The following is a 57,671-nucleotide window of genomic DNA, read 5'->3' on the forward strand; positions in this document are numbered from 1 at the left end:
AATGACAAGGCCCGTGTGTATTCCTTTTCGTCAGGCAAAACGTCAGGAATGGTCGCCTGAAAGGTTGGTGTAAAGCCTGCTGATGCCGATTGAAGCACGAAAATCAGGACGTAGACCTGCCAGATTTCAGTGACGAACGGTAATAATAACGCAACGGCCGCGCGAACCAGATCGAGACAAACGAGCATTGTCCTTCGTGGCAAGCGGTCGGCAAAAGCAGCCGCGATTGGTGCGACACCGACATAGGCAACCATTTTGATAGCCAATGCAGTACCCAGCACCGCACCTGCTTCGTTGCCAGCCAGATCAAATGCGAGAAGGCCCAAGGCAACAGTTGCAAGCCCGGTGCCAATCAGGGCTATGACCTGGGCGAGAAACAAGTGTCGATAGGTGCGATTTCCCAGAATTCTAAGCATGATGTGTTCCGAGACCTAGACGGGCGGTGTGATTGCTGATTGTTGAGCCAATCCAACCCAACCGTGATAACCGACGTACAAACCGACAGCGATGATCAGCAGGCTTGAGAAGTAAGGAGCTTTCCGCGCAACCGTCGAGAACCAGCTCCAGCGCTTGGTAGCGTGGCGGACACTGAGTGCGGCAACGGCACCCACTGTTACAAGTGTGATTGCTAGCCCGATGGAGAAGCAGAGTACGAGCGTGAATCCGAGGGTGAATTCCTTGAGCTGAAGGCAAAGCAACAGGATCGTGATTGCGGCTGGGCAGGGAATGAGGCCACCTGTCAGGCCGAACAGGACAATCTGCCACGTTGTCACGTTCCGGTCTGCGAATTTTCGCCTGATATCGTTCGCATGGTCCAATTCGTGGGCGTCCTGATATTCACCCGTGGTAACTTCGAGACCGCGCAATTCTTCATGCATATGGTCATGGTCATGATCATGATCATGATCTTCGAAAAATGACAGATCGTACGCGTGCGTATGCTGATCATGCGTCAGTTCCAGCCGGACCATGAACTCGTGCGGTTCAGGAATCTCGTCCGAAGATTCGATGTAATCGCCCTTGTCGAGGAAATAGAATGTCTGACGGGTGCCGTCTGGACGTTCTGTTTCCAGCGTAACTTCATCTGATGCCCATTGATGGCCGTGCATCGATTGCAAGCGCCAACGAGGAGGCACACCGACTTCAAATATTTCTACGATAATGCGCCCATGCCCCGTGTCGATTTCTCGCTTTTCGGCATGGCTATGATCATGATGACCGTGATCATGGCCCGAAGCGAGTTTCGCTCTCTTTTGATCAATCCAGGTTCGCCAGAACATCCAGAGCGCGATAAAAATGATGATCGCCGCCGAGGCGAGCTGGAAATAGGGTTCGAACGTTTCTGCATCGACACCTTGCCAGAGATACATTCCACCAAGCGCGATACCCCACACGACTGCCGTATGCGAAGCAGTCGCAGCCAGCCCCAGAAGAATTGCCTGTGTTACGGTGCCGCGTACTGCAACGATGAAGGCGGCCATCATCGTCTTGGAATGGCCAGGCTCAAGACCGTGCAATGCGCCCAGGAGGATTGCGCTGGGAATGAAGAGCCATGCATGGCCGGAGCCTTGCTGTAAAAGTTCTGCAAACGAGGGCATTGGATTGGCTCACAAGTAGCGTGTGATTTCTTTGAAATCGTCGATGGATTTTCGTTGGTCTTTTTCGAGCGGCCCGACGACGTCTTCCAGACAATGGTCCAAATGATCCTGAATGAGTGTTCGCTTGGCCTGACTGATCGCTTTCTCGACAGCGTGCAATTGCTGAGCGAGATCGAGACAGGGACGTCCTGCTTCAATCATCTCGATAACGCTTTTCAGATGACCGCTGGCGCGTTTCAGTCGCTTTACGATCTCAGGATGGGTTTCGTGACTGTGTAAATGTTCGCTCATGCCTTTATCCTATCCCCCTGGAGGGGATATATCAAGAAACTAAATTCGCTATCAGGACAATTGAATAATGGACCGTTAACGAATTGGTGACTATGAAATGGGCATGTTAACCGGATTAACGAGAAACCTTTGCTGCCTTATAGCTGCTTTTGCAGTTGCGATAGCGCTTGTCTTCTCGACGGTGAGCATGGGTTCATCTGTAGATTCGACACCTATCGTTGACTTGTCAGCACAAGCCCATCACCATTTAGACATGCGTTCAGACGTTTCCTCGTCCGAGCACTCGCATGAGGACGCTTCTTCATCCGAGGGCTTCGTCGGTCACAGTCACGGACATAGTCCGGATCACTCTCATGAAGTGCCTGCATTTCTTGAGCGGCCCATGATTGGCTTTATAGATGGCGGCCAGCGATGGATGGTCTCATTGACTGATCGCGGCGTCATAGACAATCGCCCAATTTTGGAACGTCCGCCCAGATCCATTTAAATCGCTCGAAGGACCGCGAAGGCGGCATTTTCACGATAATTGGACTCTGGAGTTCACAATGTACCATTCGGAAATCCGAAATGGACCCTTTGCCATGCTGTGGCAAAGACCATGGCTTTTGCCATTTTTAACAACACTGTTGCTTTGCGCAGGCGTAGGCAGTTCTTTCGCACACGCTGTCGCGGAAGGCGATAAGGGCTATATTCAGGAAATAAGCGGCGTCAACATCCTGCCGTTTATCTATCTCGGTGCAAAACACATGGTAACGGGATACGATCATATCCTGTTTCTGTTTGGCGTTATTTTCTTTCTGTACCGTCTAAAGCATATCGGTATTTACGTAAGCCTTTTTGCGATTGGTCACTCGACGACCATGTTGCTCGGTGTGTACTTCAATATCGGGATTAACAGTTACATTATCGACGCCATCATCGGCCTATCCGTGGTGTATAAGGCGCTCGATAATATGGGCGCATTTCAGCGTTGGCTCGGCTTTCAGCCGAATACCAAGGTTGCAACACTGATCTTCGGCTTCTTCCACGGCTTCGGTCTCTCAACCAAGATTATCGAGTACAATATCTCTCCTGATGGCCTCGTTCCGAATTTGCTCGCCTTCAATGTCGGGGTGGAAATCGGACAATTGCTGGCTCTCAGCATGATCCTCATCGTGATGGGATATTGGCGCGGGACGCGCAGCTTCTGGAAATACGCCTATACCGCAAATGTAATGATGATGTGCGCCGGGTTTGTGCTGATCGGATATCAGCTGACCGGACTATTCGTAGCTGCCTGAGGAGTTTTCAATGTATAATACTGATCTTCCAAACAGGGTTGATCTGCCAACCTCGGCCCAATTGAAGCGCTCCACATTCCTGGCGGGACTGAGCGCAATTGCTATTCTTGTTACAGTCGTTCTGCCTTCCGAATATGCCATTGATCCACTCGGAGTCGGTCGGGTACTCGGTCTGACGGAAATGGGTGAAATCAAGACCCAGCTGGCAAAGGAAGCTGCAGACGACGCAGCTGCACAGTCTGGTGTGAAAGGCCAAGCGTCGGCGAATGGTGAAATGAAAGCCATATCCCAGCGTCTGGATCGTATCGAAATGATGATCGTTTCGATGGGAGGAACACCCGCCGCAGAAGCCCCCAATGATCCCGTCCAGTTGGAACCGGCACCGCAAACAACTGCTGATCCGGCACCGTCTGTCGAGAGGTTCGGCAATGTTGACACAACCGAGACCACGGCGGCAGTAACTGCCGCACCTTCTGGCCGAACCGATGAAGTGTCATTCACACTCTCGCCTGGAAAAGGGATTGAAGTCAAACTGGTCATGAAGGAGGGAGCAAAAGTAGATTTCGCCTGGACGGCGAATGGCGCTGTTGTAAATTTCGATGCTCACGGGGATGGCAGTGGAAACAAGATTTCCTACGAGAAAGGAAGAGGCGTCGGCGACGACTCGGGCGTTCTCGAAGCAGCATTCACAGGCAATCACGGCTGGTTCTGGCGCAACCGAACCGACAACGATGTGACCATTACGTTGAGAACCAGTGGCCAGTATTCAGACATCAAGCAAGTAATGTAAGGTACTTAATCAGACGCCGTAGCCTACGGCGTCTGATTACATTTTAAACCTCAGTTGGCATAGCCAGATGTCAAAACTTCGGTCTGTGGAGCGAAACGTTCGGATCCCCACGCTCCCTGCGCCAGGATGCGCGGAAAGGGGGTGTCTGGAGGAACGAAGGACGGACTTACGTTCAGCATTGATAACGTACGCCTGAAGATATCGCCTGTGACCGGCACGGCATTCCAGCCAGATGTTCGAAAGCCAAATGTTTCTGGCAACGGTTTAGGTTCGTCCAGTATCGTCAGGAACAGATATCTTGGCTTCGTCATTGGAACGACACCCATAAATGCCGTTAATACGCGGTCACTCGAATATCGACCTTCAACAACCTTTTCAGAAGTCCCGGTTTTACCGCCAATATAGTAACCTTCAACGTCCGCTTTTTTGGCAGATCCAATTTCTGCATTCAGTCGTAACAGGAATCTTATAGCTTCTCCCGTTTCATCAGAAACAACATTCTGTTGAATTACACGATCATCGACAGTCGCCCCTTTCAAAAAAGTCGGTTTGATCAGACTTCCACCATTTATTAATGATGCTATCCCCATGCTGGCTTGCAGAGGCGTCACCGCGATGCCATGCCCGAAAGACGCGGTAGCTGTAGTTAATTCTGCCCACCTTGCAGGCAGGATTGGTCTGGCACTTTCCGGAAGTTCGGTCGTCAGCCTGTCGAATTGCCCCAGTTTACGCAAAAACTGTTGGTGTCGATCAGGTCCGATTGTCATCGCCATTCTGCCCATAGCGATATTTGACGAGTGGATGAAGGCTTCCGGAATATTCAGCGGCCTGTTTTGGCCCCTGTAATCCCTGATGGACATTCTTCCAAAACGCAGGGGTTGGCTGGCATCAAGTACAGAATTAATATTAAACATACCACTATCCAAGGCCATCGCGGTCGTCATCGCTTTGAACGTCGACCCCATTTCGTAAGTGCCAACGTTAATTCTGTTGATGCGATCCGGTTTTAAAGCATCAGCTGGCGAATTCGGATCGAAATCAGGAAGCGACGTTAATGCCAATATTTCGCCATTTGTCACATCAAGAACCAATCCAGCAGCGGCCATAGCTTGAAACTTGGTCATTGCGGTGTTTAGTTCCAGCGTTAATGCGTGTTGAATCCGGATGTCCAAAGACAGACGAATAGGTGAAAGCGCTGCATTGCTGGGGGCTATTCCAGCTGCTCTCAGATCACCCAATCCCTGGTTATCGATCCACCTCTCGATGCCCGCGATCCCGACATTGTCGATGTTCACCGCACCCAACACGTGTGCCGCCAGAAGACCATTCGGGTATAGGCGCTTTGTTTCATCCCTGTATCCGATTGCAGGAATACCTTGAGCCCACAGGCGTTCTTTTTCTGCTACTGTGGCTGTTCTCTTAATCCATGCAAAACCACTGTCGGAACTTAAACGTCTGTGCAGATCCTCACTGTCCAATTCCGGGAAGACCGCTGTTAGCTTTTCGACAGCTTCGTCAACATCAACGATGCGTCGAGGTTCTGCGAAGATTGATACGCTAGGAATATCCATCGCGAGTATTTGCCCATTTCGATCCACAATATTTGGACGTGCGACAGAAGGAGGAACCTGGGCATAGGTTACAATTGGCAGTTCTAGTGTGCCGTAATAAAAAAGACGAGCGCCGATCACTCCGTAAATTGCTACAAATATAGCAATGATCACGAGCATTCTCGACTTGTGAGAAAACGATCTTCCTCGGGTTACAATTCGAAGGGCCGTCATGGTCGACGTCCCTCAGTGGATGCATTGCTTCTGACGTCGTCACTCCAGCGATTGAACAGACGATTGAATGCGAGAATTTCACTGCGCTTTGGCCAGTTGATTTTAAACCGCGAATATGGGTTTTCGCCCGCCTTCAAATCTCCGGAGCGGATGATCGTCGTTGCTTTTGGCGTAATTGGCAATGTTTCGGAAAGACCGTTCCATGCGGGGTTGACGGGAAATCCCACAGCTCCAAGTGCAGGGTCCCATGTGGCATCAACCAAGGTCCATTTCCCGTTGATTTTGACGTCGACGCTGTCATGAATTCCTCGTGTCTCGCTTAGCGGCTGTAATACTGTTTCAGGGATTGGAAGATCGGCCCAATCGAACGGCACCTGAACTGGTCTCGCCTCCAACTTCCAGGCTCGCAATAGTCTGATGAGGGCTTTCGACTTATGCCGACAATCACCACGTCCAAGGTCAAAAAGCGCATCAGGATTGCCATTCCACGCAGTTAACTTGTACGGAACGTTGCGGACCAGTTCAAAAGCAACGATCCTTTTGTGGGTTTCGCTCAGATCTGAGCCCGCGATTTGCGCAATCCAGTCAATTGTTACGGTTCTTCCATTTTCACGCCGAATTTGAATCTCAGCAGAGAGTTCTGATACTCTTTGTGAAAGTGTAGCCGCTGCTGACGTCGATGTTCCCGCTGACCCGTAATAAAAAAGGGTTCCAAACCCGACAAGAAAGGTACGTCGTTTCATCCTAATTGCCTCCTGTGGTTGGAAGGCTTCGTTGTCTTACTTGCTCCAGTACTTCTCTGCCGGGAAAAGCATCTGGGATCAGGCCGTTTCTTTTCTGGAACTGCAGGACTGAAATACGGGTTAGAGGCCCAACCCGGCCATCTTGATCGCCAACGCGATATCCCAGGCGGCCGAGTCTGGTTTGAAGCTCTCTTGTTTCACTTCTTGAAATTGGGATGGCATCCACTGGCCAGGTTCGGCGAAGTTCGGCAGACCCTCGTATTCGATCACCCAGATACGCTACTGCCAGTGCGTAACTATCCGAGTTGTTATAACGCTTGATAACGTCGAAGTTTTTTAAAACAAGGAAGGCGGGGCCGTTTAATCCTGCAGGCAGGAAAAGTCTGGCTGTTCTTGTGTTAGAATGAAATGGCTGACCATCCGCCCTGCGGATACCAAGCTTCTCCCATTCGATGAGAGCAGCTTGATTTAACTTCAGGGCCTTGGCCACGTCGAGGCGGGAGGGCAAGCGCACCTCCCAGCCCCAGGGCTGACCCTTTTGCCATCCACTTCGCTGGAGATAATTTGCGGTCGATGCAAAAGCATCTTCGTACGAAGTCCATATATCCTTGCGGCCGTCTCCGTCGTAATCGACAGCATAGGCTTTAAAACTGGTAGGCATGAACTGGGTTTGTCCCATCGCGCCCGCCCAGGATCCCTGCATTTCCCTCGATCTGATATGGCCGTTTTGGGTAATTAGAAGAGCCGCAATCAATTCTTTCCGAAAGAATTTTTCGCGGTATCCCTCATGAATGAGAGATGCGATTGAGTGGATGACGTTTCTTCCACCGACAAAACTTCCGTAGTTGGTCTCGTTACCCCAGATGGAGAGTATGATTTCAGGTGGTACGCCATACCGCCTTTGAATATCGCTAAGAGTGGTTTTGAATTGGCGCAGTTTTAACTGCCCTGTCTCGATACGATTTTCGGTCACGCGCTTGGAAATATAGTCGCCAATCGGTGAGACGAATTCAGGTTGGGTATTTCGTAGCCGTCGAATGGTCGGATCAAGTTTGAATTCGCGAAATGCTTCTTCAAACACCTTTTGAGATACGCCATTCTTTGCAGATTCTTGGAAAAGCGTATCTAGGAAAGGCCCAGAGCCACCTGACATGGCCAGGGCCGTCTGAGCAGACGAACCGATGCTCATCGCCATCAAGGCCGACACCAGAACATGTCGCGTTATTTGTTTTGTCGCTTTGATCATCAGAGCACTCCTTCGAGCAAAGGCGCTTCGCGCATGGTGAGGTGAGCGGATGTCCACCCACCTTCAATTGCACAAGGTGTCTTTTGAAGTGCGACGACTACCCCGTTCATTCCGCCAAGCTGTAAACTGCTGGTTTGAACGAGTTCAAAGGTTTCTGTTGCGCGTTTTATGTCGTCTGAGAACCGTTCCTGATGATTGAAGATCAGAAGACCGCCCGGTCTTAGCAAATATGCCGAAGCACGAATGAAACGCACGGGGTTCGTTTCGAAGTAGGCTGCTGCCTGCGAGAATATGATATCAACAGTACCAGCAGGAACTTCTCTCTGGGTAAGAGCGCCGATAGAGGCAGCAGTAAAAAATGGGTGTTCTCGGACGCCTTTTGGCAAGTTGTCGTGCCATTGGGTAAGATTGGTAAAGTCAAGGAAGAGCCGTTTGCCGAGCTCGTGCTCCAGTGTTTTCGCAATGCCTGCGATACTCTGATTAGAAGAACTATTTGTACCGGCGTCTGCAAAGCCTGCCCAACCGCCGCCGATCTCAAGGAATCTGCACTCTGATTGTTCGGATAAACGACTCGATATTTCGGCAGGAATATCAATGTTCAGCAGCTTAGCCAGCTTGAATGAGCCACCGCTGGACGTCCAGGATCCATCGTAAAGAAGAGATGTGAGTGAATCCGTGATTGAACCGGTCTCTCTGTACATCATCGCGAGATACGGGATCAGTGCCCGACGCGAGGGGACAGGCACGTTGGGACGTAATCGCTTTGCCTGCAAATCCCGATTAATCCCCTTTTTCAGGGATTTCCAGCAAGCGGGTTTAGTTATGTAGGTATCATGGCGGAACGTGTGCTCAATCGCACTCCGCGCGTCTGCAGCTTCTTTAAACATTTTCAGGAGTCCACATGAGTGTCCGTGTCGTCTCTTCGTTCAGAAGAAACGGCTCATGCACCAAGGAAAGCGCAATTTGGCGTGTACTTGGTGCCCGGTCTCAGATGGCTCGTGGAGGGCGGTCGAATCCGAAAGAATGAGCTTTTACGAACTCGAACTGGTCCAGAATGAAGAGGGCTTCGTTCGAATTAGGCACGCAAACCATGCATTCAGCGACAATTTCGTTATGATGGTCGTGATGAACCTGTTGAGCGGAGTGCGATCCGTTTGCGGCGTCATTCCCGTCCTTGTCATGAACGTGTGTAGCCACAGTTTGTGGATGGTCTGGTGTTGCCGATGATGCTTGATGAACGGCCAACGTCGCAAGCAATACCACGACAGATATTGCAGCAACCAGAAAACGGCGCAGATTCATCGACAGGTTAATCATAACGACGGATTATCACGATCTAATGGTAAAATTTTGATTAATTTTTTATTGCCTCAACTTATAAATGGGAGCCGTAGAGTTGGCATTGAGCCAGCCCGACGAAACCAGTTCCATAATTGATCAAAGTGTTGTAGCGGCTACTTCTGTTCCTGAAGTTATCGGTGTGAATGCCTGAATTTTCTCCAGGAGAATGCAATTTTGTTCATTGCTCCGAACGCTAAAGTTCACGTTGGCAGCTTTGATATCCGATTTAATAGAATCATAGTTTTGAAGCAGCCTATCGAATTGTTCCTGCAGCCGATCCAAATCGAGTGACTCGATACGCTGGCAGAATGGAATCTGGCTGAATTCGGCCATCAGAAAATCGTTCTTGTCATTGTAGCCTATTGAGATAAGGGGCTTTCCCATTTTCAAAGCGCAAACAATGTTATGGTAACGCGACGCGACAACCATGTCGGTTTTGTCAATCTGCTGCATCAGTTCATGCAGATCAGTTGTCTCTTCGTAAAAGACCGCGCCTTTAGCGGTGTCATCCTTACTCATCGAACCACGGACTTTCTGGGTCATTTCTGAGACGGCTACCTGATCGCCGATATCACCAGTCAGAAGACGCACTCGAAATCCCCGATTAATCAAATAAATGATGAACTGGGACAGCTTTTCTTGATAAGTTCTATAGATCAGCTCTGCGTCTGGATCGGCTTTTGACCAGCCTCGATAGTTCATCACGCCTACGCCTACCGTCTTATGCGCTTTGCTGTTGATCTGATGCATCGGTGGAGGCGGCAAGTTAAATGCGATGTCGGGAAAGACAAAATCGCCCTTTACCTCAACCCCGATTGATCCGAGAAAATTCTTTGTAAATTCATCACGATAGCTTCGATAGGAAGCCCATTTCAACGCTGATCTGGCAACCCATCGACCGAAAGGATGATGTAGTGGGCCAGCACCGATGCTTACGAATGCGATCTTAACGCGGAGCAACCGCGCGATGAGACACCATCGAAACACCACAAATGGCCAACCAAAAGCAGAATCCTGATAATCATCAAGGATTCCTGTCCCTGGGATTATGAGCCAGCGTACTTGCTTCAAGGTTCTGATCATAATGTAAATGCTCAGTACATTACGCGGAACGTCCCCGAGTAATTTGCTCAGTTTGCGAAGCAGAGGATTTCGCAGAACCAGCCGTCCGTGCCAACTCGCCGCTATATGATAGCGATCTGTAATGGTGCGCGGATTGGCGCATATTGAATGCAATTCTACATCGGGGATTCGGGACTGCAGAAGCTTGATCATTGCTTCCAGAGAACCGTCGTTGCCGGAGTTGCCAGACCCGAACTGGCCAAGGAGTGCGATTTTCATCGTTGCTCTCCCATAGCGTACCGCTCAACTAGCGAATTCCGTTCTGAATCCTGCTCGTGAGGCGTGTCGTCTGATAAGCTAGTATCGGTAGGAGCTTGTGCGGCGCGCGATAATGCGAACTGCACGATCAATACGGATGATCCATACATTAGATTGCCTTTGAAAGTGTCTTTTGAAAGGGTTCAAACTGACAGCAATCTAGGCGCGTGGTGGACGCTTAAGCTTAAAAATAGTGTTCGACAACGAGACGGTTGGTTCAGCGGCATTAACTGCATGGCTGACAGGTATAGACCTGAAGCTATTCAATCTCGCTTGAGAGGGAACCTCATGTGAGAGGTAGGGAGAATGCTCGCCGGAAGGAAACTTGATGCAATCTGAATGGCAGTGTTGTTCAGTTTTCTCGGTTTTGGATACTGTACTTTCAACAGTGGACGTAAAATCGACGTTCAATGAAGACGCATATGATGGCTGAATTAAAGCAATAGCTATTGCAAGCGCGGTGAAAATTGCGCCTTTCATAAAATAATTGAAGAATCGAAACTCCATTCCCTTGCACCGAGCGCCTGATATCTGAGGCGCTAGAATAGGATTGGCTGGCAACGACGTCGAGATCGGAGCGGTAGTAGGCGCATAACCCTTTAGGTGAAGTGAAAACGTAAACTAGTTCATCTGGATGTTGTTTAGACGGTGAATAGCATCAAATTACTTTGCCGAGCGATCATGTTTGATCGAGAAGCAATACGAATAGTTGTTTTCGAACGACGCAAAAATCCCGTAAGCAAGATAAATGCGTCGTTCATATTGCTGATTAGTGGCAGTGATAGCCGCCCGTTTTATGGTTCGTGTGGCAACCGTTGGCGTCTGTTCCGCCGCTATGTGCCAAGGCCGTTCCGGCCGAGAAAACAACCAAGATTATCCCAAGCATAAGTTTACTCATAAAATCCCCCTGCGCGACTAGTTTGCATTTTCCAAATTACAATAAGGGGATTGATCGTCAATGAGATTCTCTTGGTTAAGCAGTGGATCACTCAATATCATTTGAGCTACAACAATATCAAAACGAGGTAGTTCAGTGGTTCGGGTGAGGATAAATAGCTAGGATACCAGTACAAAGTCAGTGCAGTCCGGACTGTTTTCGGAAGTTATCACGGCTGCACTCAACACCCCGGTAGCATAGGCTCCAGTATCCAGTGCTATTCTGTTTGAATAAATTTCGGGCCTACGTGATGCAGTAATTGTGTGGCCGTGAACGATGATCTTTTCATGCGCATCCGTATAATTGAGGAAATCACCCCTTATCCAGCGTGAGATAACTTCATCTTGCTCGGCCAATGGGACACCTGGTTTAATGCCTGCGTGAACGAACGCGTAATTACCGTCTATGATAATAGACTCAGCTTTTCGCATCATTTCCAAATGCTGAGCAAAGCGTCTGCTAAATTCCTCGGCCAGATGCTGGATATTCGAGCAATCTGCCAGACCATAAGAATCCAATGTTTGGTAACCACCGTGTTTTATCCAGCTGTGCGCCGTTTCCTGACTGTCCTCACTGCAATCCAATACTCGTAAAAAGTATTCCTCATGATTACCCAATATCAGGCGGCTGTCTGGGCAGGCATCAAGTCTCTTGGAGACGAGATCCATTGCCTTCCTGCTATCAGGACCGCGATCAATGATGTCTCCTAAAAAGACAATGCGATACTCGGCCGCTCGCTGATCAGCATCAGTCTGAATTTGATCCAGCATCTTTTCCAGTAAATCTGCGCGCCCGTGAACGTCGCCGATAGCGTAAGTGAGCCTGCTCGATTTCATTGAGTTTCCCTGGCTCATCGACGCTGTGCCTTCGGCAGTTTTCGCCATTCCCATGGCACAATGAAATCGCCTTGCCAAAGGCCTGAAGAGGCTCGCATAGCAATGTCTTGCACGTGTTCGTATGCTCCCTTGGAATAAACTGGCCAATCCAATGCCAGACCGTTCTCCACCAACCATGCTGCGATGTCTTGGCCTTGGCTTGTTTGGCATGACGCAACGGTTCGACCGTACCGATCTCGATCCGCTGGGAAGCAAGTGACCGGCTGTGCATTCTGAATGAATGCATCCAGTTTTAGGGCCGCGTTCTGGCCGCAACGATATAACTTGCCTTCCATATTCTTACAGGTCTGCGTGCTTTCTGGGGCATCGATCCCGCTCAGTCGAATGCGTGCGCCCTGTATTTCGATTGTGTCACCGTCGATCACGGAGGCTCTTCCAGTGATATCAGCGGCATGAGCTGCTATAGCGCTTACACAGAGAAGCGCGGCCATTATCATTCGAACCATACGACTGCTACTTTCTAGTGCACAGTCGCTTAGATTTACTGATTGAGCCGTCCTGACAGAGAAACTTGCCATCGGCGGTACAACGCGCAACGCCGCCCTTCTTCCCAGAGCAGGGTGTGTTGCGTGCATCCGCGAAATTGGAAATCGACAGAGCCGCAATCAGGATCGCGACTAAAGCTAAATATTTTTGCATTTTGCCCCCATGTAAAAACAGGTCTCTGAACCCGGTCGGCGCTTAGATATTTAAACATTTTAGAACTGATGCCCTAAAACATTGCCAAGCGTAGCCCTTTAAGCGATCCAGAAACCAAATAATTGATGCGACGTTAAGAGCGCCTGCTTCTGCCGAAATCGGGGCAGAAGCAGGCGCGGAGTTTCTTCGGTTTTAAGCTGTCTTGAGTGTGAGAAGCCCATCTCGTTCCTCAAGTATATTGGCTTTTTTCAAATAGCCAATTCTCGCTTGGATCTGCTCCCTCAATTGACCACTTGTTGATTTGAACCCAAGCGCTCTGGAAATCGCATTGATCGCTTCATCTGGCGTTGCACCGAAGCTCGCCTCGACCAATTGTCGAAGTCCCTGATCGATCTCCATTGGAGGTAGCATATCGAGACGACGCAAACTGAGCGAGGCGACTTCACTTCGATCACGGAGCTTTATTTCTCCATTTGGCCATAGCAGGAATTGGCCTTCAATGTTGATGTGCTTGTTTCGGGCCGCCGCCAAGATTGCCACGGTTACGTGGCTGTTGATGCGCTGGCCTGCTCTTTGTAATCCCCACGCGCTTCTAAGCCGAGTGACGAGTTCATCCTGATGAAGGGGGCCTTCGACCTCCACAATTTCCTTAATGTGTTCAACCAGAATGCCAAGAGGCGTTTCATGAAGTTCAACATGGATCGCTGGCTTGATTGACGCTTCTTTATAAAGAGGAGTTGCGTTTTCGATCACATCCTTCGGCAGTATCCCGATTTCAGTCACGTCCTCACGATCAATAGTGATGATCTCCACATTGACTGCTTTGCGCTTCTTCTCTGTGTCACCTTCGAGTTCAAGGGTATTGGCCTTCGCGCGTTCTATCGCGGCAATCAGCTTTTCGAGTTCCGCATTTGGGCGTTGAAACCAATCGGTGCTCCATATGCGATGAATATTCCAGCCATGCGCTTCGAGAACAGCTTGTCGCAAACGATCACGGTCGCGAGCTGAGCGAGAGTCATGATATGCCGCACCGTCGCATTCAATACCGAGCAAATACCGCCCAGGAACGGCATCATCGGCGACCGCAAGATCAATAAAGAACCCCGCAATCCCCACTTGCGGATGCACCTGATAGCCACGCTCGGTCAATGCCGCAGCGACCTGTTCTTCAAAAACGCTGTCCATCTCGCGTTCAGTACGCTTTGAAAGCGAAAGCCGTCCGGTTCTTGCAAAATGAAGGAAGAGCTTGAATGCAGCTACGCCTTTGCCTCGGGCGCGCTCCAAATCGATGTCCTCATCGGTTATGGACGCGTAGACTTCACAGCGTTGCTTGGCGCGACTAATCAAAACATTCAAACGTCGTTCACCACCCTCTGCTCCAAGTGGGCCGAACCTCATCCCCATGTACCCTTGGGCATTGCGGGCGTAGGCCACTGAAATGAAGATGACATCACGTTCGTCACCCTGAACGTTTTCGAGGTTCTTGATGAAGAACGGTTCTGTTGGATGCGAATGAAAGAAGGCTTCGGTTTCAGGGTTAAGCCGACGCAGAATTTCAAGCTGGTCCTGTATTTCCCTACGTTGCTTGATCGAAAAAGCAGCAACACCCAATGACAGGTTAGGGTTCTCAAGAGCATGTTTGATGATAGCTTTGGCCACGGCCTTGGCTTCGGTTTTGTTTACGCCTTCTTCAAAGGTGCCGCCTGGAACTTGATGGAATCGGAGCCCCATTCCAGCTTCGTGCGTATACGGACTGGGAACGATAAACAGCTTGTTTTCGTAAAACTCGCTGTTTGAAACTGCAATGAGTGACTGGTGACGGCTACGATAATGCCATCTCAACATTTTCTCGGGCAGACCACGCGCAGAAAACAGGCCTAGAATGCTCTCGATATCGGAAACCTGTGCGCCTTCAAGTTCGTCGTCGTCCTCCGAGCCGCTTGAAGTCATCTTCGAGAAGAAGCGCGTTGGCGGCAACTGTCTTTCGTCGCCTACAACAACAACCTGCCGCGCTCTGGCAACAGCGCCAATGGCGTCAACAGGTTGGATCTGACTGGCTTCGTCCATTACAAGCAAATCGAAGGTGAGTTGTGCAGGTGGCAGAAACTGTGCAATGGACAGCGGGCTCATCATAAAGACCGGCTTCAGCGCTTGAATTGCTGGAGCCGCCCTCGTCATCAGCTGACGAATTGGCATATGACCACGGCGACGCGCCATTTCAGATCTGAGGACACCTACGGGGCCAACACCGCTCTTGCCCGGAATACGTTTATGGTGTGAACGAACGACTTCCAGTCGCGACAGTCCCATCCTGTCCATGTCAAGACGCGCGAATTCATTTACAAGCCTTCCGTGAACTTCGCCGTCGAAACGAGCTAACTCCGGATCGTGTCTATGTTGATCACGTAGGATGGCTTCGTAAAATGCCATCTCAAAATATGACATTACGCCGTCTGGAGTGACACGACCGTCTTCCAGACGTTCAACAATTTGTTCTGCGCCTGCATCATTTGCGGCATTGGCGCGATTACGGTAGGCGGTCCATTTGGACAGCTGTTCCCGTGAGGTCAACCAAACTTGCAACCGCTCCTGCAATTCGGAGCAGGGAACTTCCTCAACCCTGTTGGCTCCAAAAAGTGTTTCCGGATCGGTCTGTAGGTAATCAAGGATCGCTGAGAATTCGCCGACCCAGGTACCGGCATCGTCAAGCGTCGCTCCCGTTTTTCTGGCCAGGTCTCCCCGATCAGCTATTGTCGCAGCTAAAGGACGTATGTCTGCATTTTGCTGAACCCAATCGACCAGAAGAGAGAGTGCATCCCAATCGGATCCAATGCCTTCCCAACGTTGACCAAATGCTGAAGCTAAAAGCGTTCCCTGACCGTCTACCTTTGCTTTTAGATCAAGGGCGAGGCCTAACACTTGGAAAATTTTCGAACGTTCGCCTGCTGTTGCCAGATCGCGCTTAAGGAGCGTCTTGGCTTCCTGCTCAGCTTGGCCGAGCTCATCCACCAATCTAAGGACTTGCGATAAATGTGCGTCTTCTGCTCCGGTAGCGCCAGGGAAAAGAATCTGCGTTTTATCAGACAGTTCTAGCCACAGAGCATGAGTCAGTCTGCGGGCTTCTTCCAAGATGCCTTGTACTTGTTCTGCGCTAGTACCAACTGCGGCTTTGTTCGAGAGACGGCTTGCGATCTGCCGCGCCTCAGTGCTGACACCGCGCAGGCTACGCATCCAAAGCACCAGATCTTCAAGCGGCTTCGGGTCTGTCTTCTCACCTCGCCAGTCCGCTCCAAAGGCGGAACGGCCAAGAGCATCTCCGTCTCGTATAGTCGATCTGGCCTGTTTGCCCTTTTGAAGCAAGTCGAGAATACGCAACGTTTCGTCGACGGAAGGCTCACCAACCAATACCGTTTTGAGCAATGATCGGGCAGAACGCCAATCCCCGCTCAGGAATTTGAGCATTCTCTTTCCGTGAACCGCCAAAGCGGTTCTCGCCGCAATGAGATCCACTTCCCAGGCGTGATCGGTAACCTTTCCTGTAAGTTCTGATCGCGCGTTTTGTAGTGTGGCTACGGCTTCAGCAAGATCACCGGCCTGATCGAGCCCTCGTTCCCAAATAGCTGCAACAAACGCGTCCGGACTTGCGTCTGGGGCATTTGCCACGCGTTGGCCGATTACGACCATCCGCTCAATCGAAGCCAGTGAGCCTATATCGTCTACCCCGAGCAATGCTTGCAATGATCGCACCGCTGTCAGCAATCGCGGTAGAAGGGTTCTTAATTGTTCAACGGTCGTAAAAGCTGCATCGGAGAAATTTGCAGGTACTCGCGAGAACTGCGAAACGAGTCCTGCAGGTTCAGATCCCCAAGCTTCCGATCTTAAGATTTCATTAATTCTTTCAGCAACATTCGCTAACTTCTTTCCATCTTGAACTAAGGAAGCGATGTCATTGATCGAACGCGCCCATACATCATTTGAAAGCGCGTCATTCGAAATGGTATCGGGACAGCTAGCGAGCCGTTCTGCAAGCTCCTTGCAGATCTGATAGTCTTCAAGATCGACGACATCCGCACGCTGAAGCGCCGTCGTCGTTTTTTGCATCCTTTCGAGCAGTTCCGCGAATGCTGTGCTTGAGTTCAGGATACGTACGGCCAGTCGTTCAAGATCGAGAGGTGAGATACCCGTTATCCCGACACCACGCCAAGGGTGTCGAGAAGGCAGTCCAATGTCGCGAATGCGTTCGGCGAGCTCCATAAGCAACTTTGACACTTCGTCACGATGACCAGGTGTCCAATCCACCGCATTATGAAGCTCGATATCTGACGGTGCCATTCCCTCCCTACGAAGCCGAGACAGATGGCCGATGACCGTATATGCTGAAAGTCGATATGGTTCATACAGGCGGTGTAGCCTCTTGGGATGATCGTTGAGCCTGTCACGAAGATCGAGCAGGACATTATCTATCGCGCCATCGAAATTTCCTCGTGGCGAACCTAGATCCCAAGTTTTTTGAAGATCGTGCAGAACGGCTTTCTTGTTCGCTTTATTGCTGTGCAACTCAAGGCAGGCTTCGCCGACACCAGCGGCGTCCAGGCGGCGTTTCACCACCTCCAGCGCCGCCATCTTTTCAGCTACGAACAGTACGGTTTTTCCATCAGCAACTGCCGAAGCTATTATATTAGCAATTGTCTGCGATTTCCCTGTTCCGGGAGGCCCCTGAATCACAAGGTTCTTGCCTCGTTTAGCCTCATGAATGGCTGCAGACTGAGAACTATCTGCATCGACGATATGCGTCATCTCAGATGGCTGGATGACGGAATCAATATTAGCCTCGTCAGAAATCAGGTCGTCATCGCGTTCAAACCCATCCGAGACAAGAGATCTAATAAGAGGCGTATCTGTAAACTTGGCGTGCACGGGCCAAAGAGAAGGATCGAGATCCCGATACATCAGAAATTTGGCGAATGAAAAGAAGCCAAGAACGATGTCGTCAGGCTGTACTGACCAATCCGGCTTAACCGCGATACAAGAGGCAATTCTCTGCGCGTAATCTTCAAATGAAAAATCGTCTGTTGCCTCGAACTCGGGCATTTTGATCGAATGGACACGATCAAGTAGGGCTTCCAAGGACAGATTGGATGAGAAATCTTCTTGCCGTGCCCGGAGCTTAAAGCGTTCACCGGCGGTTCCGCGTTCCAATATGACCGGCACCAATATCAAAGGAGCATATCGTATATTCTCTTTATTGTTGGGGTCGATCCATTTCAGCGTTCCGAGACCAAGAAATAGAATATTGACGCCTTGCTCTTCTTCGAGTGTGCGCGCGTCGAAATAGAGGTCCAGCAGACGTTTCTGCAAAGCATTCGGCGTCATCTTGGTCTGTAGCTTGGTATCACCGTGCCGGACCAGCTTGCCTTGTTCATCGCGCTCGTCATCATCCGGCAGTGCAAGCTCTATAAGCTCCTCGCCATCAGCATCTTCTCCGGTCTTCTCGCGTCCTTTCGCGCCTGCAAGGAAGGTCATTGCCTTCCCTTCGGTCACGAGAATACGAAATACTTCAGCCGCTTTTTCATCGATGATATCGACAGTCTTCGCGCTCTTCGAAAAACGCGGCACGTTCAACAAGCGATTTCGAGCTGAAAGATCTAAAAGCTCTGTTCGAGCTCGTTCGATCTTGTCTTCGACCGATAAACTACCTGAAAAAGCGGAATTTTCGGCCAAATTAGCCGATTCCGAACGCTGCTGATCCATGATTTAACCCACCCAATTATCAGCAATAAATGGAACAATCATGAGCAGGAGTCTAGCTGGATTTTCCGGCGGCTGACTAACTTCGTTCTGAAAGTAAGTCTTTCGACTTTGCTTAGCGACGGCGTGAGGTGCAATGATAAACCTCTCCCCCAGAAAAATCCTTAGTCGCGTCGAGCATGCTGACCTATCCATCGTCACTCATGTTGGTTAGGGTCGGTTCGATTGAAGTGTAAAGGTTTACGCCTAAGCCATAACTAACTGTGAAGCAAAATCCCCTATGCTTTGGTCTCGAAGGGTAGCGGATAATCTTTCGTGAGTAACTTCATTATAGTGAATGATACAATCAACCAAATTGTAGACAGAGAATTATTTTTAGCATATCGAGTGAACATTATTGGGGGCGATATGACACTCACAGATGCCGCATTTTCTGAATTTCGTACCAAGTACAATCCACCAAGGCCGCCGCGAGATGGCTTGGTGAAAAACTCGGGCGAAGTTACCCAGATGTCTGAGGCCGATGGTTTGTGTATTTGGAAAGATGGAGCTGCTGCAGCCTTGTCATCTCAACCAAGCGTACCGAGGATAGACGATACGATGACAGTAGGCCTGAAGCTTTGGGCGGTCCGGGATGAAAATGTTGTGCATGCGGATGAATCTTGCCCTTTTGGTCGAGGACTTGAAACTGGTGTCATTAAGCATACAAATCTAACAGGCGGCGGCAGTGCTTATTGCGCAGGGGAGTTGATCTTTGTTGCCGAAAGTACAATTATTGTTAATGGCTTTTCTGGAAGATATGGTCCGCGCACGGCAGACGAAATGAAAGATGTTGCGCTCGCGTTTCAAAAATCAGGTTACCACGTATGGTCATCAGGTTTTGATGAAGAGGCTGGCAGACCTTACCCTTTCATCGGTGTGGACCCTGAATGGATTATTTAAAATGATAGATAACGAAAAAATGGTAAAAATATTTGGGTCTAATGCAAGGGGCGATACATTAGAGGAATACGCAGCAAACAGCGAAAACAAATATGTGAGGAGTCAGGTTCAGCTTGCTATCGCAAGCGAACAGGCAAAAGGCCGAAAAATTACGGCAAAAGAGGCCTTAGACCTTTACGGATTGGATATCCTCGAAAAAGTTGCAGTTGATGGTAGTGCTCCGCTTGTGAATAGTCGAGATGAACCTGCCAATACATTGCGTCGTAGGAGAGAGGATCTCAAACTAGATATTCGCGATATTGAAAAGCTCTCAGGGCTCGACACCAAGGTTTTAAAAAACTTAGAGACGCCAGGAAAAGCATCGAAGATTCGTGATATCGAACGAGTTGCATCGCTACTCGCGTTAGACGAGCGGATAGTGGGTTTTCGAGAGCAAGCCGGAGGAGATCGAGAACTCGGAGTACGTTTGCGAGAATTGCGCAGTACTGTCGATGCTAAAACGTTTGATGCTTCCTCAGTTCTGAAGCTAGCTGAGGCGGGATGGATCGTTTCTAGGCAGAATGAACTTGGGCGCGTTTTGAAGATAGATGTGCATCCGATAGTAGCAAAAGGAACGCTACAGTCGGATGATTATAGCTATGTTAGTGCAGAAAAGGGATATGCACTTGCCGAGAAGGCCCGAGCTGAGCTTGGTTTAAAACCTGATGAGCCTATCGTGAGTATCCGCGAGCTTCTTGAAAGAAAGTTGGGCGTTCCATTAGTGCAGGATAAGCTGACTTCTCGTTTTGCTGGAGCTACAATCGCAAACGGTTCCAATCGTGGGATTGTTGTGAACGAAGCCGGGCAGAACGAAAAGGTCTGGGTCCGAAGAATGACACTAGCTCATGAAATAGGACATTTGGTAGGGGACCCTGATCAAAGATTGAACAAACTACGTGTAGATTCATACGACAGCCTCAAGGGATTGGCAAACGAAGCTGATAATGTTGAGCGTAGAGCGAACGGCTTTGCGGTCGCGTTCCTTGCTCCGCCCAGTGCTGTTCGTGCCATTGCTCAACAGAAGTCTACTAGCCTAGATATTTTAGAAACGGTCATGAACACTTTTGGCGTCAGTATGACAGCTGCTGCGTACCATATTCAAAACATAGCGAAGCTTGATGTTTCGAGTGTCCATCCTCGAGATATTAAGGACCAGTCACAAGAATGGGTAGCTCGCGAAAACTTAACACTTGACTACTTTCCAATTAATGAAACTCCATTAAATAGACGAGGGCGGTTTGCATCGTTGGTGGTTAGAGCTGAAAAGTTAGGTCATATTAGCGATGATACTGCTGCGACTTGGTTGAACACAACTGTAGAGAAGTATTGTCAAGCATCCAGCGAGATCTTGGAGTTGCAGGAATAATGAGACTGCTTTTGGCTGCGCCAGCCATTGGATTACTAACGCATTAACATTTTCAGTTGGTACGTACTCCAATTACCCCGAGCTGTCCCTTGGCGTATTTCTCAACGATCCGGATCGTTTCATTACAGGCGTCACGCAGTTCATCCGGGCTAGGAGTTTCATCATAGTAAGTGCCATGAGATAGATTATTGATGAGGACGCTCTTGATCTCGAAGCCTTCTTCTCCCGCGAGGTAACTGATGTAGTTGGACAGGCTGTCACATTTATCGGGGTGGCAGAAGCGACCTACGGCTTCCAAAACGCAACGTATAGCGTGTCCTGTCGTATGAGAGGGATCTGCTCCCTGATGTACGTTGACTATCTCCCGCAAATGCTCTTCGAAGGGGGCGACGTACTTCTTCAGCCTCGATAACTGGTGAAATGCTCCAGTTTTATACAGGAAGAAGGCGGCTTCATCTTTTATGACCCGGTTAGTGACGCAGATATTGTAGAAATAGCTACTATGGGTAAAAACCAATAGATCAGGTCTCAGGTGGCCTTTGTTTATATCCGCTGGATTGATCGAGACTTCACCTATCGTAGAAATGCTCAAGTGCTTAAGCGTCTGTGCAATTGCAAAGACGTAGTCATAAGACATCGACGTAATCGGATCATCGAACACCAGAAAAATTTTTGCGTAGTCGGAGGTCGCTTTTACTTTCTTATGAACACAGGCGATAAAATAGCAGAAGGCGATCACAGTCTTTTCGCCGTCACTCAGGGTTCTGCTTGGTCCTCGCGCCATCTCGCGGTTCTCTCGCCGAAGAGTGAATGATGCCTTGTCGAAAGTATATTTATGACCGAAGAAGCTAGTCACGAGGGCTTCGAATGTCGCAGCGACCCGGTCGCGAGCGCTATCCGAAAGTTGAGATTTCTTAAGCGAAGCGAGGTCTTCCGAGGCTACTCGCACATCACCCTCTCGTGCTCGAATAGTTTCGAATGAAGTCCAGTTTGATCGCACAAAGTCGATAACGAAAACAGAGCAAGCTTCCCGATGAAGATTTCGTCGTTCCGTGTCAGAAGCTTTGATCGCCATCGCCAGTGCGGAGAACGTTTTATTGATCTCATCGATCATTGTATGCAGCGTCTGGAATAAGGAAAGCGGATCACCTTTTGGAAGGACGACTTCCTTGCTTGGGTTTCTTCCCTTCTGCTCAATGGTATCAGCCAATTCGCCCAGATATTTGTCTATAGCCTCGATTTGGGTTGAAATATTGGGTACTGAAACGCTCGCTTGTGACGGTACCAACTTCCTTAACCGGTCGTATTTGATTAGGTTTCTGGCTACAGACCTTTCACATTGAGAAAGGGCATCTCTAAGGCCTTTAATCCACGTCCAATCTTTGCGAAGTGCTGCTCTATGCCCACCTTCTGCATCTGCATAGAAAGCTATGTACGAGGCGATTAGGTCTTTGGCGGGGGGGTGCGCGATGGATTGTTCACAGAAAGGGCAGCAATCGTGCGCATCCTTCTGAATGATGTCGACTCCAGCTTCGATAAACTCAGGGTTCGCGGCGATCTTGGATTTGATTTCTTCGGCCACTGTCGAGGGAGAGGTGATCTTAGCGATATTTTCGGAGGTGGCATTTAAAAACGCGGGGTCGAAAAGCGGTTTGCTTATATTATCCGGATAGTCAGGTTCGGCGGGGACGCTTTTGAGTCTATCAAGATCGTTTAGAACATCCCCGAAAGATCGCGCAGCCTGCTCTGGTAAAGTTGTGTGCGTCGTTAAAAGGGTGGCCAACTCTATGTCGCCGTATTCTCTGAGGCGCTTATTTACGCTAGCCTTCGAAGCGAGTTGCTGGTCTTTGAGCTGTAGCGTTCGCTGTTCTAGCCGTTCTCTTATTTCTTTCAAATGCGATTCCGCCCGCGCCAGAGTCTCCTCTGCATCCTTGGTACTGATTATCGACTGGTCTAGGCTTATTTTGCTCTCGATATTTCCGTTGACGACAAAGTTTGATTGTCGAAGTTCAGCGTGAACGAAATCATCGGAGAAGACATGGAAAATGCGGTCGCTGACGTCCGGAGTGACCCGCGATGTGGTTGAGCTCAACATGAGTTTGCCGATATTGACGCCACCCTGTGAAAGCTCGAAAAAACCATCGCCGTTCGTGGATTCTTCGGCAAGGAGATTAATCAGCGCTTCTTGGATATCTTCGCCATCCCCGTGAAGGTCAAGGTACCTGAGTGCACGAGTAAGAAATGATTTCCCCGTACCGTTCCGGGCATAAATTAGGTTTTGAGCATACTTACTTAGGTCAGCATCCAAACTACCGACAGGGCCGAGCCAATTAGCTCGCATGTGAAGACATGCCTTTGGCGCAGACGACATTAGAATCACCCCCATTACCTATAGCCTAACAAGGGTGCGGCTTACCGTCTATTAATGAAAACGATACCGAGTTCATGGTCGCCATATAGTTTGGCCATCAGTTTTTGAGGGCAATCGTAATATCGAACTTCACTGACACGCGCGTAGATCGTGAAGTTGAACTGTGGAATGCAAACGGTCTGCTTCCCATTAATTCGATGATTTTCCCGAACTGGACAAATCAAACGCAACGAAATGCCCATACCAAGGCGTAGGGGGACAAACCAAGGCGGCGTTTACAATTGAACATTTCCCCAAGTCGCACGAACTTGTGTAATTTTTGACGTTTACGGAAACGTCAAAGTAGGTTAGCTTCGGCTCAGAATTGACAGATCGTGCGCAAGATCCGTGATACGGTCGGTCAAAAAGTAGCAAAAAACGGCGGTTTTTCGCAGAAAAATATCCCTTTTTGTTGCAACATGCGCGCTGTCACAACGTTTCGCTATAATGTGGCATGCAGGCATGAAACGCGGTTACGGGCTCGTTCCAGCCATCGCGGAACGGCTCAGGTGGTGAATTTGGAGGATTTCTATGCCGAGCTATCGCGCGCCAGTTGAGGATACGAATTTCGTTCTCAACGACGTTCTGAATTATCAGCGCTACAACAACCTGCCGGGCTTTGCCGACGCGTCGCCCGATGTCGTCGAGGCGATCCTGTCCGAAGGCGCGAAGCTCGCCGAAGGCACTTTATTTCCGGTCAACCATACCGGCGATCAGGAAGGCTGCGTCCGCGCATCAGACGGTTCTGTGAAGACGCCGAAGGGGTTCAAGGCCGCTTTTGATCAGTATCGTGAAGGCGGCTGGCTTGGTCTCGCCGTGCCGGAGCAATATGGCGGGCAGGGGCTCCCTTATCTCCTGCACACGGCGGTCGGCGAATATATGTCATCGGCCAATATGGCGCTCACCATGTATCCGGGCCTGACGCAGGGCGCGATTGCGGCGATCCTGACCCACGGCACCGATGAGCAGAAGGACACCTATCTGCCAAAGATGGTGGAAGGCACCTGGACCGGCACGATGAACCTGACCGAACCGCATTGCGGTACGGATCTGGGCCTGCTGCGCACCAGCGCCGCGCCACAGGAAGACGGCAGCTACAAGATTTCCGGCCAGAAGATTTTCATTTCGGCCGGCGAACACGATATGTCGGAAAACATCATCCATCTGGTGCTGGCCCGTATCGACGGTGCGCCGGAAGGTGTGAAGGGCATTTCGCTGTTCATCGTGCCGAAGTTCATTCTTGATGAAAATGGCAATCCGGGCGAGCGCAATGGCGTTTCCTGCGGTTCCATCGAAGAAAAGATGGGCATCCACGCCAACTCCACCTGCGTCATGAATTATGACGATGCGACCGGCTATCTGATCGGTGAGGCGCATAAGGGCCTGCGCGCCATGTTCACCATGATGAACGAAGCGCGTCTCGGTGTTGCCCTGCAAGGGCTTTCGATTGCCGAAACCGCGTACCAGAATGCGGCGATCTATGCGCGTGAGCGTATTCAGGGCCGGGCGCTTTCGGGTGCTGTAGCCCCTGACAAAAAGGCAGATCCGATCATCGTGCATCCGGATATTCGCCGTAATCTCATGAATATCCGCGCTTTCAACGAAGCCGGTCGTGCGCTCATCCTCTGGACGGCGCTCAACTCCGATATTGCGCATCGCGCAGGTGATGAGGCGGAACGTCAGGCGGCAGACGATCTGGTCGGTTTGCTGACGCCGGTTCTGAAAGGTGTTCTGACCGACAAGGGTTTTGAACATGCTGTCATGGCGCAGCAGGTCTTCGGCGGTCACGGCTATATCGAAGAACATGGTATGAGCCAGTATGTGCGCGATGCGCGCATCGCCATGATTTATGAAGGCGCAAACGGCATTCAGGCGCTCGACCTCGTCGGTCGCAAGCTGGCGCTTAACGGTGGTCGTGCGGTCACGACCTTCTTCAAGGAAGTGGGCGAATTCTGCGAAGCCAATCGCGAAAACGAAAAGCTTTCCTTCTTCACCAAGCATCTGAAGAAGGGTCTCAACGATCTTCAGGCCGCTACCATGTGGCTGATGCAGAATGCGATGGCCAAGCCCGACAATGCCGGTGCTGCCTCCAACGATTATATGCATCTCTTTGGTCTGGTGGCGCTTGGTTACATGTGGGCGCGCATGGCGAAGGTTGCGGAAGAAAAGCTTGGCAGTGGTGAAGGCAACAAGGCGTTCTTCGAAGCCAAGCTGGTTACCGCGCGCTACTATTTCGATCGGATCATGCCGGAAAGCGCAGCACATCTCGCACGTATCCAGTCGGGCGCGGATTCGATGATGGCGCTTAGCGCGGACACATTTTGAGTTAGGGATTAAGCTAAGTTTCGAATTTAGCGGGAAGGAGTAAACATGGCTGAGGCTTATATTTACGATCACGTGCGCACACCGCGCGGGCGTGGCAAGAAAGATGGCAGCCTGCACGAAGTGCCTGCCGTTCGTCTGGGCGCGAAGGTTCTGGAATCCCTGCGCGACCGCAACGGTATCGACACCGCCAAGGTCGATGACATTATTTTCGGCTGCGTCGATCCGGTCGGCGAAGCTGGCGCGGTCATCCCGCGGTCATCCGCATTTGAAGCCGGTTATGACTTCAAGGCGCCAGGCATCCAGATTTCGCGCTTCTGCGCTTCGGGCCTCGATGCGGTCAATCTGGCGGCAGCCAAGGTCGCTTTCGGTTCGGATGATCTGGTGATTGCTGGTGGCGTGGAAAGCATGTCGCGCGTCGGCATGGGCATGTCCGGCGGTGCCTGGTACATGGACCCATCGGTCGGTTTCCCCGGCTATTTCATGCCGCAGGGCGTTTCCGCCGATCTGATCGCCACGAAATACGGCTTCAGCCGCGATGACGTCGATGCCTATGCCGTCGAAAGCCAGAAGCGCGCTGCCAAGTCGTGGGAAAAGGGCTATTTCAAGAATTCGGTCATTTCGATCAAGGATCAGAATGGCCTGACCATTCTCGACCATGACGAGCATATGCGCCCGACGACCGATATGCAGGCGCTGGGCCAGCTCAATCCGTCCTTCGTGATGCCCGGCGAAATGGGCGGCTTCAATGCCGTCGGCATTCAGGCCCATCCGGAAATCGAAACCGTCAATCACGTCCACCATGCCGGTAACTCATCGGGCATCGTCGATGGTGCGGCTGGTGTTCTCGTCGGTTCGAAGAAGGCTGGCAAGGCGTTCGACATGAAGCCGCGCGCCCGCATTCGTGCTTTTGCGAATATTGGTTCGGAACCGGCGCTCATGCTGACGGGCCCGGTCGATGTGACGGAAAAGCTTCTCAAGCAGGCGAAGATGAAAATCTCGGACATCGACCTGTTCGAGTTGAACGAAGCCTTCGCTGCCGTGGTTCTGCGTTACATGCAGGCCTTTGACATTCCGCACGACAAGATCAATGTCAATGGCGGTGCTATTGCCATGGGCCATCCGCTCGGTGCAACCGGCGCGATGATCCTCGGCACGGTGCTGGATGAATTGGAACGCCGCGACCTTAACACCGCGCTGGTCACTTTGTGCATCGGTGCCGGCATGGGTACGGCCACGATCATCGAGCGCGTGTAAGGGGAGGTTCAGATAATGGCTTATGTAAATTTCAAGGTTGAAACCGACGCTGACGGCATTGCTCTCGTTACCTGGGACATGCCTGAAAAGTCGATGAATGTTTTCACCGTCGATGCGATGCAGGAACTCAATGCCATCATCGACGCGACGACTGCCGATGAAAAGGTCAGGGGTGTTGTTATAACATCTGGCAAAGACACCTTCTCCGGTGGTGCTGACCTGACCATGCTGGAAGGTATGTTCAAGGCGTTCCAGAAGCAGAAGGCCAAGGACAGCCAAGGCGCGGTCCAGACCCTGTTCGACAATGTCGGCAAGATGAGCGGCCTTTTCCGCAAGCTAGAGACCTGCGGCAAGCCTTGGGTTTCGGCTATCAACGGTACCTGTATGGGCGGCGCTTTTGAAATGTCGCTCGCGTGCCATGCCCGCGTGGCATCCGATGCTCCGGGCGTGAAGATGGCCCTGCCGGAAGTCAAGGTTGGCCTGTTCCCCGGTGCGGGCGGTACGCAGCGCGTTCCGCGCCTTGCCAACCAGCAGGACGCGCTCCAGATGATGACGACGGGTTCCAGCCTGACGGCGCAGCGCGCCAAGGCCATGGGTCTCGTCACCGAGATCGCTCCGGCCAAGAAGCTCGTTGAAACAGCCAAGAAGCTCATCAAGGGCGGCCTCAAGCCGGTTCAGCCCTGGGATGAAAAGGGCTTCAAGCTTCCTGGTGGCGCAATCTATTCCGCAGCCGGTGCCAATCTCTGGCCTGCCGCAACGGCCATTCTGCGCCGCGAAACCTCCGGCAATTATCCGGCAGCACTCGCTATCCTGAAATCGGTTTATGAAGGTCTGCTGGTGCCGTTCGATACCGGCCTCAAGATCGAGCAGCGCTACTTCACGGAAATCCTTCAGACGACCGAAGCGGGTATGATGATCCGTTCGCTCTTCGTGTCATTGCAGGAGTTGAACAAGGGCGCGCGTCGTCCGGTCGATGAAAAGCCGACCAAGTTCAAGAAGATCGGCGTCATTGGTGCGGGCTTCATGGGTGCAGGCATTGCTTATGTGACGGCGAAGGCTGGCATTCCGGTGGTGCTGATCGACCGCGATCAGGAATCTGCCGACAAGGGCAAGGCGCACGCCGCTGACCTTATCGCCAAGGAAATGCAGAAGGGTCGCGCTACGGAAGCGGACAAGGAAAAGCTCCTGTCGCTCATCACGGCAACGCCTGATTATGCGCTGCTCGAGGGCGCCGATCTGGTGATCGAAGCCGTGTTCGAGGACCGCGAAGTCAAGCGCGTGGCAACCGAGAAGGCCGAGGAAGTGCTGAAGACTTCCGCAGTCTTCGCGTCCAATACCTCGACCTTGCCGATCACCGGTCTTGCCAAAGTGTCGAAGCGTCCAAAGAACTTCATCGGCATCCACTTCTTCTCGCCTGTCGACAAGATGATGCTGGTGGAAGTGATCCTCGGCAAGAAGACCTCCGACAAGGCATTGGCCGTAGCCCTCGATTACGTGCGTGCGATCAAGAAGACGCCGATTGTCGTCAACGACACGCGTGGTTTCTACGTCAATCGCTGCGTGTTGCGCTATATGTCGGAAGCCTACAACATGCTTGTTGAAGGTGTCCCGGCTGCGATGATCGAGAATGCCGCCCGCATGGCCGGTATGCCGGTTGGTCCGCTTGCGCTCAACGACGAAACGGCCATCGATCTGTCGCAGAAGATCCTCAAGGCAACCCTTGCCGATCTTGGCGAAAAGGCTGTCGATCCGCGCCATGTGGAACTGGTGGACAAGCTTGTCAACGAGTTCGACCGCAAAGGCCGCAAGAACGGCAAGGGCTTCTATGATTATCCGGCGAAGCCTGCCAAGAAGCATCTGTGGCCGGGCCTCAAGGATCTCTATCCGCAGCAGGATCCGGACAAGATCGATGTGAAGGAGCTAAAGGAACGTTTCCTCGTCACCATCGCTCTGGAAGCTGCCCGCGTGATGGAAGAAGGCATCGTCACCGACCCGCGTGAAGCCGATGTCGGCTCCATTCTGGCGTTTGGCTTCGCACCTTATACGGGCGGTACGCTTTCCTATATCGATGGCATGGGCGCGAAGAAATTCGTCAAGCTTGCCAAGGAGTTGCAGAAGAAATACGGCCAGCAGTTCAAGGCGCCGAAGCTGCTTCTCGACTTGGCCGAGAACGGCGAAAGCTTCTATCAGCGCTTCAACCCGTACAAGACGGAAACGAAGAAGGCAGCGTAAGCATAACCCTTCGCAAGATCATCAGGCGCGGCATGTTTCATGCCGCGCTTTTTGTTTGCGTCATCCTGCTAGAATTGAATCGCACCTGCTTCATCATTCCGTGAATAAGAAAATTTTCCCTGTTAATTCACCCATCTTGCGTAATTCCGGCTTTTTCGGTAGGTTGAAGCTGAAGATGGGACGGGAAATTAGGTTTAAAATCCTCTTAAACATATCATTCTGATAGGTGATCGTTCAGAAGATATGTCGGAACCTAGGTGGCGGATCATTACTATGTTTTCTCACGATAGCGTGTGGGCGGCCATTGATGCCCTGGCTGAACGTCATTCCCTGAGCGCGTCCGGGCTGGCGCGTCGCGCAGGGCTTGACCCCACGACCTTTAACAAATCCAAGCGCTATGCCTCCGACGGTCGCGCGCGCTGGCCTTCGACGGAATCGCTTGCCAAGGTGATGGAAGCAACCGGCTCCACCTTTGATGAATTCACGCGGCTTATCCGGGGTGAAGATCGCACGCCGCAATTTGGCGAATATACGCAGGACATGCAGTCGATTCCACTGCTCGGCATGGCCGAAGCGGGCGCGGGCGGCTATTTCGATGATGCCGGTTTTCCGGCAGGGCAGGGCTGGGACATCGTGGAATTTCCCGCTGGCACGGGGGAAGGTGTGTATGCGCTGGAGGTTTCGGGCGACTCGATGTTGCCCCTTTACCGTGATGGCGATACGCTGATCGTTGCACCCAATACCGCCATTCGCCGGGGCGACCGGGTGGTGGTGCGAACGAAAGACGGAGAAGTGATGGCCAAGATTCTGCATCGCCAGACGCCGCGAACCATTGAGCTTCATTCGCTCAACCCCGAACATCCGAACCGCATTTTCGAGTCCAGGGATATCGAATGGGTTGCCCGCATTTTGTGGGCGAGCCAGTAATGGTGCAATCGCAGGGTAAAAGTCATGCGCGCGCCGTCTTCGGCGGTCTGGCTGGCATAACAGGTGCGGTACTGGTTGCCGCTTTCGTGGCGCCGTTCTATGGCGCGCTGGATCGACCGGTCGTGGTCATCGATTCCGGCGATACGCAGACGAAAGTCGATTCCGGTACGGGCAACGGCATCGTCGTTGAACAGTTCGATTATAACGAGCCGGGAATATCGCCTGAAATGGGGAATCCATCCGGGGGGACGTCACCGCAATCGGGCCAAACCGCTCCTGCTGAAGGGCAGCCGCCTGCGTGGAAAGAGAACGGGAAGGTAAACGATCAGGTCAATGATGACGGTATGGAACGCGAGGCACCGCGTCCGCCGCTGAGCGATCTTGGTCTTGCCACCACACCTAAACCGCCGGAACCGCCGCCACCGGCTACGCCTGTCGATGCGGGCGAGCAGATGCAGCTTTTGCAGCGTCCGGTCGCTGTGGCAGCAGGCCGGCTGGAAAGCCAGGGCCGTACCGTCGAGCTGCAGGGAATAGAAATCGTTCCCGTCGAACAGACATGCCAGACCGCTTCCGGCGAAAGCTGGCCATGCGGCATGCAGGCCCGCACTGCCTTCCGGCAATGGCTGCGCTCTCGTGCCGTCATGTGCCGCCTGCCGCAAAATGACAGTGGCGGCGCAATCGCTACCGAATGCGTGCTGGGCAATGAGGATGCAGCCGCATGGCTGGTTGCCAATGGCTGGGCGAAGGCTGCTCCCGGCAGCGCCTACGACGAAGCGGGGCGCAAGGCTGTGGAAGCGCATCTCGGCATTTTCGGCGACAAACCCGATACATCTCTGCCCAATCCGGAGCCTGATAGCGGCAGCATGATGGACAGTCCTTCGCCTCTGGCACCCGAGCCGGAGCCGCAGCCTTCTTCGCCGTTACCACAGCCGCAGGGCGATTTTCCGCCTGCACCCACGGCACAATAAAGCGAGATGAATTTAGAGCGGTTCCGGTTTAAATGGAATCGTCGGAACCGCTCTATCTATTTGTTTTCAAGCATTATCCGACGCAAAACCGCTTCGCACTTTTGCTGGAAATGCTCTAGATCCTTCGACAGGCTCAGGATGAGGGGCGAAAAACTGAAAGGGCGGCTTGAAGCCGCCCTTATTATTTGAATTCATTGGTCTGGGTTAGAGCATGTCCTGACGCTTACGCCAGTTCGCCAGCCAGCGCCTTTTTGATCAGTGCGCGGGTTTCGTCGATGCCGTAAAGCGCGACGAAGGAACCAAAGCGCGGTCCGCGTTCCTGGCCGATCAGCACCTCATAGAGCATCTGGAAGAAGGAAACCGAAACACCGGGACCGCCTTCCGGGCTCTTCTTGGTATGGTCCTGATAACGCTCGATGGCGCGGGCGACATCGAGAATGGCATTCTGGATGTCGTTGCCATCGGTGCCGGCAGGCAGCGTTGAAAGCTTGGCATCCAGCGCTTCGAGCGCTGCGCGTTCCACATCGTCCGGCGCACGGAACTGCTTGGTCGGTTTCACGAAGTCGTTGAAGTAGCGGATCGCATAGCCGACGAGTGCGTCGAGTTCCGGGTTGTTTTCCGGTGTTACGCCCGGCACGTGACGCGAGATGAAGCCCCACAGCACGGCTGGACTTTCGGCATTCGATGCGCTGACCAGATTGAGCATCAGCGCGAAGGTAACCGGCAGGTTCACCTTCGGCGGATTGCCGTAATGAATGTGCCAGACCGGATTGTTCAATCGGTCCTTCCATTCCTGGCGTTCATAGGCCGAGAGATAGGTGAAATATTCGTCCACTGCCTTCGGGATGACATCGAAATAGAGCCGCTTGGCGGTCTTCGGCTTCTGGAAATTGTAAAGTGCAAGGCTTTCGGTCGGCGCATAGGCCAGCCATTCATCGATGGAAATGCCGTTGCCCTTGGATTTGGAAATCTTCTGGCCAAGCTGGTCGAGGAACAGTTCATAGACGAAATGTTCCGGCGCGCGACCGCCGAGGATTTCGCAAATGCGGTCATAAACGCCCGCATTGGTCTGGTGGTCCTTGCCGAACATTTCGAAATCAACGCCGAGTGCTGCCCAGCGCATACCGAAATCCGGCTTCCACTGCAGCTTCACATTGCCGCCGGTGACGGGCAGGGTCGTTTCAACGCCTTCTTCGTCGTCGAACGTGATGGTGCCAGCCTTGGCATCAACACGCTTCATCGGCACGTAAAGCACGCGACCGGACTTGGGCGAGATTGGCAGGAACGGGCTATAGGTGGCCTGACGCTCTTCGCCGAGCGTCGGCAGCATCACCTTCATGATGTCGTCATAGCGCTCGACGGCCTTGAGCAGCACTGCGTCGAACTTGCCGGACTTATAATATTCGGTCGCGCTGGCGAATTCGTAATCGAAGCCGAACGTGTCGAGGAAGCGGCACAGCATGGCGTTGTTGTGATCCGCAAAGCTCTTGTAGTCGCCGCCGAACGGGTTCGGAACGGTCGAAAGCGGCATTTGCAGATAGGGCTCAAGAGCTGCCTTGTCCGGCACATTGTCCGGAATCTTGCGCATGCCGTCGAGATCGTCCGAAAAGCAGATCAGGCGCGTCTTGACCTTGTCTTCGGTCAGGATGCGGAAGGCATGGCGCACCATCGAGGTGCGCGCCACTTCGCCAAACGTGCCGATATGCGGCAGGCCCGAAGGGCCATAGCCGGTTTCGAAGATCACCGTGTCCGGCAGTCCGGTCTTGGCATAGCGCTTGAGGATTTTCTTCGCCTCTTCAAAGGGCCATGCTTTCGCTTCCGCAGCCGCCGCGGTCAGTTCCGGGGTCAGCGTGATTTCGGGAAGGCGGTGCGAGGTCATGGTTTAATCCTGTGAAGCGCTCTATTCGTTGAAAACTTGCGCATAAGGGAGGCGCATACTGCTCTATGGCGCGGCAACCACTGTCCGTCAACGGTTGCGACCGAATTTCCTTGCGCAACGGGATGCAGCTTCCTAACTTTCAAACCAATTTGGGCCGTTGGAGTTGATTCCGGCCATTGTTGTGCAGGAGTACGCGATGAAAAAGATCACCCCGCAGGATGCACTCGTCTATATCATGGTTACGACGTCTGCAGCCGACACCACCATGACCGATGCCGAACTGGAATCCATCGGTAACGTGGTGACGCGCCTGCCGGTTTTCCGTGGTTTCGATACTGGGCGTCTGCCGCAGCTTGCCAATGATTGCTATGCGCTGCTGGCCTATGAAGACGGTCTGGAGAGGATTCTCGACCTCGCTCATGAAGCGTTGCCGGAACGCCTCTACGATACGGCCTATGCACTGGCTGTCGAAGTGGCCGCCGCCGATCTGCATGTGGAACAGGAGGAACTGGAATTTCTGCAGATGCTGCGTGACCGCTGGACGCTCGATGAACTGACTGTTGCCGCTATCGAACGCAGCGCCCGCGTGCGGTTCCGTAAGCTTGATCCTGTCGTTTAGAGCCTGTTCCAAAAGTCATCCTGTGTGGCTGCAAATGGCAATTTGTCTGCGTTCCGGTGCTCATGTACCCAAAAGTACACTCCGCTCCGGTACTCGAAAATCACCATTTTCGCACACACATGACGCTTTTTGATTCAGGCTCTTGAGCGCTGATGGTTGTATAGAGCCGACTTCCCTCATCCTGCGCCCGTCGAGGGATCGGGGGGATGCAAAACGGGCGGAAAATCCGCCCGTTTTCATTGTCGGTTTCAGGAAAATCAGCACACGACCGGGAGCCGTCGTGCCTTGCGCCCTTCCAGGGCGGCACGCATGATGCGGGCAGCTTCTGCGAATGTGGGCGTTTCCTTCCAATGCTCGGCAAGAACAATGCCGGTCGGGACGATATCCCTCAGCGCTTCCAACGTGTGGCGCGGCACCATATCGGTGCAGTTCCACAGGCGGCGAAAGACGACGCTGATACGAGTAGTCTTGCCATTGACCCGAACAACAGGTTCAGCCGTTTCCGGGGTCCAATCTTCATAAGCATCAACCGCATCCTGGAACGCGTGATGAAGATAGATCGGTGCATGACCGTCATGAAGCGGGGGCAGCAAACTGGACATTTCTGTTTCCTCTCTTCCAATGTGGTTTAGCTTTAGAGCGCATTCCGAAAAGTGTGAAACGGTTTTCGGAATAAGATGCACGAGTAATTAGAGGGCATTTGCCGCCAGATGATTGAATTGGGGCGGACAAATGCATTCAAACAAGAGCCATGAATTGCTCTTCACTGGTCTATGTGCGCCGTGTCGAAATGGAAGCTCACGAAATACGACAACACATAATTAACTATGATCTACGGAAGAAGGCCTGTTTGGCAAGAGGGGATTTTCTTTAAATTGAATTTTATAGGAAAAATAATTCAACCGTATATGTTGAAATACTGCAATAATAAGCTAGCAAACCGTTGAAATATTATTTTTACTTGACGGTTAAAGATACCGAAAAATGAAGTGTTTTTCGACATTTATTGTTCGGGTGACAGGTTTTGATCCTGTCATTTACCGGCGACTGGTATAAAAAAGTCAGCGAATGAAAATATGATTGCGGGGCAAGTGATATGGCTCAACTGGTTCTGTCGCGTAGGGCTTTTCTGGCGGGGTCGACCGCTTTGGCCGCTGTCGCCGTCTGGCCGCAACGGTCGAATGCGGCTGGTGAGGTGCAGAAAGGCGGGCGGCTGGTCGTGGCCGCAGATTCAGAACCACGTAATCTGAACCCGGCCATCGTGGCATCCAATGGTGTTTTCTTCGTTGCAAGCAAGCTGATCGAGCCTCTGGCGGAAGCGTCTTTCGATGGTGAGAATGGCCTTGCGCCGCGGCTGGCCACAGGCTGGGAAGGTTCCGCCGACGGGCTGACGGCGACATTCCGTCTGCGTGAAGGTGTCAAATGGCACGACGGCAAGCCGTTCACATCGGCGGATGTGGCCTTTTCGGCGATTGAAGTCTGGAAACCACTGCAAAACCTTGGTCGCGTTGTGTTCAAGGCACTGGAGAAGGTCGAAACGCCGGACGACCTTACCGCCATCTTCCATTTCTCCGAGCCGACGCCTTTCCAGCTTATCCGTAATGCCTTGCCCGCGCTGACGGCAGTGCTGCCGAAGCATGTCTTCGCAGGAACCGACATCATGGCCAATTCGGCCAATGAAAAGCTCGTCGGCACCGGCCCGTTCAAATATGCCGAGCACAAGACTGGCGAATATTATCGGCTGACACGCAACGACGATTATTGGGGCGAGGGTGAGCCTTATCTGGACGAGATCGTCTATCGCGTGCTGCCGGATCGTGCGGCTGCGGCGGGGGCACTGGAAGCCGAAGAAATCGATCTGGCCGCTTTTTCCGCCGTGCCGCTCGCCGATCTGGACCGAATTTCGAAGGTTCCGGGCCTGACGGTTATTTCCAAGGGCTATGAAGCGCTGACTTACCAGCTTGTGGTGGAGATCAACCACCGCCGCAAGGAGCTGGCGGATCTGAAGGTTCGGCAGGCAATCGCCCATGCCATTGATCGCGATTTCGTGGTCAAAACCGTTTTCCTCGGTTACGCCAAGACCTCAACCGGTCCCGTACCACATTATGACAGCCAGTTTTATACCGATGACGTGCCGTCCTATCCGTTCGACGTTGCGAAGGCGAATGCACTTCTGGACGAGGCTGGCTACACGCGCGGTCAGGACGGAACACGCTTCACGCTCAAGCTTCTTCCCGCGCCCTATTTCAACGAGACGAAGCAGTTCGGCGATTATCTGCGGCAGGCGCTTGCGGCTGTCGGCATCGATGCGCGCATCGTCAATAATGATTCCGCCGCGCACCAGAAGGCGGTCTATACCGACCATGATTTCGATCTGGCGATTGCGCCCACGGTTTATCGCGGCGATCCGGCCATATCGACCACCATTCTTGTCGAAAGCGGCATCCCGGCAGGCGTGCCGTTTTCCAATCAGGGCGGCTATGTCAACGCAGAACTGGACGCACTGATCGCCAAAGCCGCACGCGAGATCGATGAGGAAAAGCGCACGGCGCTTTACCACAAGTTCCAGCAGATGGTGGAGGCGGATTTGCCGCTCATCAATGTTGCGGAATGGGGCTTCATCACCGTCGCCAGCGACCGCGTGAAGACTATTTCCAACAATCCGCGCTGGGCTGTTTCCAACTGGGCGGATACGTGGCTGGAGCAGTGACGAACCTCTTGGATTAATTGTATCCTGCCGCCGTGAAACAGATTCTGGCCCTTTTCCGCAAACGACTGGTCGGCAGCTTCATCGTGCTGCTGATTGTCATTGTCGGTTGCTTCTTCATGTTGGAAAGCGCGTCCGGCGATGCCGTCGACGCCTATGCTGTGACATTCGGCGGCGATGCGGCAACGATTGCCGAAATGCGGGCGCGCTGGGGGCTGGATCAATCGGTCTGGCATCGGCTCGGGGCTTATCTCGCAGCGCTCGCGCAGGGTAATCTCGGCTGGTCCGTCAGTTTTAACCGGCCCATTCTCGACGTTATTCTGGAACGCCTGCCCAACACGCTTCTTTTGATGGGCGCGGCTACCGCCTTGTCTTTTGCCGTGGGCTCGCTCCTCGGGATCGTGGCAGGTGCAAAGCCCGGAAGCTTTCGCGACCGGTTTCTCTCCGTTGCATCCCTGGTTCTTTATGCGATCCCCGGTTTCTGGCTGGCGCTTGTGCTGGTCATCCTGTTTTCGATCAGGCTGCGCTGGTTGCCGTCAAGTGGCATAGAAACAATCGCTTCCGGCAAGCATGGGCTGGCGCGAGCAGGCGATATTGCGGTTCATCTGGTGCTGCCGGTCGTTTCGCTGGCGGTGATCTATCTGGCGCTTTACCTGCGGGTGATGCGGGCCGCCATGGCCGAGATCTGGCGCATGGATTTCGTGCGCGCCCTGCGGGCGAGGGGCATTTCGCATTCGCGCATCGTCCTGCGTCACGTGGCGCGCAACGCCTTGCTGCCAGTCGTCACCGTGCTGGGCTTACAGGCCGCATCCATGCTCGGCGGCAGCGTGGTGATCGAAAGTGTCTTCGCCGTGCCAGGTCTGGGGCGACTGGCGCAAGAGGCCGTTGCAAGCCGTGACACGCCGCTTCTGCTCGGTGTCATTCTGGTCAGCGCCGTCATGGTGATCGTGGTCAATTTCCTTATCGACCTGATCTATCTCTGGCTTGATCCACGTATCGCGACGGGGGGCAGCAGGGCATGAGCCGCTCTAAACGTTATTTCAGAACGGGCGAGGGTTTAGCAGGTACAATCCTGCTGGCGCTGCTCGTGCTGGCAGCAGTTTCAGCGCCTCTTTTCTTTCCCGCCGATCCTTTAAGCATTGTCTCAACGCCGTTGCTGCAACCTTTTGACAATAAAGATTTTATCTTCGGAACCGATCGGCTCGGGCGTGATGTTCTGGCTGAACTTTTCTACGGCGCGCGCACATCGCTTGCTGTGGGACTGGCCGCTGCCTTGGCTGCACTTATCTTGGGCAGCATCGTTGGAACGCTGGCCGGTTTTGCGGGCGGTATCATCGATGAAGTCCTGATGCGGATCACCGAAGCCTTCCAGACTGTGCCGGGATTCCTGCTGGCGCTTGCGCTGGTCAGCATTGCCGGGCCGTCGCTGCCGGTGTTGATTGCGGCCATTGCACTTTCGAGCTGGACACAGGCTGCGCGCCTCACGCGCGGACAGGTGCTCACAATTCGCGAAAGCGACTATGTGGCTTCGGCTCGCGTCATCGGCATGCATCCAATGGAAATCGCTTTCCGCCAGATTCTGCCCAACGCTCTGCCGCCGGTTCTGGCACTGGTGCCGGTGATCGTTGCTTCCGCCATCTTGATCGAGGCGGCGCTGTCCTTTCTGGGACTGGGTGATCCGAACCGCGTCACATGGGGCGGCATGATCGCCGAGGGGCGCACTGTTTTGCGCTCCGCGCCCTGGCTCTCGATCCTGCCGGGTCTGGCGCTGGCACTGACTGTTGTTGGCATCTATCTGGCGGGCGAAGGACTGACGAACGCCTTGTCCCGGCGCGAGGTGCAGTCATGACGGTGATCGTCCGGCTGGAACAGCTTTCCGTGCGCTATGGCCGTGAAATGGCGCTGGAGACTATCGACCTCGATGTCCGTCGCGGTGAAACACTGGCGATCATTGGCGAAAGCGGCTCGGGCAAAAGCACGCTGGCGCTGGCCTTGGCCTCGCTCCTGCCGGGCAATGCCCGCATTTCGGGCCGCATGGATTGGGCGGATGGCAAGCGGCGACCGGGACGCGACATCGGCTTCGTGTTTCAGGATCCTGCATCGAGCTTCGACCCGCTGATGACGGTTGGCGCGCAACTTGTCGAGATCATTCGCGCCCATGCGAAAATCGACAGGACGACGGCGAAAGCCAAAGCAGTCAGCCTTTTAAAGCGGGTCCACATTCCACAACCTGAAACGGCTTTCACACGCTATCCGCATCAGTTTTCCGGCGGCCAGAAACAGCGCATCGCGATTGCGCTCGCTATTGCCGCCGGTCCCCGCCTGCTGATTGCCGACGAGCCGACAAGCGCACTCGACACCATCGTGCAGAAAGAGATTGTCTCTCTCCTGCGCGAACTGGTGCGTGCAGACGGAATGACACTGATCTTCATCACCCATGACATCGCTTTGGCATCGGAACTGGCCGACCGCATCGCGGTTTTTCGTCAGGGAAAACTGGTGGAACTTGGCCCGGCACAAAATATCATCTCGAACCCGCAAACAGATTATACGAAAGCGCTGATCGCCGCCGTGCCAGTGCTGGAGACGGCCCATGGCTGATCCACTTCTGAAGGCCGACAATCTCATTTTGCGCTATGGCGGCGCCCTTGCGCTCGATGGTGTCAGTCTCACCATCCGGCAGGGCGAGACATTGGCGCTGGTCGGCCCGTCTGGCAGCGGCAAGTCTACGCTGGCGCGCGCCCTTCTGCGGCTTCATCCGCTTGAAAGCGGCACAATCCGCTTCGAAGGCGAGGACTGGCTGGCGCTCACAGGCGCTAATCTCCGCAAAGAGCGGGCGCGCATGCAGATGGTGTTTCAGGACCCGCTTTCAGCCTTCAATCCGCGTGCGAGCGTCTACGATCTCTTACGCGAGCCGCTGCGCATCCACGGGCTCAAGCGCGATATTGCCAGCCTTCTGCAAACGGTCGGGCTTGATCCGGCGCTGGTGCGGCGTGGCGTCCACGAGATTTCCGGCGGGCAGCGCCAGCGTGTCGCGATTGCGCGGGCGCTTGCAACTGCTCCGTCGCTGATCGTGCTGGACGAGGCGGTTTCGGCACTTGATGTCACTGTGCGCGGCGCCATTCTCAACCTGTTGCGGGATATACAGAAAGCCGAGCAGACGGCTTATCTTTTCATCACGCATGATCTGGCGGTCGCGGCACAGACGGCGGACCGTATCGCGGTGATGGAGCGCGGGCAGATTGTTGAATGCCGCCCGACACGTGAGCTGATAACGGCACCACAAGCGCCCATCACTAGAGCGCTCATCGAAGCGGTGCCGCGTCTCTCAGTTTAGAGCGGTTCCGGTTTAAATGGAATCGTCGGAACCGCTCTATCTATTTGTTTTCACGCATTATCCGACGCAAAACCGCTTCGCACTTTTGCTGGAAATGCTCTAGCTTTTGCCCAGTTCCACCGAACGCTTGCGGGCAGCTTCCACGGCTTCTGCCACAAGCTTCTTGAGGCGGTCACCGCCCATGAGAACCTCGAGCGCGGCAGCGGTGGTGCCGTTCGGGCTCGTCACCTGTTCGCGCAGCTTTGACGGTGTATCCGTGCTGGCATCGGCCAGAGCGCCTGCACCCATCACGGTCTGCATGGCCAGCAGAGCCGCCGTTTCCTGCGGAAGACCGGCGGTCACACCGGCGTCGGTCAGGGCTTCGATGAAGTGGAACACATAGGCCGGACCAGAACCCGAAACGGCGGTCACGGTGTCCATCAGCGCTTCATCGTCCACGCTTGCGACCTTGCCGGATGTCTCCAGCAGGCGTGCAATGAAGGCTTCGTTCTCGTCGGTCACATTGGCGTTCTTGAACGTGACCAGCATGCCCTTGCCGATGGCGGCAGGCGTGTTCGGCATGCAGCGAAGAATGGCTGCATCGTGACCAAGCTTGCTTTCGAAAAGGGCGACCGGAATACCGGCTGCAACGCTGACGAAAGTGGCGGCTGGGGCGAAGCGCTTATAGGCTGGCAGAACTTGTGCCATGACCTGCGGCTTGACGGCCACGAGAACCATGCGCGGCTTTAGATCGCCGGGCAGGGCTTCAGCATCGGCAAAGGCATGGACGCCAGCGCCAGCGGCGCGATCACGAAGCGCTTCGGTCGGTTCCACGACGTAAACGTTCTTCGCCTTGAGGATACCGCTATCGAGCCAGCCCTTGAGCATGGCGAAGCCCATATTGCCGCAACCGACCAGAATTACCGTGTCATGCATATTGATTGTTCCACCTGTTTGATCCCGGCGCACAGCGTCATGTACGCCTTTTCTCATTCCTTTCGGGATATAGACCCGCGCGATTGCGACCTGCAAGACGGTATGGTGAAAAGCACGATTTTGCCTGCGAAGTACTGTCTGATTATTGCGGTACGGTTTACCTATTGCTCATAAGGTATCGACCATTATGCTTGCCATCTGGAATTCTTGATAGAGCAACGAAGCAGTTCCTGTTTGCGTTGCTGGAATGGGGAGACAATGGACCCAGCTTTGACGACGGGCGTTCCACCAGCCGAAGCTTTCGGACACGTCCGTATTATTATCGGCATGATCCTGGGTTTGTGCGTTTCACGCCTTTTGACAGGATTGGCGCGTTTCATCCAGCATCCGGGCAAACAGAAAATCTATCCGGTCCACCTGGCGTGGGTGGGCTTCATTCTGCTTTCCGTCATCCACTTCTGGTGGTTTGAATTCAGCTTGCGAACCATTCCGCTCTGGACCTTCGAGAAGTATCTGTTCGTGATCTTCTATGCAGGACTGTACTTTTTGCTCAGCACGCTGCTTTTCCCCGACAGTATGGAAGAATATACCGGCTATCGCGATTATTTCATTTCACGGCGCAAGTGGTTCTTCGGCATTCTGGCGCTGGTCTATGTGGTCGATTTCATCGATACCTTGCTGAAGGGAGCGGACCACTACCGGCTCTACGGCATCGAATATCCCATTCAGGTCGCTTGCTTCATCCTGTTCAGTCTGATTGCAGTATTCTGGGGCAACCGGCGCTATCATGCGGCTTTCGCTGCCGTTGCGCTGATTTACCAGATCACCTTCACACTGCGCCACTTCGCGACGTTGAGCTAACGCTTTTCCGCATTGCACCGGGTTTCCGCGTCCACAATTTCGCGGAGCTGGCGTAGCAGCGGATGGCGGGCGGTCTGCTTGACGCCGTAATCGAGATTGAATGCATAATCGAAATCCGGCGGATTGAGCCCGATATTGTGCTGCATCATGGTTTCAAGCTTGTCGAAGCCTTTGGCAAAGATAGCTTCCGCCGATTGGCCTTCGCTGTAATCCGTCCAAAGCTCCATGATTTCCGCGCGCAGGTCATCTGGAAGCGGCGCGCACAGCATCATGAGATCGGCTTTTTCGCGCTCGGCTCGCCCATCATCGGCGGATTGATGGATGGCAGGCACATCGCCGGAAATCGCCTCGCCCAGATCGTGGATGATGCACATTTTGATGAGTTTCAGCCGGTCGCAATCGCCCAGCTCCCGGTCGAACAACATCACCAGAAGGCATAGCCGCCAGCTATGCTCGGCTGTGCTTTCCGGTCGGCCCTGTGAGGTATGGCCGGAGCGCAGAGTGCTTTTCAGCCGTTCCGCACTCTGGATAAATCGGATGATGCCACTCAGCCGGTCTGGATCGATCGGATTTTCTGTTTCGGCGCTCACTCTGGCCTCCTGATTTATCTGTATGAATCAATGTGTATAATTGCAATTTTAACGGTTTGTTTGCCATGATGAATATTAATCTGGATCAATAGCCACGGGCGAAAAGCGGGACGGAGCGATGGTTGAACGGGACAGAGAGAGGCGACGTGCGGCTGCGCGCCCGCTTCTGGCCTATGCGCCGGAATTCCTTGAACTTGTGCCACCTTTCCGCGCGACCGAAGACAAAAACGAGGAGCGCGAGCATCAGAGGCGTCGCGAGGAGTTGCTTCGCCGTAAGCAGGATCTGATAGACGCGGAAGAGAGCGAACGGACCGATCCGAAGGCAGATATGCAGGGCCGGATGAATGCCGTCCGGGAGGCGCTGCAGGCCAACCTCGACGGGGCATCGATCAAGGCACCGCCTGCGCCGGAAACACCCGTATCAGTCACCGTCCCGAAGCCTGAAAGCGAGCCGTTACAATTATCGCGCCGCAGGCGGCGCTGGGGGCTTCTGGCTGGTTTTACGCTGCTGGGTGGAATTGTCGGAACCACATATGCTGTTTTGGTGCCGCCCCAATACGGCGCGATGGCTTCCCTGCAGGTTTTTCCGCCAGAGCGGCGCAGCGAAATTGCCTCGAATGCCGTTCTTGAGCGTGCTGCGCAAATGGCGCGCATTGAACGTGCTGCCGATCTCGGTGCTCCTTCATTTCTGGAGGAATTGCGCTTTCGTCTGACCCGATTGTTGCCCGAAGACCAGCAGCCTCCGGCTGTGGCAGGACACAAAAGGATGTCGGGCGCGCAATTGCTGCGCCAGCGGCTTGATTTCACACAGGCGCTCGACAGCGGCACGGTGAATGTCGAGGCCACGACTGACAAGCCGGAAACGGCTTCACTTTTGGCCAATGCCGTTGCGCAAGCGTTTCGCGACCATCTGCAAGGCGGCGCGAACGGGTCTGAGGGCGATCTCCCGGCGCGCCTGCAAAGTCTGGAGGCGGATGCCGAAGCGGCACGGCAGGCGGCAACAGCTTTTCGCGTCAGCCGGGATTTTGGCGATGACGACAACAAGACCGCGCTTCAACGCGAATTCGCCGACAGCAAGGCCGAGACAGCCCGTATCGCAGCGGAGGCCAACAGTCTGAACGGCGCGACCGCCGAGAGCCTTGCCGGTAAAGGCGTGCCGGAAACCATGCGTTCCGGAGCGCTGGGTGCACTGGTGGAGCGCTATCGTGCAGCAGGGCAGGGGGCGCGCGCGAACCAGATAGAGGCTGAGATCGATAAGGAGATTTCCAGCCAGCGGAGTATCTTGCAGGCGGATCTTAAGAATGCGGTCGAACGTGAGCAAAAGGCAGCCGCTGCCATCGCCGGTTTCGGCTCGACGCCTGCGACGGATGAAGACAAAGCCCGCCTGCAAATGCTGGAACGCGATGCAGCGGCAAAGCAGGTATTGTTTGAAGATTTGCAGATGCGCGCGGCACGGGGCGAACCTGCATCTGCGGGGTCCGCGGCGACAGTGCGGATTGTTACGCCAGCCATGGTGGAACCGAACCCGCGCACTCTCTCCTCACAAGGGACTATCGCCGTTGGATTGCTGGGCGGGTTTTTGCTTGGCCTTCTTTCGATGATGCTGGCCGGGCGTAAGCCCTGGTCGTCGGTCAGGAGTGAAGCCGAGCCGGAAGAGGTTCTGGAACCCTACGGTGAAACCCGGCTTGCTGCTGTTATCCGCGAAGCCAATGCGCGCTGGGAAGCCGAGAATGAAGGCGCTAACCGACCCACGGAAAATGCCGCCCTCGGTCGCGCCATCGACGACGTACGCTCGACCCGTATCGCAAAGTCCTAACTGGTTTCCGCTGGGTTTTCCGTTCTGAAACTTCATAAAATCCTGCATTGTCGCGCATTCGCCAATTGTCATCGGGCGTCATGACGCTTATGGGCATGTGTGCGGAAAAGATGTCGTGTACCTCCCAGACACTCAAGTTCGATATCACGAAAGAACGGAGCGCTCGCTATGGCTCAATTGATAGATGGCAAGAAGCTCGCCGAGGATGTGGTTTCCACGGTGAAGACCGAAACCGAAAAGCTCGTGGCCGCCACCGGCACTGTGCCCGGTATTGCGGTGGTAATTGTCGGCGAAGACCCGGCAAGTCAGGTCTATGTCGCATCCAAGAGCAAGAAGGCCAAGGAATGCGGCTTCCACTCCGTTCAGCACGATCTGCCGGAAACGGCGTCGGAACAGGAGCTTCTCGACCTGATCGAGAGCCTCAACAACGACCCCGCCATCCATGGCATTCTGGTGCAGTTGCCGCTGCCGAAGCACATTGACTCAGGCCGGGTGATCCAGACGATTTCGCCCGACAAGGATGTTGACGGCTTTCACTTTATCAATGTCGGCAAGCTTGGCACCGGCGAGGTTGAAACGGCTTTCGTTCCCTGCACGCCAGCCGGTGCGATGATCATGATCGAGCGGGTCCATGGCCGTGATCTTTCGGGCTTCAATGCCGTGGTGATCGGTCGCTCCAACATTGTTGGCAAGCCGATGTTCAATCTTCTGCTCGCCGCCAATGCAACGGTTACGGTTGCGCACAGCCGCACGAAAGATCTGCCCGCGATAGCCCGCACGGCGGATATTCTGGTTGCTGCCGTTGGTCGTCCACAGATGGTCAAGGGCGATTGGGTCAAGCCGGGCGCAACGGTGATCGATGTCGGTATCAATCGCATTCCGGCACCAGAACGCGGCGAAGGCAAGACACGACTGGTCGGCGATGTCGATTTCGCGGAAGCCGAAAAGGTTGCCGGAGCGATCACGCCGGTGCCGGGTGGCGTCGGTCCAATGACCATCGCCATGCTGATGGCGAATACGCTGACCGCCGCCTGCCGCACTGCTGGCGTGAAAAAACCAGTTTTTTGACACAATTGAACTGCGTTTTTTGCGCGATTTTATTCCGGTTTTGATGGTTTGAGAGGCAAAACAGCTAAAATCGCTGTTTTGCCTTAATTTCATTCGGGCGGTTTTCAGAACACCGAAGCGCCTTCGTCAGCCCGCCCGGCGATCTGGCGGAAAGCGCGGAACAGTTCGCGTCCCATGCCATGCTCATTGCCGGAAAGATCAGGGCGATCTTCGCCACGGTCATTCAGCAGCATCAAATTGACGAGAACTTCCAGAGTGCCGTTCACGGCATCCAGACGAATGACATCGCCGTCGCGGATCTTACCGATGGCACCACCATCAAGTGCTTCCGGCGTGACATGGATGGCGGACGGAACCTTGCCCGACGCGCCGGACAGGCGACCGTCGGTGACAAGGGCAACACGCTGGCCGCGATCCTGCAGAATGCCCAGAACCGTCATCAGCTTGTGCAGCTCGGGCATGCCATTGGCTTTCGGGCCCTGATAGCGGACCACGGCGATGAAATCGCCGGTCAATTCACCAGCCTTGAACGCAGCCTGCATTTCTGCCTGATCGTTGAACACCTTGGCGGGTGCTTCGATGACCTGGCGCTCCGGCTTCACGGCGGAAACCTTGATGATCGCATTGCCGATATTGCCGGTCAGAACCTTGAGGCCGCCGGTCGGCTGGAACGGCGCATGGATTTTGGCCAGAACCTTTTCGTCGCCGCTTTTTTCCGGCACCGGCTCTCGCACGACCGTGCCATCGGCGCCAAGCTTCGGTTCGATCGCGTAAGGGCGCAGACCTTCGCCGAAGACGGTGCGCACATCCTCATGCAGAATGCCGCCATCGAGCAGTTCGCGGATCAGGAAGCCCATGCCGCCTGCAGCGTGGAAATGGTTCACATCGGCAAGGCCGTTCGGATAGACACGCGCCAGAAGCGGTACCGCATCCGAAATCTCGGAAATATCATGCCATGTCAGCTTGATACCGGCAGCAGCCGCCATGGCGATCAGATGGATTGTATGATTGGTCGAACCGCCGGTCGCGTTGAGACCAATGACGCCATTGACGAATGAACGCTCGTCCAGCATTTCGCCGACCGGCGTATATTCATTCCCGCAGGCGGTGATCGCCAATGCGCGCTTGGCGGCTTCGCGGGTCAAGGCATCGCGCAGCGGCGTGCCCGGATTGATGAAGGATGCGCCCGGCAGATGCAGGCCCATGATTTCCATCAGCATCTGGTTGGAATTGGCCGTGCCGTAGAAGGTGCAGGTGCCGGGACCATGATAGGACTTCGATTCCGATTCCAGAAGTTCGGCACGTCCGACCTTGCCTTCGGCATAGAGCTGACGGGTCTTGGCCTTTTCGTCATTGGGCAGGCCGCTGGTCATTGGCCCGGCAGGCACGAACACGGCGGGCAGATGGCCGAAGGTCAGCGCACCGATGATGAGGCCGGGCACAATCTTGTCGCAGACGCCGAGATAGACGGCGGCATCGAACATATCGTGCGACAGGCCGACGGCGGTGGCCATCGCGATCACTTCGCGGGAGAACAGCGACAGTTCCATGCCCGCAAACCCTTGCGTAACCCCATCGCACATGGCAGGCACACCACCTGCAACCTGCGCCACGCCGCCCGCTTCACGCGCAGCCTGCTTGATGAGTTGCGGAAAGGTTTCGAATGGCTGATGGGCCGACAGCATGTCATTATAGGCGGTGATGATGCCCAGGTTCGGAATCTCGTCGCCGATCAACGCGGCCTTGTCGTGCGGGCCGCAGGCAGCGAAACCATGCGCGAGATTGGCACAGCCCAGAACGGCGCGCTTTGGCTTGCTGGATGAAGCTTCGCGCACACGGCCAAGATAGGCCTCGCGCGTCGGCTTGGACCGTTCGCGAATGCGCGCGGTGATTTCCTGAATGCGTTTATGTGCCGTCTCGGTGGGCATGGGTATCACCTGTGCCAATCTGGCTTGAATCGAATTTAACTTGTCCAGTAGAGCTGGATCGGTGTGCGCGCATGGTGGAAGACAGCCCGCACGGGCATTTCATTCTCGTCATCGCCGGAAAGCGCCTTTTCCAGCGTTGCCTGCTTGGCAGCGCCTTCGATATGCAGAACCAGCATTTCGGCCTCAGTGATGATGGGAAGGGTCAGGGTCAGACGCTTTTCGCCAGCACCTTCGGCCTGAATGGGCAGGACGAGCGCCCGCGTTGCCGGATCGATCGCCTGATCGAGCCGGTCGGCACCAGGAAAGAAGGAGGCGGTATGACCGTCATTACCCATGCCAAGCACCACCACGTCGAACGGACGGCGCAATGCGTCGATACGGTTGGCAGCGGCAAGCGCCGCCGTTTCGGCCGTCGCCGCCGGATTGTAGAGGCCAACGAACTTGGCCACGCCCGCATGATCGCGCAAAAGATGCTCGCGCACCAGCTTTTCGTTGGAGCGGTCGCTTTCGACGGGTACGAAACGCTCGTCAACGAGGGTGATCGTGACGACGTTCCAGTCGATCATCTTGCGTGATAGCACCTCGAACAGTCTCAACGGCGTTGTGCCGCCGGAGACGGCCAGTGTGGCCTGCCCCCGCTCAGCGATTGCGGCTGCCAGCTTGATTGCAATTGCTTTAGAAAGCGATTGCGCCAGTTCCGTTCCGCTGGTGAAGTCGTGACGTTCGATGTTCATTCCATTCCTTTCCAAAGCAGAAACTAGAGCGGTTCCAATCGGATAAAATCGTGAAGCCGCTCTATCTCTTTGTTTTTCGCATTATCCTACGCAAAACCGCTGCGCACTTTTGCTGGAAATGCTTTTAGAGGCTTTCGTGCCATGTACGCCCGTCACGCTCGATAAGCGCGATGGAGGACGATGGGCCCCATGTTCCTGCTGTGTAGCCCTGTACAGGCTGGCTGTTCAATTCCCATCCCTGAAGGATCGGATCGACCCAGCGCCATGCCGCTTCGACTTCGTCACGCCGCATGAAAAGGGTCTGGTTGCCGCGAACGACATCCATGATCAGCCGTTCATAGGCGTCCGGATTGCGTTCGCTGAAGGATTCAGCAAAGCTCATGTCGAGCGGCACGTGACGCAGGCGCATGCCGCCCGGACCCGGATCCTTGATCATCAGCCACTGCTTCACACCTTCATCGGGTTGCAGACGGATGACGAGCTGGTTGGCCATCACCTTGCCAGCGCTTTCGCCGAAGATGGAATGCGGGATCGGCTTGAAGGTCACGACGATTTCCGAAACACGGGTCGCCAGACGCTTGCCGGTGCGCAGATAGAACGGCACACCCGCCCAGCGCCAGTTGGCGATTTCAGCCTTCAGCGCGACGAAGGTCTCCGTGTTGCTGGTCTCGCTCTCAAGGTCTTCCAGATAGCCGCGCACCGGGCCGCCAGCCGAAGCACCGGCGCGATACTGGCCGCGCACGGTCACGTCTTCGACATTGGAATTGGTGATCGGTTTCAGTGAGCGCAAAACCTTGACCTTCTCGTCATGAACGGCATCGGCTTCAATCGATGAAGGCGGCTCCATTGCAACGAGGCAAAGAAGCTGGAGAATATGGTTCTGCACCATGTCGCGCAATGCGCCCGCCGTGTTGTAATAACCGGCGCGACCTTCAAGGCCGACAGCTTCTGCAACGGTGATCTGCACATGGTCGATATGGGCGGAATTCCACAGAGGCTCATAGAGCGCGTTGGCAAAGCGCAGCGCCATCAGGTTCTGCACGGTTTCCTTGCCGAGATAGTGGTCGATGCGGAAGATCTGATCTTCGCGGAAAACGCTGCCCAGCGTATCATTGAGCGTCATGGCGGATTCGAGATCGCGGCCGATCGGCTTTTCCACGATGATGCGCGTATCGCGGGTAATCAGGCCATGCGCCTTCAGGCGCGTGGCGATATCGCCGAAGAGCGTCGGGCTGACGGCGAGATAGAAGGCGCGAATCTTTTCCGGCTTCTTGCCAATCAGGGTTTTGAGCGCGTCCCAGCCTTCTTCGGACTTGGCGTCGACGGCAACATAGCTGACACGCTTCAGAAATTCGTCGACCTGCTTCTCGTCAACTTCCGCAGGCTTGACGTGCTCATGAATGGCATCGCGGGCGAACTGCCGGTACTCTTCATCCGTCATGGCGCTGCGTGAAGCGCCGATGATGCGCGTCGGGTCGGTGAGCTGGCCTGCGCGCTGGCGCTGATACAGTGCCGGGATGAGCTTGCGTTCGGCAAGGTCGCCGGAACCGCCGAACACGATGCAGTCGAAAGGCTCTACCGGAATTGTCTGGCTGGTCATCTATCGCTCTCTTCTCTTCTTGCGCAAATCAGTCTGCCTGTGGGCAGCATGCGATTTTCACGCTGCCCTTGTCTATTATCTAATCGATTTAAATTCAACAGTCGCAACGAGGCTTTCGCGGAAAATTGAAGAAATGACGCGCTTTACCCGTCTTTCCCGACAGGTTAACCGCAAATGCACACATGACATGTTCATCATAAGGCCATATTGGGACGATCAATCGCGTTTCAAGTGATTTGGGGACGGACAGGATTAGCAGGACATTGCCAAAGGAGAATGACATGAAGAGGCTGCAGGATAAGGTCGCAATCATCACCGGTGCCGGTTCGGGGTTCGGTTCGGGCATGGCGCGCCGATTTGCAGCCGAAGGTGCAAAAGTCATTCTCGCCGATGTGAACGTAAAACGTGTCGAGGATGAGCTTGCCGACATTGGCGAGAATGCTCTTTCCGTGCAGGCGGATGTGTCGCGCAAGGACGATATGGAGCGCGTGGCACGCACGGCCTTCGAAGCGTTCGGACGTATCGACATCATGGTCAACAATGCCGGTTTCACGCATCGCAACATGCCGCTGACGGAAGTGGACGAGCATAATTTCGATCTGATTGCCGCCGTGAATATGAAGGCACTTTATTATTCGACCCAGATCGTTGTGCCCATCATGGAGCATCAGGGCGGTGGCGTCATCATCAATACGGCTTCGGCAACCGCATTGCGCCCACGCAAGGGACTTGCCTGGTATAGCGCGTCCAAGGGCTGGATCATCAGCGCGACCAAGGCGATGGCGCTGGAGCTGGCGGATAAGAATATCCGCGTGAACTGCATCTGCCCGGCTGAAAGCGACGGGGAGGGGCTGAAACTGTTTCTGGAGGAAGATACGCCAGAGGCGCGTGAGGCGCTGAAACGCACCATTCCTCTCGACCGGTTTTCAACGCCGGAGGATGTGGCGGAAGCTGCGCTCTGGCTGGCCTCGGACGCGGCCTCCATGGTGACGGGGACGGCGCTCAATATCGACGGCGGCTATTCAATCTAGCCATCGGCTTCGGCAAGGAAGTCATCAAAAATGGCTTCCAGCCGCTTGTGCCGTTCAGCGGCCATGAGCTTTCCGGTTTCCGTCTTGAAGCCGGAGGCGAGGCCAAACAGTTTCGTGCGGAAATGATCGAGCGCAAAGCGCTTGTCATCCAGCGGGCGGTTTTCGGCGTGCGGGTCACGCCAGTCGTAAAGTGCGCTGCCCATGCGGCCTGCAATGTAGAAACACCGCGCAGCACCAATGACGCCGATGGCATCGAGCCGGTCGGCATCCTGCAGTATTTTTGCCTCCGTCGTGACAGGTTCGATATTGGCCGAAAAACTGTGCGCCTCAATCGCGTGGGCGGTAAGGCCAATGTGCGCTTCATCCCAGCCAAGATTGCGCAGCAGCATCGATGCCTTCTCCGCCGCCAGACGCGAAGCGCGGTTTCTGTCAGGCGAATTTTTCTCCACGCTCACGCAATCATGCAGCAGGGCTGCGGCGCAAAGCACTTCGGCATCGCCGCCTTCCTGACGCTGGATTGCGGCGGCATTTTTCCAGACGCGGGCAAGGTGGGACAGGTCGTGCGACCCGTCCTCGCCATGTTCGAGCGCGTGGGGCAGAAGCCTTTCGGCAAGTGTTTCGAAAGGCGCGAAGATATGTGCTGTCATCCTGGTTCTGCCCTGGGTCTTGGGGATTCGGGAGATGGCAGAAATTATCGGTTCTTGCGCAGGACGGTCCAGTTATAAAATGCGCCGATAGCCATGGTCAGGCATGTGCCGAGGAATACGGATCGCATGCCGAAGTGACCACCGACGAAACCGCCAGCCACTGGTCCTACGACCTGCCCCACATATTGCGCCGAGACGGAAAGCCCAAGAATGCCGCCCGCCACGCGGTCGGGCACATTGTGCCGGATGACACTGGTGATGCAGGGCAGCAATCCACCAAGCGCCAGCCCCATCAGAAAACGCAGGCCGATCAACTGCCAGGCTTGCGTCACGAAGGCTTGCGGGATCAGAAGCAGTGCGGAAACGGATAGTGCCCCGATGATGACGCGTGTGTGGCCGATGCGGTCGGCGAGGCGACCCATCCGTGAGGAAGACATGATGCTACCGAGCGCTGCAGCAGCCATCACCACGCCGGAAATGAGCGTCACTTTCGTCTGGTCGTCCATGAGCTGGATCACATAGACAGTGATGATCGGCTCGATCGACATATTGGCGAAAAGCAGCAGCATGCCCGTCACCAGCATGGCGATAACGGGCTTTCTGTCGGGGATGGCCGCCCAGATGGATTGCGCCTTCTGCTCCTTGGTCGGCTTCGGTGGCTTGCGCTCTTCGCGGATCAGGAATGTGGTGGCCAGAAAGGTGAGAAAGATCACGCCGCCCGCCAGCCAGAAGGTTGCGCGAATGCCGATCAGTGGCGGCAGTGCGCCGCCGAGCAAGGGGCCGGCCAGATTGCCCGCCATGATGCCAGCCGAGAGCGCCCCCAGCGCCCAGCCGGTCTTTTCCTTTGGCGTCTGAGTGGCGACGAGGATCATCGAGCCGGACGAATAGCCGCCGGCAATGCCCACAAACAGGCGCAATGCCACCAACTGCCAGACGCTCGTCACCATGCCGATCAGCGACATGGCGATGGCCATGCCGAGGCTGGCGCGGATCAGCATCAGCTTGCGCCCGTAACGATCACCAAGCCTGCCCCAGAGTGGTGCGACGAAGGCTGCTGCCAGAAAGGTCGCGCCGTAGGCAACGCCCGACCATTGCACGATGGCCGCATGATCGGTGACGCCCAATTGTTCCACATAAAGCGGCAGGAAGGGGAGAAGAAGCGACATGGCAATGAGCGTGGTGAATGAACCGATGAGGCAGATCAGCAGGTTCTGCTTCCAGTAGCGGTCGTGATTTTCTTCGACGGTTATATTTTCCTGGCGGGCTGTAGCGACGGTTTCATCGCTGGCAGCGGCTTGGGCGGTGCTCATGTCATGTCTCGCGATTGCAATGTATTCCATTTTGGGATACCAAAACGGTATGCATGAATGCGCCTGTCGAAACGACTTGTCAATTGCAGCGCTGCCTTAGAGAGCGTTTTGTTCTGATTGTATCAGATCAAAACGCTCTCTAAGCCCTTTTATTTGAAGCATAATCTTATCGATCCTCGTTTCACTCCGGTCGGATTATGCTCTAAAATGGAGAATGGTCGCCAATGTCACAGATGAGGCAGGTTGAAACGCAGCTTCGCGACATGATCCTCGGTCTGGAACTGGGGCCGGGCGAACGTTTGACCGAGCGCTGGATCGAGGCGCAGTTTGAAGCCTCACGCACGCCGATCCGGGCAGCACTTTTGCGGCTGGAGGCGGAAGGGCTGATCTGTCGCGAAGGGCGCGGCTGGACGGTTTCGCCGATCAATCTCAGCGAGATCGAGCAGATCGGTGTCTATCGTGAAGCGCTGGAAATTGCCGCGTTAAAACTGACCTGTGCACTTGAATATCGCAGCGGCGTGGAGCCGATTTTGGCCATGCTGGACAGTTGCGATGCCGAAACCTCGCGCGAGGAATGGCATCGGATCGGCATGGATTTTCATATCGAGCTGGCGCGGCTGTCCGGTAACGAGTTTCTCAGCCGTGGCGTGCGCGATGCCATGCAGCGCCTTTCACGGGCACGCTGGCTGGAGGTGCGCGACGAAGCGGCGCTCGCCCGCGCATGGGCCGAACACCGCGCCATTCTCGACGCGGTGCGCGAAGGGGATGCCGACAAGGCGACGGCGTTGATGAGTGCACATCTGGACGGAAGTCGCAGCCGTCTCGTCAGCAATCTGCATGAGGACCGGCGCGGCCTCAAAGCGCGGGGCTTTGCGGTCATCAGCGCCTGAAACAGTCATCACCATTCGGGCAGCTTATGGCCGTCACGTGAATAATATCGCGTGCGTCCATCAGAAATTCCGATATCACGCAGGAGATATTCCGGCGAATGCTCGGTGATAACGGTATAAGTGCGTTTGCGCGAAAACAGACGGGAGAACAGCGCATTCCAGCCGCTGTTTACCCCATGGCTGATGGTGGGCGCTGTGGCGGTTGTGCAGGCAGAATCGAGGTTTTTCATGATCTCACCTATCGAATGAAGCCACTGTGGGAGACAGTTGCTTGTTAAATCGTGCCTATAGGTATGCGCCCGAAAACCTTTGTTTTCCAATCGAACCTCGATTAGTATGCATAAGGAGGACTTATGCATCATGACGACAGCGCTTCCCCCTTTATCGGCCATTCGCGTTTTTGAATCCGCCGCCCGCCATGCCAGTTTTACCCGCGCCGCGGAGGAACTGGGCATGACGCAGGCTGCCGTCAGCTATCAGATCAAGATATTGGAGGAGCGCGTCGGCGCGCCGCTGTTTCTACGCCTGCCGCGACAGGTGGAGCTGACCGACCACGGCAAATGCCTTGCGCCCGCGATCACGGAAGCGTTCGAGACGATGCGCAATGCCTTCGCCAGCCTGCGGGAAGATGCGGAGGGCACACTGTCGATCAGTGTTCTCGCCACATTTGCCGCCAACTGGCTGGCACATCGGCTTGGCTCGTTCCAGATGCGGCATCCCTCGCTCGCGGTCAGGCTCGATACATCCGACAGCGTGATCGATTTCGCGACAACCAACGTCGATATTGCAATCAGGAGCGGTTTCGGCAAATGGCCGGGGTTGGAAGCGCATCAGCTCATCAAGGCGAGTTTCACGCCGATGCTGAGTCCTACCTTGGCCGCGACCATCGGCGGGGTAAAGGAGCCTGCCGATCTGCTGCGGCTCAAGATAATCGATGCGAGCGACCCGTGGTGGAAAATCTGGTTCAAGACGGCTGGGATCGAAAACCCGCAAATGCAGGGTAATTCACAAAACCGGCTGGGCGCGCAGCATATTGAAGGGCGGGCGACGGTCGCGGGGCAGGGTGTCGGCATTCTTACACCAGCTTTCCACCAGATAGAGATTGCCACCGGCCAGCTTATTCAGCCTTTCGATATTCTCGGCGATGATGGGCGATCCTATTGGCTGGTCTATCCCAAGTCGCGGCGCAACACGCCAAAGGTTCGCGCATTCAGGGAATGGATATTGAGTGAACTCGACTGCGGATAGATGGTGACGTTAATCTTTCGATGCGGCGAGGAAAACCGCATGCTGGGCGTCATATGCGCGCTTGAAGGCTGGGCGGGCTTCTCCGCGTGCCACATAGGCCGCGAGATTCGGATATTCGTCCAGTAAGCCAGAGCTCTTCAGCCTCCGCAGCACTGTCACCATCAGAAGATCACCGGCGCTGAAGGCTCCGTCGAGCCAGTCATTGTTGCCGAGACGGGCAGAAAGGGCGTCCAGCCTTTTGCGGATATAGGCCTCCACGATAGGCATCCGCTGTTCGTACCAGCTCTCCTGCCGTTCCACAAAGCCAGCTCTTTCCCGCTCGAGGATTACCGGCTCGATTGTGCTCTGCGCGGCGAACATCCATGTGATTGCGCGTGCCCGGCCATTGGCATCATCCGGCAGAAGGCCGGGATTCTGTTGCGCGATATGAAGCACGATTGCACCGGATTCGAACAGCGCCAAATCGCCCTCTTCATAGGTGGGTATCTGCCCGAAGGGTTGAAGATCAAGATGGGGGCTGGCTTTCATCGCCTCAAACGAGACGAGGCGCACATCATAGTCCTGCCCGGTCTCTTCAAGCGCCCATCGAACAGGCATGTCCCGCGCCATTCCCCGGCCGCGATCAGGCGAATTTTCAAATGCGGTTATGATGAGGCGCTTCGGTTTGGTGGACGCATTCTTCATGATGGCTCCTCCTCAATGTCACGCTCGTTGCCCCAAAATGTAAACCGATGTCTCCCGGTTCCGGTTGCAGTCTTCGGTCGCTTCTTTGCAACGTGCCCATCATGAATAGCTGGATATAAACCTCCCGCAAAATGATGCCGACCAGTTGGTATGTTGTCAATCCGAGAGAAAGCGGGAAGGCGCGGGAGGCAGAAAGCTGGTTCTGGGAGCGGCTAGGGCGGAAGGTCTGCCGAATTATTCACGCATTCAAAATTTTTTTCTGCCCAATGTCACATTCGGCATTGCTGTTTCGTCATGTCTATCGAACCCCTTGAACCGAAAGGAACGATACCATGACCCCTCTGCTCAACCCGTTCAATGTTGCGCCTGCTACAATGAAATCATGGATGAATGCTTCGATGACCATCGCATCCAGTCTGGAAGCGAGCCTGATCGAGCTTGTGAAAATCCGCTCCTCGCAGATCAATGCCTGCGCCAATTGCATCAATATGCATACGCTTGAAGCACGCTCTCTGGGCGAGACCGAACAGCGCATTTATTTGTTGTCGGCATGGCGCGAAGCACCGTGCTACTCTGCGCGCGAACGTGCGGCTCTGGGATGGGTCGACGCGCTGACCCGCCTGTCGCAAGGCCACGATCTGGAAGATGCCCGCACGGCCATGCAGGCACAGTTCACCGAGGAGGAGCAAGTGAACCTTACGCTGATGATCAACATCATCAATGGATGGAACCGCATGGCGGTTGGCTTCGGTCTCTGGTTCGTACCGGAAGCCAAAAAGCCCGCAGTAAAGGCAGCCGTCTGATGGTTGACATATCCTCGCAAAGCGATGCAGCCGACAGCTTCGATCCGCTGCGCCCGAAACTGATCCGCGTTGCCTATCGCATGCTGGGCTCGGTCGCCGATGCCGAGGATATGGTGCAGGAGGCGTTCATCCGATGGATGAACGCCGACCGCAGCGAGGTGCGTGAGCCGGAAGCCTTTCTGCGCCGCACCGTTACCCGCCTGTGCCTTGATTTTCTGAAATCCGGGCGCAATCAGCGCGAAACCTACTTCGGCCCATGGATTCCCGACCCGGTTGTCGAAGAGGAAGCGGATGATGATGTCACCCTTCCGCTTATGCTGGCGCTGGAGCGTCTTTCGCCGCTGGAACGCGCCGCTTTTCTTTTGCACGATGTCTTCGGGCTGGATTTCGACGAAATAGCCAGGACCATCCAGCGCGATGCCGCCGCCTGCCGTCAGCTTGCGGCACGTGCCCGCAAGCATGTACGCGAGGAACGTCCGCGTTTTCAGGTCGACAAGCAGCGCGGACTTGAACTGGCGCAGGCCTTTTTCACCGCGTCGCGCAGCGGCGACATGAACGCGCTCGGCGCAATGCTGGCGGCTGATGTGAGTTTTCATGCAGATGGCGGCGGCAAGCGCCCGGCTTTCCCGAAGCCTGTTTTCGGCTTCGACGAGGTGATGAAAACCAACGAGAAACTGGCAGGCTATTTCAGCGGCAACCGGTCGAAATTGCTGCGCATAGTCTTCATCAATGGTTTGCCCGGCTTCATCACGCGCGAATCCGATGGAGAAATCCAGACGACGGCGCTCGACATAGAAGACGGCAGGATCGTCGGGATCTATGTCGTGCGCAACCCCGACAAGCTAAAGCACCTGCACTGAGCAATACCGGCTCCGCTTCCGGGAGACATGCTTTACCCGATCAGGTAGCGGCAGGCGCCTGCCGCGCCAATGCCGATCAGCACGGTTGGCAGCATGGAAAAGCGCGTCGCGGCGAAGATCGTGATTGCAAGCGCGATCAGGTCGGCAGGTTTGTCGGACACGAAATCGGGCGCGATGACCGAGATCAGAACACAGCCGGGCGCTGCTTCCATCACAGCCGTTGCACGCTTGCTGAGCGTGCGATTGCGCAGCAGCACATAGCCGCCGATGCGCGTGAGATAGGTGACACTTGCCATCAGAACGATGGTCAGAACAGCTACCGGATCGATCATTCTTCACCTGCCAGCAGATAGGCTGCAACAAGACCGGACAAGGCACCGGCGGCGACATACCAGGCGCCGGGAATGGTGAGATAGGTCAGCGCGGCCACAACAAGGCTGACCAGCCATGGGCGCGCCGCTGCAAAACCTTTCCACATGCCCGCCAGCAGCACCAGAAATACTGCCGGGAATGCCATGTCGAAACCATAGGGGCGCAGGTCGCCCATCATCGGGCCGAAGGCTGCGCCAAGCGTCGTGAAGGCAACCCATGCGAGGTAGAAAGGTATGGCCACACCGGCATAGAAGGTGAGGCTCAGCGCCGGATTGACGCCCTTCGACTGGCGGCGTTTCGCATCGGCAAGGCCGAGCGCCCAGCTTTCATCGCACATCAGAAACAGGCTCGCGAAAGCCTTGCGCTTGGGCAGATGGCGGATGAAGGGCGCCAGAGCCGCGCCCATCAGCAGATGGCGGCTGTTGACCAGAAAGGTGATAGCAACAATCAGAAGGACATGCGGCGGCGAGGTCCAGAGCTGGATGGCCGCGAATTCCGATCCGCCTGCAAAGTTCAGCCCGGTCATCATGGGCACTTCGATGACGCTGAGGCCCTTTTGCGCGGCCTGCGCGCCCAGAACCAGCGCATAAGGAATAATGCCAAGCAGAACCGGCAGACCGGCTGCGGCCCCGCGAC

General features: G+C 54.5%; 50 protein-coding genes (2 of these 50 only partly in view). 23 read left to right on the top strand and 27 right to left on the bottom strand.

Translation table 11 applies throughout. From position 1 onward, the window contains the following. The 3 genes in view from FIB18_RS00285 to FIB18_RS00295 are tightly spaced (at most 15 nt apart) and all read right to left on the bottom strand, a layout consistent with a single transcriptional unit that may run on beyond the window. On the bottom strand, positions 1-416 hold the 5' portion of the coding sequence (locus FIB18_RS00285; protein ID WP_140018859.1) for an MFS transporter. The gene continues 928 nt to the left of window position 1, outside the view; 416 of the gene's 1,344 nt are visible here — the first part of the coding sequence; it begins with the start codon at positions 414-416; the stop codon falls past the left edge of the window. A gap of 15 nt (positions 417-431) precedes the next feature. After that, a complete protein-coding gene (locus FIB18_RS00290) occupies positions 432-1,598 on the bottom strand; it encodes a nickel/cobalt efflux transporter (RefSeq protein WP_140018860.1) in 1,167 nt (388 codons plus the stop codon). Positions 1,599-1,607: 9 nt separating this feature from the next. Further along, positions 1,608-1,889, bottom strand: a complete 282-nt coding sequence (locus tag FIB18_RS00295; protein ID WP_123218505.1) for a metal-sensing transcriptional repressor — start codon at positions 1,887-1,889, stop codon at positions 1,608-1,610. A 545-nt stretch (positions 1,890-2,434) separates the two neighbouring features. On the opposite strand from FIB18_RS00295, the gene FIB18_RS00300 reads away from it, so the two are divergent. Next, positions 2,435-3,169 carry a HupE/UreJ family protein gene (locus tag FIB18_RS00300; protein WP_123218504.1) on the top strand — a complete coding sequence of 245 codons (735 nt, stop codon included), beginning with the start codon at positions 2,435-2,437 and terminating at the stop codon, positions 3,167-3,169. A 10-nt stretch (positions 3,170-3,179) separates the two neighbouring features. Further along, positions 3,180-3,959 (top strand): hypothetical protein, encoded by a 780-nt coding sequence (locus FIB18_RS00305; RefSeq protein WP_123218503.1) that lies wholly within the window; start codon positions 3,180-3,182, stop codon positions 3,957-3,959. Positions 3,960-4,009: 50 nt separating this feature from the next. Here the strand turns inward: FIB18_RS00305 and FIB18_RS00310 are convergent, their stop codons facing one another. The 10 genes from FIB18_RS00310 to FIB18_RS00360 all read right to left on the bottom strand — a co-directional run bounded on the left by FIB18_RS00310 (position 4,010) and on the right by FIB18_RS00360 (position 18,676). After that, positions 4,010-5,689, bottom strand: a complete 1,680-nt coding sequence (locus FIB18_RS00310) for a peptidoglycan D,D-transpeptidase FtsI family protein (RefSeq protein WP_235894801.1) — start codon at positions 5,687-5,689, stop codon at positions 4,010-4,012. Positions 5,690-5,739: 50 nt separating this feature from the next. Further along, positions 5,740-6,486 carry a transglutaminase domain-containing protein gene (locus FIB18_RS00315; RefSeq protein ID WP_123218501.1) on the bottom strand — a complete coding sequence of 249 codons (747 nt, stop codon included), beginning with the start codon at positions 6,484-6,486 and terminating at the stop codon, positions 5,740-5,742. A 1-nt stretch (position 6,487) separates the two neighbouring features. Continuing rightward, positions 6,488-7,732 carry a lytic murein transglycosylase gene (locus FIB18_RS00320; RefSeq protein ID WP_123218500.1) on the bottom strand — a complete coding sequence of 415 codons (1,245 nt, stop codon included), beginning with the start codon at positions 7,730-7,732 and terminating at the stop codon, positions 6,488-6,490. Next, the gene (locus tag FIB18_RS00325; RefSeq protein WP_123218499.1) at positions 7,732-8,619 is read right to left on the bottom strand and encodes a class I SAM-dependent methyltransferase; all 888 of its coding nucleotides are present in this window, start codon (positions 8,617-8,619) and stop codon (positions 7,732-7,734) included. Before FIB18_RS00325 ends, FIB18_RS00320 begins: the two co-directional genes overlap by 1 nt. Before the next feature lie 100 nt (positions 8,620-8,719). After that, a complete protein-coding gene (locus tag FIB18_RS00330; RefSeq protein ID WP_140018861.1) occupies positions 8,720-9,049 on the bottom strand; it encodes a hypothetical protein in 330 nt (109 codons plus the stop codon). A 120-nt stretch (positions 9,050-9,169) separates the two neighbouring features. After that, entirely contained in the window at positions 9,170-10,414 is a 1,245-nt protein-coding gene (locus FIB18_RS00335; protein ID WP_123218497.1) for a polysaccharide pyruvyl transferase family protein, read from the bottom strand. Positions 10,415-11,222: 808 nt separating this feature from the next. Beyond that, complete coding sequence (locus FIB18_RS25425) at positions 11,223-11,351, bottom strand: YHYH domain-containing protein (protein WP_123218496.1); 129 nt, start codon at positions 11,349-11,351, stop codon at positions 11,223-11,225. A 158-nt stretch (positions 11,352-11,509) separates the two neighbouring features. Beyond that, positions 11,510-12,280, bottom strand: a complete 771-nt coding sequence (locus FIB18_RS00345) for a metallophosphoesterase family protein (protein ID WP_123218495.1) — start codon at positions 12,278-12,280, stop codon at positions 11,510-11,512. After that, the gene (locus FIB18_RS25395; protein WP_319636858.1) at positions 12,241-12,861 is read right to left on the bottom strand and encodes a thermonuclease family protein; all 621 of its coding nucleotides are present in this window, start codon (positions 12,859-12,861) and stop codon (positions 12,241-12,243) included. The genes FIB18_RS00345 and FIB18_RS25395 overlap by 40 nt, the downstream gene beginning before the upstream one ends. 256 nt (positions 12,862-13,117) lie before the next feature. Then, positions 13,118-18,676: a DUF3320 domain-containing protein gene (locus tag FIB18_RS00360; RefSeq protein WP_123218492.1), complete on the bottom strand. Its 5,559-nt coding sequence runs from the start codon at positions 18,674-18,676 to the stop codon at positions 13,118-13,120. A gap of 312 nt (positions 18,677-18,988) precedes the next feature. Between FIB18_RS00360 and FIB18_RS00365 the strand changes: the two genes are divergently transcribed. Then, the gene (locus tag FIB18_RS00365; RefSeq protein ID WP_140018862.1) at positions 18,989-19,615 is read left to right on the top strand and encodes a hypothetical protein; all 627 of its coding nucleotides are present in this window, start codon (positions 18,989-18,991) and stop codon (positions 19,613-19,615) included. A gap of 1 nt (position 19,616) precedes the next feature. Then, the gene (locus FIB18_RS00370; RefSeq protein ID WP_158295675.1) at positions 19,617-21,020 is read left to right on the top strand and encodes an ImmA/IrrE family metallo-endopeptidase; all 1,404 of its coding nucleotides are present in this window, start codon (positions 19,617-19,619) and stop codon (positions 21,018-21,020) included. 52 nt (positions 21,021-21,072) lie between these two features. On the opposite strand, the gene FIB18_RS00375 is transcribed toward FIB18_RS00370, so the two are convergent. Next, positions 21,073-23,391 carry an AAA family ATPase gene (locus FIB18_RS00375; RefSeq protein ID WP_158295676.1) on the bottom strand — a complete coding sequence of 773 codons (2,319 nt, stop codon included), beginning with the start codon at positions 23,389-23,391 and terminating at the stop codon, positions 21,073-21,075. 570 nt (positions 23,392-23,961) lie between these two features. Here FIB18_RS00375 and FIB18_RS00380 point away from each other — a divergent pair. The 5 genes from FIB18_RS00380 (at position 23,962) to FIB18_RS00400 (ending at position 31,136) form a co-directional block, all read left to right on the top strand. After that, positions 23,962-25,755 (top strand): acyl-CoA dehydrogenase C-terminal domain-containing protein, encoded by a 1,794-nt coding sequence (locus FIB18_RS00380; protein WP_140018865.1) that lies wholly within the window; start codon positions 23,962-23,964, stop codon positions 25,753-25,755. A 45-nt stretch (positions 25,756-25,800) separates the two neighbouring features. Then, positions 25,801-27,009 carry an acetyl-CoA C-acetyltransferase gene (locus tag FIB18_RS00385; RefSeq protein WP_140018866.1) on the top strand — a complete coding sequence of 403 codons (1,209 nt, stop codon included), beginning with the start codon at positions 25,801-25,803 and terminating at the stop codon, positions 27,007-27,009. A gap of 15 nt (positions 27,010-27,024) precedes the next feature. Continuing rightward, positions 27,025-29,241, top strand: coding sequence for an FAD-dependent oxidoreductase (locus tag FIB18_RS00390; protein ID WP_140018867.1), 2,217 nt, complete (start codon positions 27,025-27,027; stop codon positions 29,239-29,241). Positions 29,242-29,514: 273 nt separating this feature from the next. Then, entirely contained in the window at positions 29,515-30,168 is a 654-nt protein-coding gene (locus FIB18_RS00395; RefSeq protein ID WP_140018868.1) for a S24 family peptidase, read from the top strand. After that, complete coding sequence (locus FIB18_RS00400; RefSeq protein ID WP_140018869.1) at positions 30,168-31,136, top strand: thermonuclease family protein; 969 nt, start codon at positions 30,168-30,170, stop codon at positions 31,134-31,136. Before FIB18_RS00395 ends, FIB18_RS00400 begins: the two co-directional genes overlap by 1 nt. A gap of 223 nt (positions 31,137-31,359) precedes the next feature. Here the strand turns inward: FIB18_RS00400 and FIB18_RS00405 are convergent, their stop codons facing one another. Continuing rightward, complete coding sequence (locus FIB18_RS00405) at positions 31,360-33,015, bottom strand: lysine--tRNA ligase (protein WP_140018870.1); 1,656 nt, start codon at positions 33,013-33,015, stop codon at positions 31,360-31,362. 196 nt (positions 33,016-33,211) lie between these two features. Between FIB18_RS00405 and FIB18_RS00410 the strand changes: the two genes are divergently transcribed. Beyond that, positions 33,212-33,634 (top strand): tellurite resistance TerB family protein, encoded by a 423-nt coding sequence (locus FIB18_RS00410; protein WP_140018871.1) that lies wholly within the window; start codon positions 33,212-33,214, stop codon positions 33,632-33,634. Positions 33,635-33,891: 257 nt separating this feature from the next. On the opposite strand, the gene FIB18_RS00415 is transcribed toward FIB18_RS00410, so the two are convergent. Then, positions 33,892-34,236, bottom strand: coding sequence for a BRA0787 family protein (locus FIB18_RS00415; protein ID WP_140018872.1), 345 nt, complete (start codon positions 34,234-34,236; stop codon positions 33,892-33,894). A gap of 494 nt (positions 34,237-34,730) precedes the next feature. On the opposite strand from FIB18_RS00415, the gene FIB18_RS00420 reads away from it, so the two are divergent. The 5 genes from FIB18_RS00420 to FIB18_RS00440 are packed head-to-tail and all read left to right on the top strand — an operon-like array spanning position 34,731 to position 39,678. After that, entirely contained in the window at positions 34,731-36,344 is a 1,614-nt protein-coding gene (locus FIB18_RS00420; RefSeq protein ID WP_140018873.1) for an ABC transporter substrate-binding protein, read from the top strand. A 17-nt stretch (positions 36,345-36,361) separates the two neighbouring features. Beyond that, positions 36,362-37,363 carry an ABC transporter permease gene (locus FIB18_RS00425; protein ID WP_140018874.1) on the top strand — a complete coding sequence of 334 codons (1,002 nt, stop codon included), beginning with the start codon at positions 36,362-36,364 and terminating at the stop codon, positions 37,361-37,363. Further along, entirely contained in the window at positions 37,360-38,190 is an 831-nt protein-coding gene (locus tag FIB18_RS00430) for an ABC transporter permease (RefSeq protein WP_140018875.1), read from the top strand. The genes FIB18_RS00425 and FIB18_RS00430 overlap by 4 nt, the downstream gene beginning before the upstream one ends. Next, positions 38,187-38,942: an ABC transporter ATP-binding protein gene (locus tag FIB18_RS00435; RefSeq protein WP_140018876.1), complete on the top strand. Its 756-nt coding sequence runs from the start codon at positions 38,187-38,189 to the stop codon at positions 38,940-38,942. The genes FIB18_RS00430 and FIB18_RS00435 overlap by 4 nt, the downstream gene beginning before the upstream one ends. Beyond that, positions 38,935-39,678 (top strand): ABC transporter ATP-binding protein, encoded by a 744-nt coding sequence (locus FIB18_RS00440; protein ID WP_140018877.1) that lies wholly within the window; start codon positions 38,935-38,937, stop codon positions 39,676-39,678. The genes FIB18_RS00435 and FIB18_RS00440 overlap by 8 nt, the downstream gene beginning before the upstream one ends. Before the next feature lie 99 nt (positions 39,679-39,777). On the opposite strand, the gene proC is transcribed toward FIB18_RS00440, so the two are convergent. Next, positions 39,778-40,593 (bottom strand): pyrroline-5-carboxylate reductase, encoded by an 816-nt coding sequence (gene proC, locus FIB18_RS00445; RefSeq protein ID WP_140018878.1) that lies wholly within the window; start codon positions 40,591-40,593, stop codon positions 39,778-39,780. A 258-nt stretch (positions 40,594-40,851) separates the two neighbouring features. On the opposite strand from proC, the gene FIB18_RS00450 reads away from it, so the two are divergent. Then, positions 40,852-41,454 carry a hypothetical protein gene (locus FIB18_RS00450; RefSeq protein ID WP_140018879.1) on the top strand — a complete coding sequence of 201 codons (603 nt, stop codon included), beginning with the start codon at positions 40,852-40,854 and terminating at the stop codon, positions 41,452-41,454. Here the strand turns inward: FIB18_RS00450 and FIB18_RS00455 are convergent. Further along, positions 41,451-42,044, bottom strand: a complete 594-nt coding sequence (locus FIB18_RS00455; protein WP_140018880.1) for an HD domain-containing protein — start codon at positions 42,042-42,044, stop codon at positions 41,451-41,453. The two genes, FIB18_RS00450 and FIB18_RS00455, sit on opposite strands and share 4 nt — an antisense overlap. A gap of 118 nt (positions 42,045-42,162) precedes the next feature. On the opposite strand from FIB18_RS00455, the gene FIB18_RS00460 reads away from it, so the two are divergent. Together FIB18_RS00460 and folD are read left to right on the top strand one after the other, a co-directional pair. Further along, positions 42,163-43,860: a GumC domain-containing protein gene (locus FIB18_RS00460; RefSeq protein WP_140018881.1), complete on the top strand. Its 1,698-nt coding sequence runs from the start codon at positions 42,163-42,165 to the stop codon at positions 43,858-43,860. A gap of 168 nt (positions 43,861-44,028) precedes the next feature. After that, positions 44,029-44,928 (top strand): bifunctional methylenetetrahydrofolate dehydrogenase/methenyltetrahydrofolate cyclohydrolase FolD, encoded by a 900-nt coding sequence (gene folD, locus FIB18_RS00465; RefSeq protein WP_140018882.1) that lies wholly within the window; start codon positions 44,029-44,031, stop codon positions 44,926-44,928. 104 nt (positions 44,929-45,032) lie between these two features. Here the strand turns inward: folD and edd are convergent, their stop codons facing one another. From edd to zwf, 3 genes are all read right to left on the bottom strand, one after another. Then, entirely contained in the window at positions 45,033-46,856 is a 1,824-nt protein-coding gene (gene edd, locus FIB18_RS00470) for a phosphogluconate dehydratase (protein WP_140018883.1), read from the bottom strand. 35 nt (positions 46,857-46,891) lie between these two features. Continuing rightward, positions 46,892-47,590, bottom strand: a complete 699-nt coding sequence (pgl, locus tag FIB18_RS00475) for a 6-phosphogluconolactonase (RefSeq protein ID WP_140018884.1) — start codon at positions 47,588-47,590, stop codon at positions 46,892-46,894. Between the two features lie 124 nt (positions 47,591-47,714). Further along, the gene (gene zwf / locus FIB18_RS00480; RefSeq protein ID WP_140018885.1) at positions 47,715-49,190 is read right to left on the bottom strand and encodes a glucose-6-phosphate dehydrogenase; all 1,476 of its coding nucleotides are present in this window, start codon (positions 49,188-49,190) and stop codon (positions 47,715-47,717) included. Positions 49,191-49,471: 281 nt separating this feature from the next. Here zwf and FIB18_RS00485 point away from each other — a divergent pair, with 281 nt between their 5' ends. After that, positions 49,472-50,221 (top strand): SDR family oxidoreductase, encoded by a 750-nt coding sequence (locus tag FIB18_RS00485; protein WP_140018886.1) that lies wholly within the window; start codon positions 49,472-49,474, stop codon positions 50,219-50,221. Here the strand turns inward: FIB18_RS00485 and FIB18_RS00490 are convergent. After that, positions 50,218-50,868 (bottom strand): HD domain-containing protein, encoded by a 651-nt coding sequence (locus tag FIB18_RS00490; protein WP_140018887.1) that lies wholly within the window; start codon positions 50,866-50,868, stop codon positions 50,218-50,220. The two genes, FIB18_RS00485 and FIB18_RS00490, sit on opposite strands and share 4 nt — an antisense overlap. Positions 50,869-50,912: 44 nt before the next feature. Next, entirely contained in the window at positions 50,913-52,178 is a 1,266-nt protein-coding gene (locus tag FIB18_RS00495; RefSeq protein ID WP_140018888.1) for a multidrug efflux MFS transporter, read from the bottom strand. Between the two features lie 224 nt (positions 52,179-52,402). Between FIB18_RS00495 and FIB18_RS00500 the strand changes: the two genes are divergently transcribed. After that, positions 52,403-53,068 carry a GntR family transcriptional regulator gene (locus FIB18_RS00500; RefSeq protein ID WP_140018889.1) on the top strand — a complete coding sequence of 222 codons (666 nt, stop codon included), beginning with the start codon at positions 52,403-52,405 and terminating at the stop codon, positions 53,066-53,068. A gap of 8 nt (positions 53,069-53,076) precedes the next feature. On the opposite strand, the gene FIB18_RS00505 is transcribed toward FIB18_RS00500, so the two are convergent. After that, positions 53,077-53,298, bottom strand: a complete 222-nt coding sequence (locus FIB18_RS00505) for a hypothetical protein (protein WP_140018890.1) — start codon at positions 53,296-53,298, stop codon at positions 53,077-53,079. A gap of 130 nt (positions 53,299-53,428) precedes the next feature. Between FIB18_RS00505 and gcvA the strand changes: the two genes are divergently transcribed. Next, the gene (gene gcvA / locus FIB18_RS00510) at positions 53,429-54,316 is read left to right on the top strand and encodes a transcriptional regulator GcvA (RefSeq protein WP_140018891.1); all 888 of its coding nucleotides are present in this window, start codon (positions 53,429-53,431) and stop codon (positions 54,314-54,316) included. Between the two features lie 9 nt (positions 54,317-54,325). On the opposite strand, the gene FIB18_RS00515 is transcribed toward gcvA, so the two are convergent. Next, positions 54,326-55,000, bottom strand: coding sequence for a glutathione S-transferase family protein (locus FIB18_RS00515; RefSeq protein WP_140018892.1), 675 nt, complete (start codon positions 54,998-55,000; stop codon positions 54,326-54,328). A 332-nt stretch (positions 55,001-55,332) separates the two neighbouring features. Here FIB18_RS00515 and FIB18_RS00520 point away from each other — a divergent pair, with 332 nt between their 5' ends. After that, a complete protein-coding gene (locus tag FIB18_RS00520; RefSeq protein WP_140018893.1) occupies positions 55,333-55,803 on the top strand; it encodes a carboxymuconolactone decarboxylase family protein in 471 nt (156 codons plus the stop codon). Then, a complete protein-coding gene (locus FIB18_RS00525; RefSeq protein ID WP_140018894.1) occupies positions 55,803-56,663 on the top strand; it encodes a sigma-70 family RNA polymerase sigma factor in 861 nt (286 codons plus the stop codon). Before FIB18_RS00520 ends, FIB18_RS00525 begins: the two co-directional genes overlap by 1 nt. 32 nt (positions 56,664-56,695) lie before the next feature. Here FIB18_RS00525 and FIB18_RS00530 read toward each other — a convergent pair whose 3' ends face one another. Both FIB18_RS00530 and FIB18_RS00535 read right to left on the bottom strand, forming a co-directional pair. Continuing rightward, positions 56,696-56,995 (bottom strand): AzlD family protein, encoded by a 300-nt coding sequence (locus tag FIB18_RS00530; protein ID WP_140018895.1) that lies wholly within the window; start codon positions 56,993-56,995, stop codon positions 56,696-56,698. Beyond that, positions 56,992-57,671 carry the 3' portion of an AzlC family ABC transporter permease gene (locus FIB18_RS00535; protein WP_140018896.1) on the bottom strand. The gene runs 61 nt beyond the window's last position, so 680 of the gene's 741 nt are visible here — the last part of the coding sequence; the start codon falls outside the window, past its right edge; its stop codon occupies positions 56,992-56,994. The genes FIB18_RS00530 and FIB18_RS00535 overlap by 4 nt, the downstream gene beginning before the upstream one ends.

Origin of the sequence: Brucella pecoris, assembly GCF_006376675.1 — a bacterium.
GTDB lineage: Bacteria > Pseudomonadota > Alphaproteobacteria > Rhizobiales > Rhizobiaceae > Brucella > Brucella pecoris.

Coding starts and splice junctions, on each gene's coding strand:
- FIB18_RS00290 (WP_140018860.1), bottom strand. CDS start 1,598: ATGCCCTCGTTTGCAGAACTTTTACAGCAAGGCTCCGGCCATGCATGG.
- FIB18_RS00295 (WP_123218505.1), bottom strand. CDS start 1,889: ATGAGCGAACATTTACACAGTCACGAAACCCATCCTGAGATCGTAAAG.
- FIB18_RS00300 (WP_123218504.1), top strand. CDS start 2,435: ATGTACCATTCGGAAATCCGAAATGGACCCTTTGCCATGCTGTGGCAA.
- FIB18_RS00305 (WP_123218503.1), top strand. CDS start 3,180: ATGTATAATACTGATCTTCCAAACAGGGTTGATCTGCCAACCTCGGCC.
- FIB18_RS00310 (WP_235894801.1), bottom strand. CDS start 5,689: ATGCTCGTGATCATTGCTATATTTGTAGCAATTTACGGAGTGATCGGC.
- FIB18_RS00315 (WP_123218501.1), bottom strand. CDS start 6,486: ATGAAACGACGTACCTTTCTTGTCGGGTTTGGAACCCTTTTTTATTAC.
- FIB18_RS00320 (WP_123218500.1), bottom strand. CDS start 7,732: ATGATCAAAGCGACAAAACAAATAACGCGACATGTTCTGGTGTCGGCC.
- FIB18_RS00325 (WP_123218499.1), bottom strand. CDS start 8,619: ATGTTTAAAGAAGCTGCAGACGCGCGGAGTGCGATTGAGCACACGTTC.
- FIB18_RS00330 (WP_140018861.1), bottom strand. CDS start 9,049: ATGATTAACCTGTCGATGAATCTGCGCCGTTTTCTGGTTGCTGCAATA.
- FIB18_RS00335 (WP_123218497.1), bottom strand. CDS start 10,414: ATGAAAATCGCACTCCTTGGCCAGTTCGGGTCTGGCAACTCCGGCAAC.
- FIB18_RS25425 (WP_123218496.1), bottom strand. CDS start 11,351: ATGAGTAAACTTATGCTTGGGATAATCTTGGTTGTTTTCTCGGCCGGA.
- FIB18_RS00345 (WP_123218495.1), bottom strand. CDS start 12,280: ATGGGAATGGCGAAAACTGCCGAAGGCACAGCGTCGATGAGCCAGGGA.
- FIB18_RS25395 (WP_319636858.1), bottom strand. CDS start 12,861: ATGCACGCAACACACCCTGCTCTGGGAAGAAGGGCGGCGTTGCGCGTT.
- FIB18_RS00360 (WP_123218492.1), bottom strand. CDS start 18,676: ATGGATCAGCAGCGTTCGGAATCGGCTAATTTGGCCGAAAATTCCGCT.
- FIB18_RS00370 (WP_158295675.1), top strand. CDS start 19,617: ATGATAGATAACGAAAAAATGGTAAAAATATTTGGGTCTAATGCAAGG.
- FIB18_RS00375 (WP_158295676.1), bottom strand. CDS start 23,391: ATGTCGTCTGCGCCAAAGGCATGTCTTCACATGCGAGCTAATTGGCTC.
- FIB18_RS00380 (WP_140018865.1), top strand. CDS start 23,962: ATGCCGAGCTATCGCGCGCCAGTTGAGGATACGAATTTCGTTCTCAAC.
- FIB18_RS00385 (WP_140018866.1), top strand. CDS start 25,801: ATGGCTGAGGCTTATATTTACGATCACGTGCGCACACCGCGCGGGCGT.
- FIB18_RS00390 (WP_140018867.1), top strand. CDS start 27,025: ATGGCTTATGTAAATTTCAAGGTTGAAACCGACGCTGACGGCATTGCT.
- FIB18_RS00395 (WP_140018868.1), top strand. CDS start 29,515: ATGTTTTCTCACGATAGCGTGTGGGCGGCCATTGATGCCCTGGCTGAA.
- FIB18_RS00400 (WP_140018869.1), top strand. CDS start 30,168: ATGGTGCAATCGCAGGGTAAAAGTCATGCGCGCGCCGTCTTCGGCGGT.
- FIB18_RS00405 (WP_140018870.1), bottom strand. CDS start 33,015: ATGACCTCGCACCGCCTTCCCGAAATCACGCTGACCCCGGAACTGACC.
- FIB18_RS00410 (WP_140018871.1), top strand. CDS start 33,212: ATGAAAAAGATCACCCCGCAGGATGCACTCGTCTATATCATGGTTACG.
- FIB18_RS00415 (WP_140018872.1), bottom strand. CDS start 34,236: ATGTCCAGTTTGCTGCCCCCGCTTCATGACGGTCATGCACCGATCTAT.
- FIB18_RS00420 (WP_140018873.1), top strand. CDS start 34,731: ATGGCTCAACTGGTTCTGTCGCGTAGGGCTTTTCTGGCGGGGTCGACC.
- FIB18_RS00430 (WP_140018875.1), top strand. CDS start 37,360: ATGAGCCGCTCTAAACGTTATTTCAGAACGGGCGAGGGTTTAGCAGGT.
- FIB18_RS00435 (WP_140018876.1), top strand. CDS start 38,187: ATGACGGTGATCGTCCGGCTGGAACAGCTTTCCGTGCGCTATGGCCGT.
- FIB18_RS00440 (WP_140018877.1), top strand. CDS start 38,935: ATGGCTGATCCACTTCTGAAGGCCGACAATCTCATTTTGCGCTATGGC.
- proC (WP_140018878.1), bottom strand. CDS start 40,593: ATGCATGACACGGTAATTCTGGTCGGTTGCGGCAATATGGGCTTCGCC.
- FIB18_RS00450 (WP_140018879.1), top strand. CDS start 40,852: ATGGACCCAGCTTTGACGACGGGCGTTCCACCAGCCGAAGCTTTCGGA.
- FIB18_RS00460 (WP_140018881.1), top strand. CDS start 42,163: ATGGTTGAACGGGACAGAGAGAGGCGACGTGCGGCTGCGCGCCCGCTT.
- folD (WP_140018882.1), top strand. CDS start 44,029: ATGGCTCAATTGATAGATGGCAAGAAGCTCGCCGAGGATGTGGTTTCC.
- edd (WP_140018883.1), bottom strand. CDS start 46,856: ATGCCCACCGAGACGGCACATAAACGCATTCAGGAAATCACCGCGCGC.
- pgl (WP_140018884.1), bottom strand. CDS start 47,590: ATGAACATCGAACGTCACGACTTCACCAGCGGAACGGAACTGGCGCAA.
- zwf (WP_140018885.1), bottom strand. CDS start 49,190: ATGACCAGCCAGACAATTCCGGTAGAGCCTTTCGACTGCATCGTGTTC.
- FIB18_RS00485 (WP_140018886.1), top strand. CDS start 49,472: ATGAAGAGGCTGCAGGATAAGGTCGCAATCATCACCGGTGCCGGTTCG.
- FIB18_RS00490 (WP_140018887.1), bottom strand. CDS start 50,868: ATGACAGCACATATCTTCGCGCCTTTCGAAACACTTGCCGAAAGGCTT.
- FIB18_RS00495 (WP_140018888.1), bottom strand. CDS start 52,178: ATGAGCACCGCCCAAGCCGCTGCCAGCGATGAAACCGTCGCTACAGCC.
- FIB18_RS00500 (WP_140018889.1), top strand. CDS start 52,403: ATGTCACAGATGAGGCAGGTTGAAACGCAGCTTCGCGACATGATCCTC.
- FIB18_RS00505 (WP_140018890.1), bottom strand. CDS start 53,298: ATGAAAAACCTCGATTCTGCCTGCACAACCGCCACAGCGCCCACCATC.
- gcvA (WP_140018891.1), top strand. CDS start 53,429: ATGACGACAGCGCTTCCCCCTTTATCGGCCATTCGCGTTTTTGAATCC.
- FIB18_RS00515 (WP_140018892.1), bottom strand. CDS start 55,000: ATGAAGAATGCGTCCACCAAACCGAAGCGCCTCATCATAACCGCATTT.
- FIB18_RS00520 (WP_140018893.1), top strand. CDS start 55,333: ATGACCCCTCTGCTCAACCCGTTCAATGTTGCGCCTGCTACAATGAAA.
- FIB18_RS00525 (WP_140018894.1), top strand. CDS start 55,803: ATGGTTGACATATCCTCGCAAAGCGATGCAGCCGACAGCTTCGATCCG.
- FIB18_RS00530 (WP_140018895.1), bottom strand. CDS start 56,995: ATGATCGATCCGGTAGCTGTTCTGACCATCGTTCTGATGGCAAGTGTC.